Source organism: Veillonella sp., assembly GCF_032470285.1.
Classification (GTDB): Bacteria; Bacillota; Negativicutes; order Veillonellales; family Veillonellaceae; genus Veillonella.
Window position 1 is genome coordinate 461,372 of the sequence record NZ_JAWEKP010000001.1, and the last position, 57,671, is coordinate 519,042.

General features: G+C 38.8%; 56 protein-coding genes and 1 tRNA gene (1 of these 57 cut by a window edge). 2 read left to right on the plus strand and 55 right to left on the minus strand.

Features of this window, described 5'->3' with window-relative positions; all coding sequences use genetic code 11:
* From E7B10_RS02190 to recG, 21 genes are all read right to left on the minus strand, one after another.
* Positions 1–462, minus strand: partial view of a sensor histidine kinase gene (locus E7B10_RS02190; RefSeq protein WP_118091280.1) — the 5' portion only. It extends 930 nt beyond the left edge of the window; the window shows 462 of its 1,392 coding nt (coding positions 1–462); it begins with the start codon at positions 460–462; its stop codon lies beyond the left edge, outside the window.
* Between the two features lie 2 nt (positions 463–464).
* Positions 465–1,496 carry a tRNA (adenosine(37)-N6)-threonylcarbamoyltransferase complex transferase subunit TsaD gene (tsaD, locus tag E7B10_RS02195; protein ID WP_118091281.1) on the minus strand — a complete coding sequence of 344 codons (1,032 nt, stop codon included), beginning with the start codon at positions 1,494–1,496 and terminating at the stop codon, positions 465–467.
* Positions 1,493–1,942: a ribosomal protein S18-alanine N-acetyltransferase gene (gene rimI / locus E7B10_RS02200; RefSeq protein ID WP_287511212.1), complete on the minus strand. Its 450-nt coding sequence runs from the start codon at positions 1,940–1,942 to the stop codon at positions 1,493–1,495. The genes tsaD and rimI overlap by 4 nt, the downstream gene beginning before the upstream one ends.
* Positions 1,942–2,700, minus strand: coding sequence for a tRNA (adenosine(37)-N6)-threonylcarbamoyltransferase complex dimerization subunit type 1 TsaB (gene tsaB / locus E7B10_RS02205; protein ID WP_005386357.1), 759 nt, complete (start codon positions 2,698–2,700; stop codon positions 1,942–1,944). Before tsaB ends, rimI begins: the two co-directional genes overlap by 1 nt.
* A complete protein-coding gene (tsaE, locus tag E7B10_RS02210) occupies positions 2,684–3,178 on the minus strand; it encodes a tRNA (adenosine(37)-N6)-threonylcarbamoyltransferase complex ATPase subunit type 1 TsaE (RefSeq protein WP_005386354.1) in 495 nt (164 codons plus the stop codon). Before tsaE ends, tsaB begins: the two co-directional genes overlap by 17 nt.
* On the minus strand, positions 3,168–4,148 hold the full coding sequence (thiL, locus tag E7B10_RS02215; RefSeq protein WP_039969140.1) for a thiamine-phosphate kinase: 981 nt from the start codon (positions 4,146–4,148) through the stop codon (positions 3,168–3,170). Before thiL ends, tsaE begins: the two co-directional genes overlap by 11 nt.
* Before the next feature lie 114 nt (positions 4,149–4,262).
* On the minus strand, positions 4,263–4,823 hold the full coding sequence (locus E7B10_RS02220; protein ID WP_005386352.1) for a GerMN domain-containing protein: 561 nt from the start codon (positions 4,821–4,823) through the stop codon (positions 4,263–4,265).
* Between the two features lie 3 nt (positions 4,824–4,826).
* The gene (locus E7B10_RS02225; RefSeq protein WP_039969139.1) at positions 4,827–5,924 is read right to left on the minus strand and encodes an N-acetylmuramoyl-L-alanine amidase; all 1,098 of its coding nucleotides are present in this window, start codon (positions 5,922–5,924) and stop codon (positions 4,827–4,829) included.
* Between the two features lie 245 nt (positions 5,925–6,169).
* Positions 6,170–7,114 carry a ComEC/Rec2 family competence protein gene (locus E7B10_RS02230; protein ID WP_287511217.1) on the minus strand — a complete coding sequence of 315 codons (945 nt, stop codon included), beginning with the start codon at positions 7,112–7,114 and terminating at the stop codon, positions 6,170–6,172.
* Positions 7,111–8,688, minus strand: a complete 1,578-nt coding sequence (locus E7B10_RS02235; RefSeq protein WP_287511219.1) for an NAD(P)H-hydrate dehydratase — start codon at positions 8,686–8,688, stop codon at positions 7,111–7,113. Before E7B10_RS02235 ends, E7B10_RS02230 begins: the two co-directional genes overlap by 4 nt.
* A 1-nt stretch (position 8,689) precedes the next feature.
* The gene (gene acpS / locus E7B10_RS02240) at positions 8,690–9,061 is read right to left on the minus strand and encodes a holo-ACP synthase (protein WP_004696069.1); all 372 of its coding nucleotides are present in this window, start codon (positions 9,059–9,061) and stop codon (positions 8,690–8,692) included.
* A gap of 68 nt (positions 9,062–9,129) precedes the next feature.
* Complete coding sequence (locus E7B10_RS02245; RefSeq protein WP_123137896.1) at positions 9,130–9,921, minus strand: hypothetical protein; 792 nt, start codon at positions 9,919–9,921, stop codon at positions 9,130–9,132.
* A 94-nt stretch (positions 9,922–10,015) separates the two neighbouring features.
* A tRNA-Leu gene (locus tag E7B10_RS02250) sits at positions 10,016–10,099 on the minus strand.
* 54 nt (positions 10,100–10,153) lie between these two features.
* Positions 10,154–10,915 (minus strand): 5'/3'-nucleotidase SurE, encoded by a 762-nt coding sequence (surE, locus tag E7B10_RS02255; RefSeq protein WP_004697320.1) that lies wholly within the window; start codon positions 10,913–10,915, stop codon positions 10,154–10,156.
* Positions 10,916–10,932: 17 nt separating this feature from the next.
* Positions 10,933–12,195: a glycosyltransferase family 2 protein gene (locus E7B10_RS02260; RefSeq protein ID WP_004697272.1), complete on the minus strand. Its 1,263-nt coding sequence runs from the start codon at positions 12,193–12,195 to the stop codon at positions 10,933–10,935.
* A gap of 19 nt (positions 12,196–12,214) precedes the next feature.
* Complete coding sequence (pssA, locus tag E7B10_RS02265) at positions 12,215–12,886, minus strand: CDP-diacylglycerol--serine O-phosphatidyltransferase (protein ID WP_119563056.1); 672 nt, start codon at positions 12,884–12,886, stop codon at positions 12,215–12,217.
* Positions 12,879–13,520, minus strand: coding sequence for a phosphatidylserine decarboxylase family protein (locus E7B10_RS02270; protein ID WP_004696080.1), 642 nt, complete (start codon positions 13,518–13,520; stop codon positions 12,879–12,881). The genes pssA and E7B10_RS02270 overlap by 8 nt, the downstream gene beginning before the upstream one ends.
* 14 nt (positions 13,521–13,534) lie before the next feature.
* The gene (locus E7B10_RS02275) at positions 13,535–14,257 is read right to left on the minus strand and encodes a WecB/TagA/CpsF family glycosyltransferase (RefSeq protein ID WP_004696083.1); all 723 of its coding nucleotides are present in this window, start codon (positions 14,255–14,257) and stop codon (positions 13,535–13,537) included.
* Positions 14,258–14,272: 15 nt separating this feature from the next.
* Positions 14,273–15,727 (minus strand): IMP dehydrogenase, encoded by a 1,455-nt coding sequence (gene guaB / locus E7B10_RS02280; RefSeq protein WP_004696085.1) that lies wholly within the window; start codon positions 15,725–15,727, stop codon positions 14,273–14,275.
* Between the two features lie 76 nt (positions 15,728–15,803).
* The gene (locus E7B10_RS02285; protein ID WP_004696087.1) at positions 15,804–15,989 is read right to left on the minus strand and encodes a 4-oxalocrotonate tautomerase; all 186 of its coding nucleotides are present in this window, start codon (positions 15,987–15,989) and stop codon (positions 15,804–15,806) included.
* A 132-nt stretch (positions 15,990–16,121) separates the two neighbouring features.
* Positions 16,122–18,164, minus strand: coding sequence for an ATP-dependent DNA helicase RecG (recG, locus tag E7B10_RS02290; RefSeq protein WP_101928341.1), 2,043 nt, complete (start codon positions 18,162–18,164; stop codon positions 16,122–16,124).
* A 223-nt stretch (positions 18,165–18,387) separates the two neighbouring features.
* Here recG and rpmB point away from each other — a divergent pair, with 223 nt between their 5' ends.
* Positions 18,388–18,576, plus strand: coding sequence for a 50S ribosomal protein L28 (gene rpmB, locus E7B10_RS02295; RefSeq protein ID WP_008601135.1), 189 nt, complete (start codon positions 18,388–18,390; stop codon positions 18,574–18,576).
* 84 nt (positions 18,577–18,660) lie between these two features.
* On the opposite strand, the gene E7B10_RS02300 is transcribed toward rpmB, so the two are convergent.
* From E7B10_RS02300 to tyrS, 6 genes are all read right to left on the minus strand, one after another.
* A complete protein-coding gene (locus tag E7B10_RS02300) occupies positions 18,661–19,650 on the minus strand; it encodes a deoxyguanosinetriphosphate triphosphohydrolase (protein WP_287511466.1) in 990 nt (329 codons plus the stop codon).
* Positions 19,647–20,468, minus strand: coding sequence for a pyruvate, water dikinase regulatory protein (locus tag E7B10_RS02305; RefSeq protein ID WP_005386331.1), 822 nt, complete (start codon positions 20,466–20,468; stop codon positions 19,647–19,649). Before E7B10_RS02305 ends, E7B10_RS02300 begins: the two co-directional genes overlap by 4 nt.
* A gap of 10 nt (positions 20,469–20,478) precedes the next feature.
* Positions 20,479–21,108 (minus strand): helix-turn-helix transcriptional regulator, encoded by a 630-nt coding sequence (locus E7B10_RS02310; RefSeq protein ID WP_174683254.1) that lies wholly within the window; start codon positions 21,106–21,108, stop codon positions 20,479–20,481.
* Positions 21,109–21,206: 98 nt separating this feature from the next.
* Positions 21,207–23,588, minus strand: a complete 2,382-nt coding sequence (ppsA, locus tag E7B10_RS02315; protein ID WP_005386329.1) for a phosphoenolpyruvate synthase — start codon at positions 23,586–23,588, stop codon at positions 21,207–21,209.
* Positions 23,589–23,665: 77 nt separating this feature from the next.
* The gene (locus tag E7B10_RS02320; protein ID WP_024062136.1) at positions 23,666–24,307 is read right to left on the minus strand and encodes a CoA pyrophosphatase; all 642 of its coding nucleotides are present in this window, start codon (positions 24,305–24,307) and stop codon (positions 23,666–23,668) included.
* Between the two features lie 239 nt (positions 24,308–24,546).
* Positions 24,547–25,755, minus strand: coding sequence for a tyrosine--tRNA ligase (gene tyrS, locus E7B10_RS02325; RefSeq protein WP_005386327.1), 1,209 nt, complete (start codon positions 25,753–25,755; stop codon positions 24,547–24,549).
* A 162-nt stretch (positions 25,756–25,917) separates the two neighbouring features.
* Here tyrS and E7B10_RS02330 point away from each other — a divergent pair, with 162 nt between their 5' ends.
* Positions 25,918–28,008 carry a penicillin-binding protein 1A gene (locus E7B10_RS02330; RefSeq protein ID WP_287551967.1) on the plus strand — a complete coding sequence of 697 codons (2,091 nt, stop codon included), beginning with the start codon at positions 25,918–25,920 and terminating at the stop codon, positions 28,006–28,008.
* A 184-nt stretch (positions 28,009–28,192) separates the two neighbouring features.
* On the opposite strand, the gene E7B10_RS02335 is transcribed toward E7B10_RS02330, so the two are convergent.
* The 28 genes from E7B10_RS02335 to E7B10_RS02470 form a co-directional block, all read right to left on the minus strand.
* Positions 28,193–30,571: an endonuclease MutS2 gene (locus E7B10_RS02335; protein WP_287511487.1), complete on the minus strand. Its 2,379-nt coding sequence runs from the start codon at positions 30,569–30,571 to the stop codon at positions 28,193–28,195.
* 13 nt (positions 30,572–30,584) lie between these two features.
* A complete protein-coding gene (locus tag E7B10_RS02340) occupies positions 30,585–33,008 on the minus strand; it encodes a DUF3656 domain-containing protein (protein ID WP_024062481.1) in 2,424 nt (807 codons plus the stop codon).
* 88 nt (positions 33,009–33,096) lie between these two features.
* Entirely contained in the window at positions 33,097–35,541 is a 2,445-nt protein-coding gene (pheT, locus tag E7B10_RS02345) for a phenylalanine--tRNA ligase subunit beta (RefSeq protein ID WP_287550147.1), read from the minus strand.
* Positions 35,542–35,550: 9 nt separating this feature from the next.
* The gene (gene pheS, locus E7B10_RS02350; RefSeq protein WP_008714102.1) at positions 35,551–36,573 is read right to left on the minus strand and encodes a phenylalanine--tRNA ligase subunit alpha; all 1,023 of its coding nucleotides are present in this window, start codon (positions 36,571–36,573) and stop codon (positions 35,551–35,553) included.
* Positions 36,574–36,609: 36 nt separating this feature from the next.
* Positions 36,610–37,074: a PaaI family thioesterase gene (locus E7B10_RS02355; RefSeq protein ID WP_004696117.1), complete on the minus strand. Its 465-nt coding sequence runs from the start codon at positions 37,072–37,074 to the stop codon at positions 36,610–36,612.
* A 225-nt stretch (positions 37,075–37,299) separates the two neighbouring features.
* Positions 37,300–38,511 (minus strand): ABC transporter permease, encoded by a 1,212-nt coding sequence (locus E7B10_RS02360; RefSeq protein ID WP_021148250.1) that lies wholly within the window; start codon positions 38,509–38,511, stop codon positions 37,300–37,302.
* Positions 38,504–39,226, minus strand: a complete 723-nt coding sequence (locus E7B10_RS02365) for an ABC transporter ATP-binding protein (protein WP_004696122.1) — start codon at positions 39,224–39,226, stop codon at positions 38,504–38,506. The genes E7B10_RS02360 and E7B10_RS02365 overlap by 8 nt, the downstream gene beginning before the upstream one ends.
* A 12-nt stretch (positions 39,227–39,238) precedes the next feature.
* On the minus strand, positions 39,239–40,321 hold the full coding sequence (locus E7B10_RS02370) for an efflux RND transporter periplasmic adaptor subunit (protein WP_021148251.1): 1,083 nt from the start codon (positions 40,319–40,321) through the stop codon (positions 39,239–39,241).
* A 159-nt stretch (positions 40,322–40,480) separates the two neighbouring features.
* Positions 40,481–41,395, minus strand: a complete 915-nt coding sequence (locus E7B10_RS02375) for an ATP-dependent 6-phosphofructokinase (protein WP_021148252.1) — start codon at positions 41,393–41,395, stop codon at positions 40,481–40,483.
* Positions 41,367–42,209 (minus strand): shikimate kinase, encoded by an 843-nt coding sequence (locus tag E7B10_RS02380; RefSeq protein WP_021148253.1) that lies wholly within the window; start codon positions 42,207–42,209, stop codon positions 41,367–41,369. The genes E7B10_RS02375 and E7B10_RS02380 overlap by 29 nt, the downstream gene beginning before the upstream one ends.
* Positions 42,210–42,328: 119 nt before the next feature.
* Positions 42,329–42,736, minus strand: a complete 408-nt coding sequence (locus E7B10_RS02385; protein WP_042986426.1) for a hypothetical protein — start codon at positions 42,734–42,736, stop codon at positions 42,329–42,331.
* Positions 42,726–43,136 carry a fimbrial assembly protein gene (locus tag E7B10_RS02390; RefSeq protein WP_278451656.1) on the minus strand — a complete coding sequence of 137 codons (411 nt, stop codon included), beginning with the start codon at positions 43,134–43,136 and terminating at the stop codon, positions 42,726–42,728. Before E7B10_RS02390 ends, E7B10_RS02385 begins: the two co-directional genes overlap by 11 nt.
* 169 nt (positions 43,137–43,305) lie before the next feature.
* Entirely contained in the window at positions 43,306–44,160 is an 855-nt protein-coding gene (locus E7B10_RS02395; RefSeq protein ID WP_004696134.1) for a hypothetical protein, read from the minus strand.
* Positions 44,161–44,169: 9 nt separating this feature from the next.
* Positions 44,170–44,577: a hypothetical protein gene (locus tag E7B10_RS02400; protein WP_021148255.1), complete on the minus strand. Its 408-nt coding sequence runs from the start codon at positions 44,575–44,577 to the stop codon at positions 44,170–44,172.
* On the minus strand, positions 44,558–45,202 hold the full coding sequence (locus E7B10_RS02405) for a hypothetical protein (RefSeq protein WP_120054853.1): 645 nt from the start codon (positions 45,200–45,202) through the stop codon (positions 44,558–44,560). The genes E7B10_RS02400 and E7B10_RS02405 overlap by 20 nt, the downstream gene beginning before the upstream one ends.
* Positions 45,199–45,519 (minus strand): hypothetical protein, encoded by a 321-nt coding sequence (locus tag E7B10_RS02410; protein ID WP_229039575.1) that lies wholly within the window; start codon positions 45,517–45,519, stop codon positions 45,199–45,201. Before E7B10_RS02410 ends, E7B10_RS02405 begins: the two co-directional genes overlap by 4 nt.
* Positions 45,520–45,562: 43 nt before the next feature.
* The gene (locus E7B10_RS02415) at positions 45,563–46,024 is read right to left on the minus strand and encodes a hypothetical protein (RefSeq protein WP_024061885.1); all 462 of its coding nucleotides are present in this window, start codon (positions 46,022–46,024) and stop codon (positions 45,563–45,565) included.
* A complete protein-coding gene (locus E7B10_RS02420; protein ID WP_174892269.1) occupies positions 46,003–46,545 on the minus strand; it encodes an A24 family peptidase in 543 nt (180 codons plus the stop codon). The genes E7B10_RS02415 and E7B10_RS02420 overlap by 22 nt, the downstream gene beginning before the upstream one ends.
* 53 nt (positions 46,546–46,598) lie before the next feature.
* Positions 46,599–47,045 carry a competence type IV pilus major pilin ComGC gene (locus E7B10_RS02425; RefSeq protein ID WP_004697182.1) on the minus strand — a complete coding sequence of 149 codons (447 nt, stop codon included), beginning with the start codon at positions 47,043–47,045 and terminating at the stop codon, positions 46,599–46,601.
* A 36-nt stretch (positions 47,046–47,081) separates the two neighbouring features.
* Entirely contained in the window at positions 47,082–48,257 is a 1,176-nt protein-coding gene (locus E7B10_RS02430; protein ID WP_195213166.1) for a type II secretion system F family protein, read from the minus strand.
* An 8-nt stretch (positions 48,258–48,265) separates the two neighbouring features.
* The gene (locus tag E7B10_RS02435) at positions 48,266–49,285 is read right to left on the minus strand and encodes a type IV pilus twitching motility protein PilT (protein WP_004697309.1); all 1,020 of its coding nucleotides are present in this window, start codon (positions 49,283–49,285) and stop codon (positions 48,266–48,268) included.
* The gene (locus E7B10_RS02440) at positions 49,269–50,279 is read right to left on the minus strand and encodes a GspE/PulE family protein (protein ID WP_174892267.1); all 1,011 of its coding nucleotides are present in this window, start codon (positions 50,277–50,279) and stop codon (positions 49,269–49,271) included. The genes E7B10_RS02435 and E7B10_RS02440 overlap by 17 nt, the downstream gene beginning before the upstream one ends.
* Positions 50,280–50,467: 188 nt before the next feature.
* Entirely contained in the window at positions 50,468–51,751 is a 1,284-nt protein-coding gene (eno, locus tag E7B10_RS02445) for a phosphopyruvate hydratase (RefSeq protein ID WP_120055285.1), read from the minus strand.
* 117 nt (positions 51,752–51,868) lie between these two features.
* A complete protein-coding gene (gene gpmI, locus E7B10_RS02450) occupies positions 51,869–53,395 on the minus strand; it encodes a 2,3-bisphosphoglycerate-independent phosphoglycerate mutase (protein WP_278451658.1) in 1,527 nt (508 codons plus the stop codon).
* Between the two features lie 13 nt (positions 53,396–53,408).
* Entirely contained in the window at positions 53,409–54,179 is a 771-nt protein-coding gene (tpiA, locus tag E7B10_RS02455; protein WP_278451659.1) for a triose-phosphate isomerase, read from the minus strand.
* A 1-nt stretch (position 54,180) separates the two neighbouring features.
* Entirely contained in the window at positions 54,181–55,359 is a 1,179-nt protein-coding gene (locus E7B10_RS02460; protein ID WP_316055459.1) for a phosphoglycerate kinase, read from the minus strand.
* 13 nt (positions 55,360–55,372) lie between these two features.
* Entirely contained in the window at positions 55,373–56,383 is a 1,011-nt protein-coding gene (gene gap / locus E7B10_RS02465; protein WP_278451661.1) for a type I glyceraldehyde-3-phosphate dehydrogenase, read from the minus strand.
* 68 nt (positions 56,384–56,451) lie between these two features.
* Complete coding sequence (locus E7B10_RS02470) at positions 56,452–57,477, minus strand: sugar-binding transcriptional regulator (RefSeq protein ID WP_012864497.1); 1,026 nt, start codon at positions 57,475–57,477, stop codon at positions 56,452–56,454.
* Positions 57,478–57,671 lie beyond the last annotated feature (194 nt).

Genomic DNA, 57,671 nt, shown 5'->3' on the forward strand with positions numbered 1-57,671 from the left:
GTAAGACAATATTTGTTCATCAGTAGCCGTCAGCATAAGACGTTGCATCGTATCAGACAAAAAATATTCTTGCTCATATTGTTCTGCCTTAATAGATGGTGATAATGTAAAAGATATACCCCCAATAATACGACCTCCGTTGTCTACGATAGGAAAGACATATTGACGCTGCTTGTCATCTAACCCGATAAGTGGTTGACCATCTTTCATCATAGCATGCCACGTATGACTGCCTTTTAATTGACATGTAGTAATCCCTTGATCACTGCGTTCTATGCATAGCATATCTGCACATTGTTGTGATTTCTCACCTTGTCCTGTCTCTAGTAGGGGTGTAAAAATCTGTATCCTTTGACGAGTTAAAGACTCGCCAAAGGATATGAGTTTACTAATATGCTCAAGTAATGAGGTTTGTAATGGTCCTAATGGTGTTCTATTTAAAATATCTTGACCAATATCCACGATTAATCCTCTTTCCAAGATACGTATCCAATTTCAACACTGGGCTTTGCATTCAATGTTAAATCGCAAAATTTTCCGGCCTGCGCCATATAATAAGCTCGGCATCCAATCATGGCCGCATTGTCAGTAGACAAAATTTTATGTGGTTTGTAATAAGTAAAGCCTTCTTCTACACACATAGCTTCTAAAGCCTTTTGTAATCCTTTATTAGCTGATACACCGCCAGCAATAGTAATACGACTTTCACCTAAAGTATGTGCGGCATCTTTCGTCTTTTCTACTAACACATCTACGATGGCCTTCTGGAATGATGCGGCCACATCAGCTTGATTAATAGGCTCATTCTTTTGTTGCTTACTATTTAAATAGTTTAAAACTGCGGATTTCAAACCACTAAAGCTAAATTCAAAATTACCTGGTTCACTTAAAGCCTTTGGAAATTCAATAGCCTCTGGATTCCCTTCAACGGCAAGGGCATCGATATGAGGGCCCCCTGGATAAGGGAATCCCATAACCCGTGCAATCTTATCAAAAGCCTCGCCAGCTGCGTCATCTCGTGTTTGACCAAGAACATCAAATTCTTCATATCCTTTTACATGTACTAACATGGTATGACCACCAGATACAACGAGACTTAAAAACGGAGGCTCCAGTTCTGGATTAGCTAAAAAGTTAGCAAAAATATGACCTTCCATATGGTGCACTGGCACCAAGGGAATCCCTGTAGCAAAGGATAACCCTTTTGCAGCAGCTACACCAACTAATAAAGCCCCTACAAGACCTGGCCCATACGTAACACCAATATGATTGATATCTTGTAAAGTCACATTTGCATCACGTAATGCTTGGTCTATTACGGGTATCACTTGTTCTATATGATGACGTGATGCAATTTCAGGTACAACGCCACCAAATTTTCTATGTATTGGCACTTGGCTTGAAATAACATTAGACAAAACAGTGCGCCCGTCCTTAAGGACAGAAGCAGAGGTTTCGTCACAGCTACTTTCCAAGGCTAATGTGTATATACTCATTCTATTTCCTCTGAAACGAGAGACATAATATAAGCATCTTCCATAGGCTCTGAATAATAATCTTTACGAATTCCTTTTACAGAAAATCCTAAATTTCTATACATAGCCAATGCTGCAAGATTAGATATGCGCACCTCTAAGAAAATTTCTTTCATACCTCTCATAAGACATTCATCTATTAATTGTTTTGTAAGTTTTGATCCGTATCCCTTACCTCGTGCGGAAGGAATAATGGCGATATTCGTAATTTGACCTTCATCGTATACAAGCCAAGCACCTGCATATCCAACAATTTTGTTCTCCTCACAAATTACCATATATAGCTTATTATCGGCCCCTTCAAGTTCAGCAAGTACAGATTCCAAGCTCCATGGAACAGAAAAGGACTGTTGCTCTATATCATAAATGGATTGAGCATCATCTACCGTAGCTAACCGAATCTCCATTATTCTACTCCTGCCGCTTCAGTGACAACAACTGTAGGATTTTGGTTTAACATGTCTGGATTATCCTTATGGCGTTCCTCCCATAAAACCTCTGCTTCAGAGCGACGGATATAATAAGGAACCATATCCATTGGATCACATATCTCTTCACGGATAACTAAGTCGCGTCCCGCTAAAAGTAAAGAACTGGCTTTAGGAATGCGTTGTGAAATATCTAGAATAGTCAAATTAGTATCGTTTTCGTTTAAAAGCTTTTCAATGCGCTTGATACCATCACCTAAGAATAAGACCTCTTCCTTAGTTTCTCGGAACTTTTCTAATAAATCACTAGCCGCAATAACAAAGGGTTCCTCTTTACATACTAGCTCATTGTTTTCATATCGATACAGACCAGTATAGACATGCTTTTTCTGAGCATCGATAACAGTACAGATAGTTCTATTTGTATATGAAACATTATGAGCCAAACTATCCATTGTCATCACACCATACAATGGAATTTGTAAGGCATAAGCCATAGCTTTTGCAGTCCCCATACCTATACGCAATCCCGTAAATGAACCAGGACCGATGCTAACTATAATACCTTTTAGTTCATTCTTTTTTACTTGTGAGGCTCGCAACAACATGTCGATGTGAGGTATTAGCTGCTCAGAATGAGTTAATCCCGCTTGAATGGTTAATTCACCAATCAAGTTTGTTTCATCCATTAAGGCCACACTCGATACGAGCGAACTTGTCTCAATTCCCAACCACATATGGGCCTCCTATATCTACTAAATCATCTTTCGTAAGATAATCACTACTTAACGTAATGGATCGGCTTGTATCATCAATACGAGTTAAATATATCCATAATGTTTCATCTGGTAATTCATCAGAAAATTTATCAGCCCACTCCACAATGGATACACAGTCCTCTGTATATTCGTAAAAGCCAATATTTTCTAGTTCACTTATATCATCCAACCGATATACATCAAAATGATATAAATGTGTTCTATCAACATCGTAAGTATTCATGATAGCAAACGTAGGGCTTGTAATCTCCTCTGTAACGCCAAAGCCTTTCGCAATGCCTTGAGATAGATGAGTTTTTCCTGTCCCCAAATTACCAATTAAGGCAATACATAAAGGGTCTCCACTTTGTTTGACCCATTTGCCTAATAATTGTCCAAATTGTTGTGTATCTTCAACTGTATGAGTCTCTAATTGAACCTGTGCCTTATGATTCATGAAAATGATTATATCCTTTCGCTTCTATGGTCTTAATCGTTTTATCTGGTGTTACCATCTGCACCTGAGCTGGTCCAGATACAACTTCACCAATTATTGTAATGCCTGCTAAATTCTCTAATTTAGAAAGCAATGATTTAGGAGCCGTGAATACTAGTTGAAAGTCCTCTCCACCATACAATGCATAGTCCACTGGATTAGTCTGCAAATACTTAGCTAATTCATAAGTCTCCTCATGTAGTGGAATAGCTTTTTCCTCTATGACAATAGATACATTGCTAGCCGATGCAATTTCATTTAATTCACTACCGAGACCATCACTAATATCATTCATACTATGAATACCTAATTGTCTCAATTGTTGGCCCAATTCTATTTGTGGATCTGGACGTTGATGACCAACCTTGGTCATATGATAACCATCTAAATTATATGATAAGGCACCCAAACCTGTAGCAGCATAACCTACGTAATTTGTAATACCCACAATATCACCTACTTGCGCACCGCTACGCATAATAGCAGTTCCTTTAGGGACATCACCAATAATTGTTACAGTCCACACCATGGGCCCTTCCGTACACACCGTATCCCCACCAAGTATATTAAGATGATATTTTGCGCATTGATCTTTTATACCTCTATAAACTTCATCAAGAATAGCCGTATCAACATATTCAGGTGCCGCCACAGATAGCACAATTTGACGAGGAGTACCACCCATAGCAGCAATATCACTCAAATTGGCCGTCATGAGACGATAGCCTACATCATAGGGCTTCATATAGTGAAAGCTAAAGTGAACCCCTTCCACCATCGTATCAGTACTAATTAATTGATCTGTTTCTTCCTTAGCACTATATACAGCACAATCATCACCAATTCCTGTAATCACAGTACTTGGATCATGTATCGTATTATCTTGAATGTGGCGAATGAAATTAAATTCCCCTACATCTTTTAATTGCATCTCATCACCTGGCTTCCGATTAGTATACATATTGTATTGTAACATATATAAAAGACAACAAAAATAGCAGATAGTTGATATATCAACTATCTGCTATCAATGAGCCTAACTTAATTATTTTTTAATTAGGTTTGTCATCCGTTTAACAGGATCTTTCGTATCAAAGGAACCTACAGTAGGTACCTTTTTACCATTGCTAACGAAGAGAACACCATTAATATTATCAAAGGATGTCAATGTATTTACAATGGCAGCCATTTGTAATTTAACAGTTAAGTCCCCACCATTACCTTTTACGAAAGCGTCATTCACTTCTACAGAAGCAATGCCGTCCTTTACAGTAACGGATGTAATTTTAATATCCTTGGAGAATACTGGATATTTTTGTGCTCTATCAGCTTTTAACATCGCTAGAAGAGCAGCTTTAGGCGTTACTTTGTCCGCCTCCATCTCAACGGTTGATTGTTTTACCCCTGAGCCATCCTCTGTTGGAACAAAGAAGGCCATCTTAACCATTTCTTGAGATGTTTTTGTTGTTTCTGCATCCTTATTGACTTTCGTCTCTTGCACAGGTTCACTTTTACCCGTTGTAGGTGCTTGATTAGGTGTACAACCCGCTGCAAATGCAAGCAAACCTACGCAGAGGATCGACAGAACTTGTTTACGTAATTTCATCGATTAACCTCCAAAGTAACTAGCAATACCATTGGCAATGCGATTTGCAAAATCTTCTTGTGTTTGAGGAGATTGCAATACACGTTCTTCATTAGGGTTGGAAATAAAACCAAGCTCTACAAGAACTGCAGGCATGTTAGAATGTCTCAACACATATAAGTTACCTTCTTGAATGCCACGGTCACCATTGAAACCTGGAACGCTAGCAATTTGAGATTGTACCTTTTGTGCTAATCGAGCATCATTGCCTGTTTTACTATAGTAGTATGTTGCAATACCACCAACACTTGGGTTGTTGAATGCGTTAATATGCACACTGATGAGCGCATCAGAATTGCTACGGTTTGCTACGTTAACACGAGCACCCAATTCATCAACACCACTTGCATTAGGACCGTATACGTCTACGTCTGTAGTACGAGTCATAAGCACTTTAGCGCCACGATTTTCTAGAGCTTTTTTCAAGTACATAGAAATCGGTAGTGTAATATTTTTCTCTTGTACACCATGCGGCCCAACGGCACCAGAGTCACTACCACCATGACCTGGGTCAATCGTAATTGTTTTACCAGATAGACCACCGCTAATAGAATAATTACCGGATCCTGTTGGCATATTTTTCGCAGGATGTGCAGAAGGAGATGGACGTTTGCCATAATAAGCAGGTTTAGGTACCACACCTTTTTTCTGTACATCTACAACGATGCGATACGGTTTCTGATTAACCGTATCTTTCTTTAGGGAAAATACCTTTACATCACTCGTATCGATAGATGAAGGTGTCTTAATTGTTACCTTCACATCTCTGCCATCTTCTGTGAGTCTAGCAGAACTAGCTATGCTAGAGTCCATATTGATATTCGCTTTAGCAGTTTTTAGCTTTGTGTTCTTTAAGGTAACAGTCGTCGTTTTCCCATCTTTGCTAATCGATGCAGACGCTTTTACCGGTGCTGACAAATCCATAACCATACGAACATATGGTACCGGTGCATCAGTTCGTGTCACCCATCGAGCATCTTCAAGATTAGCTGCCTTTGCTTGAGTCAAGAATAGTGGTATCGCCATCAAGACAGCAAGGCACATAAAAAATAGTTTACGCAATACATTCACTCCAATCTAACTGACATACGTAGTGTCCAAACCATAGAGATGAGTCGATGATATCTTTGTGAATCAAAGTCTCATCGTTCCAATCTATCCATAAACTAATGTTAGATTATAGATAGATTATTTCATACAAACATGAAGATTAGTATGCCGATTATACATATTACTATATAAAGTCTTTATACAGTACACACAAAAATCAGTTGCTTAAAATTAATTTTTGTGCTATGCAATCGATACTAACGTTCAGTTGTAATTTGCCATTCATTCCCATCCGTACTAATGTGAATACGTCCCATCGTATCTGTACGGTAAATGGCAATATTATTTTCCTGCAAACGACGTAATGTTACATCGTGAGGATGACCATAACTATTATACATGCCATTTGAAATTAATGCACTTTCTGGTTTAATAGATTTCAAAAAATCTTCAGAGCTACTTGTGCGAGAACCGTGGTGACCTACCTTAAGAACACGGGCAAACAGTCTAGAGTTCTGCTCTTTTATGAGTTTTTTCTCTTCTTGTAATTCTGCATCACCAGTAAAGAGCATAGAGAATTTACCAAAAATTAATTTACCTACAATAGAGTTATTATTAAGATCTGGCGCTCCTTTTTTATCTGTTAAAGGTTCAGTCCAAGGTGCATATACAACAAATACCGCTCCATGACCAAAATCTACTACATCACCACTACGCAATGTAGACCGTTGAATTTTATTTTTATCAATCCATTTTTCATAGGTTTTATACATATTATTATCAACAGAAATACCATCATCATACACATGTTCAATAGGCATAGCCTTTGCAATAGCATAGAAACCACCCATATGATCAGCATGAGGATGCGTGATAATAATATTTTTTAGCTTTGTTACACCCATAGTTTTAAGTTGAGCTACAATATTTTCACGATGTTCTATATCACCAGTATCGATCATGCTATACTCATCGCCTACCTTAAGTAATATAGCATCCCCTTGACCAATATCAAGCATATATACATCTAGCTTACCTTCAGGGGTAGTCGTTTTAGTATCGATTGAGTAAGTCCCATTAGCGTTAGTAGTTACTTGATTTGCTGCGTTTGCTACATCATTATTTGTGCAGCCTGCAATGGCGAAGATAGGAATACATAATACTAACAAGAAAGCTATAAAGCGTTGTATTCTATTTGTCATTCATAATCTCCCAATAATTCACTAACCACGAAGCCTAAAGAAGCACTGACATCACTCGGAGTATAACCCCAACTCTTTGTTTCATTCAGAATATCTGCACTACGACTATGTACATATACACCGAGAACAGCACTATCTTGTAGTGAATAACCCTGACTTATAAAACCAGCAATTACACCAGTCAGTACATCTCCCATACCGCCAGTACCCATGCCCGCATTACCGATAGTATTTACATACACCGTTCCATCAGGTAATGCCACAATTGAAGGAATTCCTTTTAGTACAAGAATAACTTGATGAGCCTTAGCAAATTCTCTAGCCAACGTGATATAATGACGCTCAATCCATTTAATAGGTAAATCAATAAGTCTACTAAATTCACCTAAATGCGGTGTCATGACACAATATGGAAGTTCTCTTTCCACTGTATATGCAGACTCAATATCACCATCTCGCAAAGCATCTTTATTAACACAACCAACATGTCCCAATGCATACAAAGCATCAGCATCTAGTACTAATGCTCCTTCGTAAGCTTCTAAGATATGATCCACTAAATCACAAATTTCACGCGTGCGACCTAAACCAGGTCCCATAGCAACAACTTGACGACAATCAAAAAGTTCTTTATTAGTCTCTGTGGAAGTAACCATCACCTCAGGTATGACACGGCTTTGTACAATCTGTTTAATTATTTTGGGTACAGCTAATGTTACTTTACCAGCACCACTATGAACTGCCGCTTCAGCAGCCAAAATAGGGGCTCCTATCATATCATTTGAACCACCAATAATTAAAGTGTTTCCATTGACACCTTTATGCGCCATTGGGGTACGATAGTTGATAATTTTTTCTGCTAAATCAGAATCAATGGTTATAGTTCTAACACGTTCACCCAGTACCTGCTGCCAAGGAGCACCCAATGGAGCAACCACAGCGGTTCCTCCTATAGCCTTTCCGGGATATAATAACAAACCTTGTTTGATAGCTCCAAAAGTAACAGTATAATCATAGGTCAGTGTGCCTTCAGTTACATGACCAGTAGTAGCATCCAAACCTGCAGGTACATCAATAGCCCACAAATCAAAATTATACTGACTACGCATAGTATCAATATCATTTAATATATCGATGGTCACCTCTCTTAACCTTCCTGTAAAGCCCGTTCCCATGATGCCTTCCACAGCGATGGCTACGTTGGACCAATCATTGAATTCATCATACATATCGATGCTACAGCCCATAGCTTTGCAGCGCTCAATTTGCACTGCAAAAAGATCACTACACTTGTTTATATCTCCTACTAGTACAATTTGTGCTGGTACGCCTTGCTCCATAAAATGGCGAGCCGCTACAAGGCCATCTGCCCCATTATTACCCGTACCACATATAAATAAAACAAAACTATTTATGGAACGGCCATTATTCAGGGAAAATAAATCGTACTCTCCCCATAAGGCATCTACGATACCACGTCCAGCATTTTCCATGAGGATTTCTAAAGAAATTCCTAATTGCTTAGGAACCTCTCGATCTATAAATCGAGCATCTTCTGTAGTTAAAATATTCATCTTATGCTCCTTCAAGTATAACTGTACTCATTGCATAATCCTTGCAATGACTAATCGATACATGAATATCAGTATAACCTGATGTTTCGTAAATATCTTTGAAAGTATCTTGTAAACGAATTAAGGGTGCGCCCCATTCATCATGATAAATCTCTATATCTTGCCATGATCCATGCCTCATCCCTGTACCTAAAGCTTTAATAAAAGCCTCTTTTGCAGCATATATACCGGCAAAGGATTCGTAGCATCCTTTATTCCGACTTTTACAATATTCAATCTCATGAATCGTATAAACGCGTGCTTTAAATGAACTTGATTTCTCTATAGCTTGACGTATGCGGTCAATCTCTATAATATCATTCCCTAATTTCATAATAGCTCCTAAAATACCCTAATACTATTATTATACACTCATAAAGGGGATTAAAACATAAGTAATATCTAGACATTTACCGAAAATGGTAGGCTAGGCAAACTATAAATTTCAACTTTACCTTTGCGATTGACCGCCATATACATTTGACCATTTCGACAATCCATGTCTTCTACTTCCATTCCAGAAGCATAAGGGCTAATATTTTTAACAACTCCCTCTTCATCGACGTATACAAAGGTTGTCAACGTCGTAAATAAAGTATTTCCATTAGTTGCGTAAGCACCGTTATTATTTAAGTTTGTATGATTAGCATCAATTTTATAAGAACGAATACGATTAAAATTGGAGTCGTAATAATTAATTGTCCGTTCAGAGTTTGTTAAAGGCACAATTGATACATATTCATTGCGTACTTTATCATATGCAAAATTAAAAACTTTCTCTTTTAGTTTAATCGGTGCTTCAACAATCATGCTATCCGCTTCAATAGGAGTAAGGTTATATCCATTTACAACAGCATTTGTTGTATAGTAACGATTATTGACAGAATTATAAGTTAAGGTATTCATATGACCTAATAAACTTTTATAACTATACTCATATTTTGCAACAACAGTAAAAGTTTTTGGATTAATTTCATAAATAATTTGCTTCGTATTATCTGAATTAATACAAGCTAAAGCAAAAACGTCTTTTTTGGAATTATAACAAAATCCTTGGCACTGATTTACAGATCCATCTAATGGTATTTCTGCCAAGCGAGATAATGGCAATGGCATCTGTACAGCGCTAACCTGTTGAGTAAGTTTAGGAATATCAAAGATATTTGTAATATAATCAATTACACCTTGATCCATACTGTCACCTCATGAAATTAATAATGTATATTATAGTATATAAATTCATAAATATAAAAATAGGCGGTAAGACAAAAGTCTTACCGCCTAATGTTGGTGCCGGAGGTGGGACTTGAACCCACACGGTGTTACCCGCTTGATTTTGAGTCAAGTGCGTCTGCCATTCCGCCACTCCGGCGTATCGGAACATTTGTTATTATACAGACATCCCTAAGCAATGTCAACATATTTTTTATATTTCATCTAAAATATTTTGAACCCTTTTCATATCCGTATCACATTGTTGTTTCCATGTGAGTGCGACACCTGTAATATAGCCTTTACGGGCAAATTCTACATCTGTAGGAACACTTTCAGCACCATAGTCTAGCTCGCCAGCTAACCAATAATAATCCTGTCCTCTTGAATTAATGCGAGCTTCGATAATATTACTGTAGGTTTGTAAGCCTTGGCTCACCATTTTAAAATGATCCCAATCACATGTGCCACGTAATGGGAAGTTCACATTTAGTAAACCGCTAAACTGACCCGCCACATAAATTTTCTCAATCAATTCATGTATAAATGGATGCATCTCGTCTCCCCGTTCAACAGAATATCTCTCAACAGATAATGCTAAACCGGGAATACCGTAAAAACCACTTTCCATAGCTGCCGAAACAGTGCCGGAATACAATACATCAGAGCCTAAATTAAATCCATGATTAATTCCAGAAATTACAAGATCTGGCATATCATCAGTCAATAAATAACTGAGACCGAACTTCATGCAATCGGACGGCGTTCCCGTTAGAGCATAAAGGCGAGGATTTTCATCCTCGCCATTGCAAGCATCTAATTTCAATGGAACCTCGGTCGTCAATGCATGAGATTTAGCACTTTGCTCATTAGCAGGTGCTACAACGGTAATTCTATAATATTGACTTAAATACGATGCAAGATGACGTAAACCATCTGCTAAAATGCCATCGTCATTACACATTAAAATATGCATAGTCACTCCTACAGATTCTATTTTTCATTCTTATTCATATTGCCCATACGTGTTAATTTAACATCATCTAAGCCCACAGCTCTCGTATGGACTGTATGAGACCATACCTTATTATGACGGCGGAACCACCCTAAAATATTTACTGGAATCCAAGAATAAACAAATAATGGATATAGTAAATAATAGAACCAAATCTTTGGTGGTACCTTGATTTTCAACAATACAATTAATGGGAATAGATATTGACCAACACCTATAATTGTCCATACAGACATAGGCATAATTTGATACAAAATATTTGTATAAATTGGAGTATACGCATTGATGTAGGATAACACCAAGTATACGGTTGTCAACAATAAGAAATAAGGTTGACTCACTTGGAATATACCATCCAAAATCATAATATTCCCTGTTTTGATACCAATAGCAAATAATTTAGGAATATATCGACCGGCACAGTCAAATTGCCCCTGAGCCCATCGTAAACGTTGTCTGCAAGAAGCCATCATAGTTGTAACCTTTTCATCGTATACGATAGCATCATGCCCCCAACAAGTACGGATACCATGAGTCAATAGCTTCATGGAAAATTCCATATCTTCGGTTAAGCTATTGCAATCCCAACCGTATTCGCGAATAATAGATGTACGAATACACATGCCTGTACCACCTAAAGCCGTAGATAATCCAAGACGATATTTTGCTAAATGCCACATATGGTTAACCATCCAAAAGGCGATGGAGAACGTACCGGCTACCCAAGAGTCAGTTGGATTTTTAGAGTTTAAGTAACCTTGAATTACAGACTCACCTTTTTCAAGATGATCATTCATTTCTAACATAAATTGAGGGTGTACTAAATTATCGGCATCAAAAATCAGGAATGCATCATATTTCCGATCCATTTGTTCTACCCGATCAAACATCCACCCCATGGCATAACCTTTACCTATTTCTTGTTTATTTTCACGTACATGTACATTAGCGCCAGCAGCACTTGCTACTTCCGCAGTCTTATCTGTACAGTTATCGGCAACTACAAAAATATCGTATAGATCATCAGGATAATCTAGGCCACGTAAGTTTTTAACTAACTCACCAACAACAGCTTCCTCATTATGAGCGCATACAACGATGGCAAAGGAATTTTTAGGGGTATAATTTTTATGTACTCGCGATCGCCACATACCTACGACAGCGAGTATAAAATAATAAACCGTATAAATTACGATTATTACCTGCATAGGAATCAGTAATAGATCCAGTAGGTAATTCATACTATTCTCCTCCACACATCTATTTACGCACTATATTTAAAGCCCCGTTAATAAGCCCAAACATTACATAGCCAGCAAAAATCATAACGGCCCATGTATGCCAATCATACACGAGACAAGCTACAACAAATATGGCTGTGAGTACAATAGAAAGTTTATTGATATAAATCTCACTTTTACCTTTAAAATCGGGATATTTAACTTCACTAACCATAAGAAGACCTATACCAATCATACAAACTACCAACACAAATTGAGGTACCGATACGCCACACAATACGTAAGTCGCCGCTAAACATCCAGCGGCTGGAATTGGTAAACCTTCAAAATAGCCATGAACTTCGTCAGTTTTAATATTAAATCGCGCTAAACGAAATGCACCAAGCACTGCAAAAGCTAATAGTGGCACATATGCAATCCATCCTAAACCATATAATTCTTTCATATAAAGCATATAGGCAGGCGCTACACCAAATCCCACTACATCAGACAGAGAATCAAGTTCCCGGCCCATTGGTCCTGCAACGTTTAAAGCTCTTGCTACACGACCATCTAATCCATCTGCTACTAGAGACAATAATATACATATAGCTGCGCAGAAGGTATTATTTGTAGCAGACAACGTAATACCAAGAACACCAAATGCTAAATTTGCACTAGTAAATAAATTTGGAATAATAGATTTATTCATGTCGTAACCTCCCGATAACAGTATCACCGCCTGTAATATGTTGACCTTTTTCCACGAACAACTCTACATCCTTATCCATATAGAGCTCAGTACAGGAACCGAACTTAATCATCCCGTACAACTGACCGCGTTCAAGTACACTATCTAGATCTGTCCAAGATACGATACGTCTTGCTAAAAGGCCCGCAATTTGCGTTACTAATACGGAAGTACGATCATTTTCAATACAAATAGTATGACGTTCATTTTCAAAACCTACATCATCTTTGAATGCTGGTAGGAAACTACCCATCGTATAGTGACGGTACGTAATTTTACCATCAATAGGCGCACGATTAGCATGCACGTCAAAAACAGATAAGAAAATAGTTACTTTTTTACACTCTTTATGTAAGTAAATATCTTCGTATACATCAGAAATATCCATGATTTTACCGTCCGCTGGGGATAAAATCAAATCTGGATCTTGAGGGATTACACGTTTAGGATTTCTAAAGAAATTGACGAAAAATAATGCCAGAATAAATGAAATAATCGCAATTACATAATGTCCTAAATATCCTAACACCACAGTGATAATGAGCATAGCTCCTATCAGAGGAAACCCTTCCTTAATTATTGGTCCTGTAGGCACGATTCAACACTCCTCTATTTATTTCTAATAACGGTCCACATAAACTTTGGAATAGCCAACATGCGGCCAATCCGTTGAGGTTCTAAATATAATCGATACAACCATTCAAGTCGATTTTGTTGCATCCATTCTGGGGCCCGAGGAATATTACCTGCCAAGACATCAAAGGAACCACCAATTCCGATGGCAACTACGCCATCGAGGTGACTCAACTTTTCTGCAATCCATTGTTCTTGCTTTGGCACACCTAAGGCAACAAATACCAATTTTGCCTTAGATTCAGCTATAGATTTAATGATTTCTTGTTCCTCTGCACTATCAAAGAATCCGTCATGAATTCCTGCTATATTTAATGCACCTACCTGAGCAGATACATTATCAATCGCTCGTTGAGCAACACCAGGTGCCGCCCCCAAGCAGTATACAGGAATTTGATGAGTCGCCGCAACTTTAAACAATTCCATAGTTACGTCTACACCTGTTACGCGTTCAGGCACATGTTCTCCTTGACGCTCTGCAGCCCATAAAATGCCAGCCCCATCGGGAACGACGAGACTAGCATTATTCAATATGGAGTGCAATGTAGGATTTTCATTAGCCAACATAACCATTTCTGCATTAGCCGTTGCTACTAAATGTAGCCCCGGCTGTTCAGTTAATTGTAAAATACGTTGGACTGCCTCATCCATTGTGACACAATCGATAGGCACAGATAAAACAGAAATACGTTTATTCAATGTAATACTCCATTATCAACCACTATAATTTGGTGCTTCAACGGTAATGCTTACATCATGCGGATGACTTTCTTTCAAACCAGCCGCTGTAATTTGAATGAATTGAGTGTTTTCAATCATTTCTTGGATGTTATGACATCCACAATACCCCATACTTGCACGCAAACCACCAACCATTTGGAAAATTGTATCGGCCAGCATACCTTTATATGGTACACGACCTTCTATACCTTCAGGAACTAATTTCTTAGCTTCTGTTTGGAAATATCGATCTTTACTACCGAGTTTCATAGCCCCTAGACTACCCATGCCTCGATATACTTTATAAGAACGGCCTTGATAAATCACTGTTTCTCCAGGGCTTTCATCAGTACCCGCTAAAATATTACCCATCATAACTACATTAGCACCAGCCGCAATAGCTTTAGCAATATCTCCAGAATATTTAATCCCCCCATCAGCAATGATAGGAACTCCATAGCGACGCCCCACTTGAGCAGACTCATAGACTGCTGTGATTTGAGGTACCCCAATGCCAGCAATGACACGAGTTGTACAAATAGACCCAGGTCCTATACCAACCTTAACTGCATCAGCTCCAGCTTCGATAAGAGCCTCAGTGCCTGCTGCAGTTGCCACATTACCTGCAATTACAGGAATGTGAGGATACGCTTGTTTAATGTCCTTCAACGTACGAAGAACACCTGCAGAATGCCCATGGGCAGTATCAACAATAATTACGTCAGCTTTAGCAGATACAAGCGCATCAAGTCTATCATACAAATCTTGAGAAACACCTACTGCAGCACCAACTAATAATCGGCCACTACCATCCTTTGCTGCATTTGGATATTTAGTCGCTTTTTCAATATCTTTAATCGTAATTAAGCCTTTTAAGTTACCGTCGCCATCTACAAGAGGTAATTTTTCAATACGATGTTCGCTTAAGATAGCTTTCGCCGCTTCAAGAGATGTACCTTCCGGTGCAGTAACTAGGGAATCTTTTGTCATACATTCCCCAATTTGTCGGCTTAAATCAGTTTCAAAACGCATATCGCGATTTGTAATGATCCCTACTAGTTTACCATGTTCTGTGATAGGTACACCAGAAATTTTATATTTTTCCATGAGTTCTGCTGCATCGGATAGTAAATTTTGAGGGCTTAAGAAAATAGGATCAACGATAACACCGTGTTCAGAGCGTTTTACCTTGTCAACTTCATGAGCTTGCTCTTCAATAGACATATTTTTGTGGATAACGCCAAGACCTCCTTCACGAGCCATAGCAATCGCCATCCGTGATTCAGTAACCGTATCCATCCCAGAACTAATCATAGGAATATTTAATGTAATATCACGAGTTAATTGAGTTTTTAACTCAACTTGATTAGGCAGTATATCCGAAGCTGCTGGTATTAATAATACATCATCAAAAGTTAGTCCACGCATACCGAATTTATCGTCTCTCATATTTCTTTCCTTTCCGTATAATAAAACAAAACTACGACCCGCCTAGTCCCTATGGACTAGGCGGTCAGTCGTAGCCTTAGCGTTCAGACCGCAAAATGCCGCCTTCCATATAATCGTCTTTTTTCATATCTACGAAGATAACTTTTACTGCATCAGCAGGAACATTTACGATATCAACCGCAGCCTTTGTAATTGCTTCACCTAATTGTTTCTTTTGTTCTTTTGTACGCCCTTCGACGAGCTCTACATGAATAATTGGCATATTAACCTCCATAGATGAAAAAATGAAATAAATTGTTTGTTCTATTATACGGTATGAAGGACATATAAACAAGGAAAAAAGCCAGATAAAATCTAATATTATCGATGCTTATATACTTATTAATCCTACCTCTTAATTATACAATATTCTTAGAAATTTTTCACCAAATCTTTTTTCTAATTCTTCTTTCATGATAGATTCTAATTTTTCTATTCCGAATTGATTTGCAAAATCTAGTACATCCTTGCGAGCCTCTACTAAAATTTCAATATCTTTGATAATATTAGCAACGCGTAAATCTGGCAGCCCCGATTGAGCTAAACCAAATAATTGACCAGATCCGCGAAGCAATAAGTCTTGCTCTGCAAGCTCAAATCCATCCTGGATTTGTTCCATCAACTTTAAACGCTCTTGACTTACATCATTTTTAGAATCACTAACAAGAATGCAATAGGACTGATGCGCACCACGACCTACACGCCCCCTCAGCTGATGTAGCTGAGACAGACCAAATCGCTCTGCCCCTTCAACGCACATAATGGTCGCATTTGGCACATTAACCCCCACTTCTATAACTGTTGTAGAAACAAGTAATGAAATTTCACCCCTATGGAAGGCATTCATCACTTCATCTTTTTCACTCGGCTTCATACGACCGTGAACGAGGCCCACTTCATAGGCCTTATAAAAGTACTCTTTTAATTCTAAATACAATTCCTCAGCAGCTTGCAAGTCTAATTTTTCGGATTCTTCTACAAGAGGGCACACCACGTAGACCTGACGCCCTTCCGCCATTTCCTTACTAAAGAAAGTGCGTAATCTCTCTTTATAAGAACTATCTACAGCATATGTTTTAACAGGTTTTCGCCCTGGTGGCATTTCTTTAATTAAAGATACTGCTAAATCTCCATATACGGATAATGTCATGGTACGAGGGATTGGTGTAGCCGTCATGATAAGTACATGAGGATATGTTCCCTTCTGTTGCAATCTCGCCCGTTGATCTACACCAAAGCGATGTTGCTCATCAATGATAACAAGGCCTAAATTATGAAAATTAACCCCCTCTTGGATAAGAGCATGCGTTCCAATGATCATTTGGATTCTGCCATCTGCTAAGCCCTCATAGATGCATTCTTTCTCTTTTTTCGTAGAGGATCCCGTTAATAATTCTATGGTAATACCTAAATTAGCACATACAGCTCGTATCCCTTCGTAATGTTGAGCCGCTAGAATCTCCGTAGGGGCCATCAATGCCCCCTGATATCCATTTTCGATGGCTTTTAATAAACTCAAGGTAGCCACAATAGTTTTACCAGAGCCTACATCACCTTGCAACAAACGTTGCATAGGTCGTTCATCTTCCATATCAATATGAATATCCTCTAACGCTCGTTGTTGATCACCTGTTAAGGAAAACGGTAAATTCTCTATACACTGAGCCATTAGTTCCCCGTTTGGTCCCATTTTTGGACCTCTGTGGCATTGCTCTTTACTTCGCAACAAAGCTAAGCCAGCTTGCATGACGAACAACTCTTCATAGGCCAATTGATAACGAGCCTCTTCGTAATGCTCTGAGGAGTCTGGGAAATGCATCATCTTAAAAGCATCATAGCGACTCATATAATGATGACTTTCACGAACCTCCACAGGTAAAATCTCTGGTAACTCATGATTAGCTGCGAACCAATTGCGTACAGATGAACGAACCACAAACTGAGATACCCCATCAGCAAGCGCGTAAATAGGAACGATACCTCGATCTGGTTCACCACTATCTCCTAAATTTTCCATTTGCGGTGTATTCATTTGCATAGTACCATACTGAAACTCAGCCTTACCATATGCATATATACGTTGTCCCTTTTTGTAAAAGTTCTTTTTATACCCTTGATTGAACAAAACAATCTTCAAAGGTCCTGTGCCATCTGCAATGACTACCTCTAAAATAGACAATCGAGGGCGAGGTCGTTTCTCTTGTACAGCAATAACAGTACCTACCACACCACCTGTCATACCTGATTTTAAATCACCAATTCTATAAATCGTACGCCGGTCTTCATAGGTTCTGGGAAAGTAAGTCAATAAGGATGTAACATTGGTAATTCCCAATTTATGCAATTGTTTCTCACGACCAGGACCAATTCCCTTTATAGTCGTCAATCGTTCATCCATAAAAACTCCTTTAAATATACGATAAACACATGAGATATATCCAATTTTTGTATATCCTTGTGTAAAAGTCCATTTATATCTTAGAATATGATATATAGTATACCTTATATTGTAGTATATTTCATAAAAAGAGCAATATGTACGACAAAAATACTTGCTTTAAGCTATTCTTTATGATAATATACTTTTGTTATGTTATAGATTAAGCTTGGAGGTGGAAACTATGGCAAACCTTTGCGAAGTATGTGGTAAATCCACATCTAGCGGTATGAACGTGAGTCATTCTCACATTCGCACAAGAAAAACTTGGAAACCGAACATTCAAAGAGTACGGGCGGTTGTAGACGGTGCTACAAAAAAAGTAAACGTATGCACTCGCTGCCTTCGTTCTAATAAAGTTACACGCGCGTAAAATAAAAAGTACATGTACTCTTTGGGGTTCTAGAGCCCCAAAAAAGCAGTTAGTTCATTTTGAACTAACTGCTTTTTTTGTTATTTATAATGTAATATTTGGAATATAATATTGCTTAAATAACTTAATAGCATATTGATCTGTTAAGCCTGCTACATAATCAACTACATCACGTGTAGAGTAAAACGCTTTACCTGTTTCACAGCCTTCCATATCATCAGGGTGTTCCATGAAGTGAGTAAATAGATTTTTCACCACATGGGATGCCTTTTTGCGATCCGGAATTAAAGCTGGTGCCAAATATACATGTTTAAACATAAATTGACGGAATAGATTCATCGTCATTTCCACATCAGCAGACATAGATATAGCTGGCTTATCCAAGGATTCCCGTACCATATCCTCTACCATTGCAGTAATCATACTGGATGGAGTCATACCAAAATGTTCGCGCACTTCAAAAGGCAACGCCTCTGCCGTCAACATTCCTGCCCGTTGCGCATCATCAAAATCGTGACACAAATAGGCAATGCGGTCAACGATACGAATAATTTGACCTTCTAAGGTAACTGGAATTGTTGCTCCTGTGTGGCCTACAATACCATCGCGCACAGCTGTTGTTAGATTAAGGCCTTGATGTTCACCATGCTTTTCTAACACCTCTACCATGCGCAAACTTTGTTCATTATGATTAAAATGGCCTACCATATCACGCAACGCATATTCCCCAACATGACCAAATGGTGTATGTCCCACATCATGCCCCATGGCGATAGCTTCTACCAAGTCTTCATTGAGTCGCAATGCACGAGCCACTGTACGTCCAATCTGGCCCACCTCAAGAGTGTGAGTCATGCGCGTACGATAATGGTCACCTGGCGCAATATAAACTTGTGTCTTATGCTTTAACCGTCTAAAACATTTACTGTGAATAATGCGATCCCGATCACGTTGAAATGCCGTTCTAAGTGGATCGGGAGCTTCCTCTATATCACGGATTGCATCGCGGCTTTTAGCAGCATAAGGAGAAAGGAGTAAAGCCTCCCTCTCCTCTATTTGTTCCCGTATATTCATTTACCCTCCGATGCACGGTTTTTATCGATCAATTGCATAACTAGAGATGCTGTTTCTTCGATAGATTTATTAGAAACATCTAGCACTTGACAATGTAAACGACGCATAATAGCTTTTGCATATTCTAATTCAGATTGAATACGCTCAATAGATGCGTAGTTTGCTTCGTCTTCAAGGCCGATAGCACGCAAACGTTCACTACGAATATTATTTAATTTGAATGGGTCAATAATAAGGCCCACGATTTTCTTTGCTGGAATTTTAAATAATTCCTCTGGTAATGGTACCTCAGGTACTAATGGCAAATTGGCAGCTTTAATCTTTTTGTAGGCCAAGAACATAGACAATGGTGTCTTACTTGTTCTAGATACACCAATAATAACTACATCGGCCTTTTCAAAGCCAGATGGATTTTTACCATCGTCATATTTTACGGCAAATTCAATGGCTTCTACCTTTTTGAAGTATTCTTGGTCAAGCTTATGAACCATACCAGCTGTCATACGAGGCTTTGTGGATGCAACAGTACCTACAGCATCGAGAACTGGGCCCATAATATCGACAGCAGGAATATTGTATTCCGCCACTTTTTCATGAAGATATTTACGTAAAGTCTCAGATACAATGGTATGACAAATAACATGATTACCACGTTTTGCATCTGCTATAACTTCATCAATTTGGCTTTCACTATCAATATAAGGAATACGAACAATTTCAATTTGTTCCTTATCATATTGACTCGCCGTAGCTCTTGCTACAGCCTCTGCGGTCTCCCCAAGGGAGTCCGATATTGCATAAATAATTTTTTCTGCCATTCTATCAACCTCAATGTATGCTACATTCTAAAAATACTTTTGCTACCGTCGTTTTAGATACACGGCCTACAACCTTTAAGCGTTTCTTGTTTTCCACATCCTCGCGAACGACGACAGGTAAACAATCCACTTCATAATCTATCATCTTCTGTGCAGCCTCTACTAATGTATCGGTAGGCTCCACTGTTATAACCTTGCTCACAGGGGTCATAATCATAGATATAGGCATTGTGTGCGAATCTGTTTGCCCCATAGAGGCACGCAACAAGTCCTTACGAGATACTACACCTACTAAATAGGAATCATCACACACTAGAATAGTCCCTACATCTTCAGTAAATATAGTAACAATCGTGTCATACAAACTTGTATCCCCATTGACTACGACGGCTTGAGATAATACATCACTTACCAGAAATGATTTTAATCGCTCTGCTGTTTGTGTTTCCTTTGAAAGCCCCACATAGTAATAACCTACATTAGGACGTGCATCTAAAACACCTAGCATAGTTAAAACAGATAAATCTGAACGCAATGCAGATCGTGTAACCTCTAAATGTTCAGCAATAGCACTACCTGTAACAGGTCCTTCTTCACGAACGATTTGAGCAATTTGTTCTTGTCGTTTCGACAGTTTCACACGGTAACCCCCTTTCATCTCTGTTTGTATTATATCCTAAGTTACCATTCAGAAAAAGAGGAGACCAACGGGCCTCCTCTTTCAATACCACTATATGATTACCAAGTTAAGTCATCAGTTTCTTGACGACCACGACCAGTCATAGCATCAAGCATGATTCGTTGTTCGATTTGAGCCACCATTTTCTTAGTGTTCACAACCGCATCTGGATTAACAGAAATGGAGTCGATACCACTCTTCACGAGGAATTCGCAAAGTTCAGGATACACACTTGGCGCTTGGCCACAGATGGATACAGTTTTACCATCTTTGTGAGCTACTTCGATGAGATGGCGAATTGCTCTACGAACTGCTAGATTCCGTTCATCATAGATATGTTGAACTGTTTCATTATCACGGTCACAGCCAAGAACGAGCATAGTCAAATCGTTAGAACCGATGGAATAACCATCTACATATTTATTGAATTGATCAGCTAAGATAATATTTGCTGGAATTTCAGCCATAAGCCAGATTTTGAAATCTTTACCGCGTACAAGGCCTTCTTGAGCCATTAAGTTAGTAACAAGTTCAGCTTCCTCTACAGTACGGCAGAATGGAATCATAACTTGTAAGTTTTTGAAACCAAACTCGTTACGTACTTTTTTGATTGCTTCTAATTCTAATTTGAAAGCAGGTGTATATTTAGGATCGTAGTAACGAGAAGCACCACGCCAGCCAAGTAATGCACTGGATTCATGTGGTTCGTATTTGTCGCCACCTTTAAGATCACGGTATTCGCTAGATTTGAAGTCGCTCAAACGAACTACAACTTGGCGAGGAGCTAATGCTTGGCAAACTTTACGCATACCTTCTGCCAATGTATTTACAGCAAAATCACTGCGACCTGTTTCGATAAGGTGCAATGGATGTTCATGGATGAAAGTAGTCCAAATGAACTCTTCACGCATAAGGCCGATACCATCACAAGGCAATACACCATGTTTTTCAGCCAAATCAGGATCGCCTAAATTCATGTAAATCTTAGTACCTGTTACAGGAACAGATTCAGCAACAACATTTGCAGTAGCTTGTGCTTCTGGCTTTTTAACGATATCTTCTAATACGCCATCATATACGATACCATTTGTAGCGTCTACAGTAATCATTTGACCATCTTTAATGGATGTAGTCGCTTCATGGCTACGGCTCTTAGTACCTACGATACATGGAATACCAAGCTCACGACTAACGATGGACGCATGGCAAGTCATACCGCCGGCATCAGTAACGATGGCTTTCGCTTTTTTCATTGCTGGCACCCAGTCAGGAGCTGTCATAGCTGTAACAAGAATTTCGCCTTCTTTGAACTCATCAATATCCTCAGGATTGATGATAACATGAGCTTTACCAGCTGCATTACCAGGGGATGCTGGCAAACCTTTTACGATAATATCGCGATTACCTGCATCTAATGTGCTAGATTTTTCAGATACTTCTGGTTTTTCTTTGCGGGACCAAACTGTTTCTGGACGAGCTTGTAAAATCCAAATTCTACCGTCTCGTTCATCTACGCCCCATTCCATATCCATGTAGCAACCATAATGTTTTTCGATTGCTTTTGCATATTCAGCAAGCTCTAGAACTTGAGCATCTGTAATCACTTGTTGTTTAGCTTCATCTGCTGGAACAACTTCTTCAACGCAATCGCCGTCAGCTTTACGAACTAAACGGATATTTTTGTCATTAATCATGCGGTCTGTAATTTCCATTTTAGCTTTATCTACACGGAAATTATCTGGTGTAACGGTACCTTGTACAACGTATTCACCAAGACCCCAAGAGCCTTCAATAAGAATATTGTTGTCATTGCCTGTTACAAGGTCAACAGTGAACATTACGCCAGCCGCTTTAGAGAATACCATCATTTGAACAGCTGCACTCAATGCTACTGTCATATGATCGAAACCCTGTTTTACACGGTAATATGTTGCACGGTCTGTGAAAGTAGATGCATAGCATTCTTTTACTTTTTGAATAATAACATCAGCACCACGTACATTTAAATATGTATCTTGTTGTCCTGCAAAGCTTGCATCTGGCAAGTCTTCTGCTGTTGCACTAGAACGAACTGCTACGAATGGATTTTCTTCGTTTACTTTTTTACCAAGTTCTTCATAAGCATGACGAATAGCATCTGCCAATTCTTTAGGCATTTCTTCTTCGCAAATCATGCGGCGAATTTTAGCACATACTTCACGCAATAATGCAGAATTTTCTACATCATCTAATGCATCAAGTTCAGCGCGGATTTTATCTTCCAAACCTGTTGCTTTCATAAACTCACGATAACCATGAGCAGTTGTAGCAAAGCCGTAAGGTACAGGTACATTAGTGGAGGATGTCAATTCCCCTAAGGAAGAAGACTTACCACCAACTAAATTAACATCTTCACGTCGTAATTCATCAAACCAAAGTACGTATGCTGTTTCGCGATTCATGTGAGAACCTCCTAGATTAATTAGTGCAACACATTAAACCTTTTACACATAAATAGTATACCTTAATTTACAATCTGTCAATTTATATGAGGATTATTATGCAAATCTATCTCCCTATATATATCTAAAAAGTTCTTCAGTACTCGCCCAGTTAGCCCCCATATGGTGTATTGTTTATAAGGATAGAAATAAACGGAGTAGTTTTGTCTGATTTTCCAGTCAATGTTGTAGCCTTCTAATAAATGGAACGGAAAGTCTCTTAACGGTTTCGTCCCAATGTCTAGATGACCTACCGTTGGCTCCATGTCTAATAGATATTGTAATGGAACTGTGAATACCTCTCCTACTTCGTCTGGATTTGGTTTCAAATCGCTTGTATGCAGGCGCACGGCTACGGCATATAGCTTGACACCTATCGCAGATACTAAGCAGTCTAAATTACCAAGTAGTTCTATTTTATCTAAATCTATACCTAGTTCTTCAGAGCACTCACGCATGGCAGCATGGGCACTGCTTTTATCATTAGGCTCACAGTGTCCACCAGGAAAGCTAATTTCACCAGGCTGACGGCGTAGCTTGTTACTGCGTACAGTAAATACTACGTGATCTTCCCCATCTATTTCTAGTAATGGTACTGCTACTGCCGCAGTTATAACATCAATATCGGTAAGAACAGTATGTTCTCGTTGTTCTAAAAAGTTGCTTAGTTCTTTGTCCATATATAGTCCTCTTACTTTATAGATACTATACGATATCTCTATAAATCTTTTATGTGTCAAATTTGTATTTTATATTTGTATCTGTATTTAAATTTGAATTTATATTTTACTTTCATTATACATGAACTTGTAAGTCATTTTTTGCTTTACAAACAACAGATTTAGTAGATAAATAATCTTATAGACCAAATAGACATAAAAAAACTGTGATGAGGTTTCTATCTCATCACAGTTTTATATTAGTTAAATTTAATTTTTACAAATTTACGTTTACCAACTTGAACGATCATGCCGTCTTCAAGGGTAAGGTTTTCTTCTGTATATTTTTCACCATTGACTTTGAAAGCACCAGCTTTAATGGATCGACGTGCTTCACCATTAGAAGCAGTCAAACCAGCATCTGTACAGAATTGTGGTACAAAGATTGGTTCTGTTGGCGCATCCATAGCGCATTCAGGAATATCTGTAGGCAATGCGCGTTGTTGGAATACACGTTTGAATTCCTCTTCTGCCTCAAGAGCAGCCTCTTCACCATGGTACAAACGAACGATGGTACGAGCTAATTGCATTTTAGCGTCACGTGGATGTAATTCACCACTTTCAAGACGTTTTTCCATGTCCTCTTGTTCTTCAATTGGCATATCTGTAACGAGCATGAAGTAGCGCATCATCAATTCATCAGGAATAGACATTGCTTTACCGTACATTTCTTTAGGTTCTTCGTCGATACCGATGTAATTGCCTAAAGATTTACTCATTTTTTGAACACCGTCAAGGCCTTCAAGCAATGGCATTGTGATAACAACTTGAGGTTCTTGACCTTCTAATTCTTGTAAATGACGGCCCATTAACAAGTTGAAAGTTTGGTCTGTACCACCAAATTCAACGTCAGCATGTAATGCTACAGAATCTTGACCTTGCATCAATGGATACATAAACTCATGAACACCAATAGCACGACCTTCTTTAAAGCGTTTATTGAAATCATCGCGTTCCATCATACGTGCTACAGTATAAGAGCTTGCCAAACGTAGAACATCCGCAAAGTTCATAGATTCTAGCCATTCACTATTGTCGCGGACGATCGTTTTTTCAGGATCTAACACTTTGAAGATTTGTGTTTTATAGGTTTCAGCATTTTTCAATACTTCTTCTTTTGTAAGTGGTGGACGAGTTACACTTTTACCAGTAGGATCACCAATACGCGCAGTGAAACCGCCGATAACGATCACTACTTGATGACCAAATTCTTGGAACAAACGTAGTTTACGAAGTGGTACTGTATGGCCTAAATGAATATCTGGCGCTGTTGGGTCCAAACCTAATTTTACAACTAAAGGTTTATTTTCCTTAATAGATTTTTCTATTTTCTTTACAAGATCTTGTTCATTAATTAAATCTGCTACGCCGTGTTTAATTTGGCGTACTTGTTCTTGAGCACTAACCATGATAATCCTCCTCGAAATACTATTGTTTTAGTATACCATTATCTAAAAACTTTCACAATTATATATATAGTATTGGTTTTAAGCCATTTATGATATAATATTTATAACTGCGTAATAGAATTTACGTTATATTTACTAACAAAAGAAAAAAGAGGTGACTCTATGAGTAATAACTCAAATGCGAGAAGCAGCCGCCGTACTAACGGTAGCGGCTCTACACCGAAGAAGACAAGTACGAAGCGTCTATTTTGGATTTGTGCCCTTCTCCTTATACTCATCGTAGCCGGAGGTGGCTGTGGTTTTATCAGTGCCACACTGTCTAACTTACCAGATGTATCCAATGTACGTCCTTCCGCATCGTCTCAAATTTACGATGTGCATGGTAATCTCATCACAACGGTCCATTCCACAGAGAATCGATTACCAGTACCTTTAAAAGATGTACCAAAGGATTTACAAAATGCCTTTGTTGCTACTGAGGACTCTCGCTTCTACTCCCATCACGGTATCGACCCAGTTGGTATCTTACGTGCTGTATGGGTTAACCTTGTTCATAGTGGCGTATCTGAAGGTGGTTCTACTATCACTCAACAGTTAGCGCGTAATGCATTCTTATCTCAAGACAGAACATTTAAACGTAAAATTTCTGAAGCATTGCTAGCACTAAAAATTGAACAACATTACACGAAGGATGAAATCCTAGAAATGTACATGAACCAAATTTACTTTGGTCAAGGTGCATACGGTGTACAATCTGCAGCTCATGTGTACTTTGGTAAGGATGCTAGCCAATTAACGCTTGCTCAAGCAGCGCTCATTGCGGGCTTACCACAAAGTCCTAACTACTACTCTCCATTCAATGATTTGGAAGCTAGTAAAAAACGTCAAGCCGTTGTATTAGGCCAAATGGTTAAATACGGATACATTACACAAGAGCAAGCCGATGAAGCGCGTCAAGCAGATTTAGGCTTAGTGGCAAAACAAGAACAAACGCATGAAAAATCTAATGCGTCTTACTTCATCAACTATGTTATTGCACAAGTTTCTGAAAAATATGGTGACGATGCAATCTATAAAGATGGTTTAAAAATTTATACAACTCTTGATATGGATGCACAAAATGCAGCTGTAGCAGCAATGCAAAACTTGCCTAATTACTACACTGATAGCAATGGTTTACATCAACCACAAGGTGCTATCGTAGCTATGAACCCTCATAATGGTTACATTATGGCTATGGTTGGTGGCCGTGGTGATGATGCATTTAACCGTGCTACACAAGCAGAACGTCAACCAGGTTCCGCCATGAAGCCATTTGTATATTTGGCAGCTATTCAATCTGGTAAAACTCCTGGTTCTATCGTAGATGATAGCCCTGTTACATTTGGTAACTGGAGCCCTAAAAACTATGAAAATGACTTCGAAGGTAATATGACATATCGCTATGCATTACAACATTCTCGTAACGTAGCTGCCGTAAAAATTGCTGACGAAGTGGGTATGACTAAGGTTATTAAACTTGCTAAAGAAATGGGTATCTCTACTCTAACTGATCAAGATTACAACTTATCTACAGCACTTGGTGGTTTAACACATGGTGTTACTCCTCTTGAAATGGTACAAGCTTACGGCGTTCTAGCTAATGGCGGTATCAAAGTTCAACCTACGGCAATCCTTAAAATTGTTGATCGCAACGGCCAAGTGGTGGAGGAAAACTCCATCCAAGAAAAACGCGTTGTAGACGAAAAAGATGCAGCAATCATTACAAATATGCTAGAATCCGTTATAAATGGCGGTACTGGTGGTAATGCCGCAATCGGTCGTCCTGCAGCAGGTAAAACTGGTACAACAGATGATTCCAAGGATGCTTGGTTCGTTGGTTACACGCCTGATTTAGTAGCTGCCGTTTGGATTGGTGATGACTATGGCTCGGAAACATTACGAGGCATCACCGGTGGTGACACACCTGCTATTATGTGGGGCCAATTCATGGCAAATGCTCTTGCCAATACCCCTGCATCTGACTTCTCCGTTCCTGCTAGTGCTCAATCAGCTGTTTCTGAAGGTTATTATAATCCTGTAAAAGCACAGCCTAAAAAAGAAGCTTCTAAGGACGAAAAAGCAGATAAAAAAGATGATAAAGACAAATCAAAAGATGAAGCTGTAAAAGATGACAGTGGCTCAAAAGATGATGCAACTGAACAGAAATCTAATTCATCCAAAAGTAAAAAGTCTAGTAAAAAAGATCGTTAATCTCATACGCTAAAGGAGTAGAACATAATGTTCTACTCCTTTTTTGCATAGAAAAAGGTAGTAAGTTCAAAGAACTTACTACCTCTTCTATTTCTATATATGTATATGGCTATACTCCATAACCAATTTGATATACGATAATAATTTACTGTATTATCTATAACTATATCACTATTGTGTAGTTTTATTTCAGAACTACATTGGTAGCTCCTGCACCACCTTCGTCATAGCCTGCCGTTTCAAAATGAGCTACATGCGGTAAGGTACGCAAATATTGATGTACACCTTCTCGTAGTGCACCAGTTCCTTTACCATGGATAATGCGTACTTGATTAACACCACCAAGCAAGGCTTGGTCAATAAATCGACCAACAGATACGGTCGCTTCATCTACGGTTTGTCCAAGAATATTGATTTCAGTACGAACCTCTTTTTGTCGTTGTACAGCGGAGCCACCCATACGTTTTCGCGTCTTAGGCATAGCTGCCTTTTGTTCGCGTGCCAGTTTATTACCTTCTTCACGTGTAGTTGATTGTAATTCGCTAACCTTAACGGTAGCTGTTAGTCCATTAATATCAACATTTACACGGTTACCATTGATAGATAACACAGTACCCAACGAACGCAAGGACGTAACATAAACAGCTTGGCCTACCTTAATAGCATCTGCGGTTAACGACTTACGATCATCATCCACTGCAGCTTCTGGTACATGAACACTAGAAATCCCCTTACGTGCTGCATTAATAGCCGATTGAAGCCTATCCTTATTTGTTTCAGAGAATTGCGCTTTCAATTGCTTGATAATCGCTTCCCCTTCAACGCGTAAACTACGTTTCATGGATTCTGCATCGGCCTGAGCTTTGGCTAAGATTTGTTTACGATTTTCATTAAACTGTTTCTTTTCCTTCTCTAATTGGCCACGCATACGACGTGTTTCATCAAGTTCTTTCTTTAACGCTCTTTCACGTTCAGAGGCTTTACGGAGTTGTTCGTTTAAGTCGGAAAGAACTTCTTCCATTTCATGACTACCAAATTGAGATTTATACTCTGTTGCGCGTTCTACAATGTCCTTTTGTAAGCCTAAACGTGCAGCAATGCTTAACGCATGGCTACTGCCGGCTACGCCGATATGGAGCCGATATGTAGGTTTTAAGGTGCGCTCATCAAACTCTACGTGACCATTTTCAATACCTTCCGTATGGTAAGCATAATTTTTAAGCTCATTATAATGGGTACTTACCATCATAAGGGCACCTTTTTTACGGAAGAACTCAAGAATAGATACAGCTAATGCGCTACCTTCTTCTGGATCAGTACCAGACCCAAGTTCATCCAGTAAAACCAAGTCGTTAGGACCACAATGTTTGATGATGGAAATAACTTGTGTCATATGAGCAGAGAACGTACTAAGGCTGGCCTCAATACTTTGCTCGTCTCCAATGTCGGCAAAGATATTATGGAATACTGGTAACATAGAACCGTGATCAGCAGGGATAAATAGGCCACATTGATTCATCAAGCTCAACAGGCCCAATGTTTTAAGGGAAACTGTTTTACCACCTGTGTTAGAACCAGTAATTAGTAAAATACGGTACGATGTACCTAATTGAATATTTGTAGGCACTACCATATTTGGTGGAATTAATGGGTGACGAGCTCTCATGAGATTAACGGTTCTGTCAGTACTTAAGATTGCCGGTACCCCCTTGTAAGAAATAGCAAGACTTGCCTTACCATATACAAATTCGATATGGGATACCTTTTCACAAGCATCCATCAAATCATTGCTATGTTGTTTTACAAGAGCCGATAACTCGCGGTAAATACGCAAGACCTCTTGCTCTTCACCAATCAAAGCCTCTTGTAATTCATTATTTAGATTCACCAAACGCATCGGTTCAATGTAAAGTGTTTGACCCGTTGCAGAACGGTCGTGAATAAGGCCATCAAAGTATTGGCGATACTCTTGTTTTACAGGAATTACGTAACGATTATTACGCTGCGTAATGATGGTTTCTTGGAAATACTTTTGATTATCTTTATCATGCAGGATAGCTTGAATATCATTTTTAATCTTTTCACGAGTTTTAATAATCGTATTTCTAAGGCTCGCCAATTTAGGAGACGCTGTATCAAGCAATTCCCCCTTTTCATCAAAGACGCGTTTAAAACGGTTTTCAATGCGATCTGTATTCGGCATATCCTGTACCCATAGGGATAGCAATGGATAATCCATATATTTCGTTCTAAAGAACTTTGTCATGCGCTTATAAGCACCAATGGTCAAATAAATATCCCACAATGCTTCACGAGTAAGGACAAAGTCTTTTCGACTCTTTTTACAGGATTCACGAATATCTCGTGTACCACCTAACGGTTGTTCTACCTCTGTTTGTAGTGAACGCATAGCCTCTGCTGTTTCATCAAGATTCTCTTGAATTTGTTTTGCATCGATCATTGGCTCAATATTCATAGCCAATTCTTTAGCAATGGTAGAACTACAATGCTGTTGTAATTGTTCTTTTATATGGTGAAAGTCTAATACATCTTCGTTAAACAATGTACTACCTCTTTTATAAAATACCTCTAAAATAGTGGCCCCTTGTAATAGGCGTATCATCCTTGCCTACGCTTTTAGGAGGAGCCTCTTTTGTTCCATTTTGAATAGATACATAATCTGCTACAATGTTACGCAATCGATGTGGATCCATATGACGCCCATCGATGCGCAAGATATGTAGACCTTTACGATATAACTCGGGCACGTAAGCACGCATATCCATTTCATGACTATTCATGATGTGCATGCGGCAATAAGGATCGGTACGCAATGGGAACACTTCCCCTTTACGGTCCTTCAATGCATAGTCCTCTGTTACACATGGCATAGGACAGTTTTCCTTTTTGCCAGTGCCCACAAAACTAGCGATGGCACAATACTCAGAAATCATCATTTCTGTATAACCGTGTACCATTACCTCTAATGGCAAATGAGCAGATTTTTGTAAGTTTACTAATTGTGCCAAGGTCAACTCTAAGGATGGAGCTATACTACTCATATTAAAATCTTGCCATACTTGTAGTGCAGAGCCATTGAATATGTTAAGACCTGTATCAGCTTCAATAGCACCTGAATATCCTAACTCACGAAGCCATAATAGAGCTTGTGGCATATGAATAGAAATGCTATCTGGTTTAGACTCAACTATGGCCTTAAGCGTATTCATGTACGCGTCTACCTCATCATCTTTAACGACGCGAGGCGTAGCAAATACACAAAGCACATTATGCTCTTTACAAAGTTTGACTACCTGCTCGTAGATGCTAATTTCATAAGGCTTACGTTGCAAACGGTCACCACCAAAGATAATCTTCTTAGCACCCCCTTCGATTGCTGCTTTTACACCATCGAGTTCATCAACGCGAGCACTCACCATAGGCTCTGTGTATTGAACCTTACTTTTAGCTACTAATGATGACATATTTCGGGGTTCTACAGCACGTTCTGCCCAAGCTGCTTCATGGTCTGTAAGCAACAAGTTTTCTAGCGCCTCTACAGCATCGCGACGCAATGCATTTAAAACACTAGCGGGCCACATGTACGGTCCATCAGGAATAGACATAGAGCCTAGTGTAAATAATGTATTCCCTAATCTACCTACTTGATCTCTAACCTTCTCTAATGTAGTCGGTTTATTGTTAGCATAAACAGGTTCAAACTCGTTAGATATAGTCACAGTACGACCATCATTCAATACAAAGGTTAGTTCTGTATAAGGTATTTCTCGTTCAGTATTAATAGATAGATAACCATGTACCTCTAATTTAGCGGTAAAGTCTTGTAGTCCCCGTTGCTTTTGAGCTTTAGGGCCTGATGCAAGGAATACTTGCCCCGCAGCAAAGCCTTCATCCGGTTTACCTACAATATGCTTTTCATCCACTAGAGACCAGTTCTGATCGATTTGATAGTACGTAATACTACCAGAACGTTGCATGACCTTTAAGAGTGATCCTTTTTCAATTGGTTCTGTTAGGAATAAATGAACTTGACCCTTTTTGACCTCTGCTTTGCCAATCAATTTCCCTTGATTATTTGGGGCCACCACGGTCATCATTGATTTTCCTACATGGTCTGTTAAATAATCCGTAGAAAATCCACGATTAAATCCAGAAGCTAATGCATCGGCATCAGTAGAATCTATATGAGCCGTATCTAAAATATGACGATAGGTTCCAATAACTTGACGCACGTAGGAAACCTTTTTCATACGCCCTTCTACCTTAAAGGACGTAACACCGGCCGCCACAAGTTCATTCATATATTCACTATAGTTAAGATCCTTTGGACTTAATAGATAGGCTTCGTGTTTTGGCAACAAGCTAGCACCTAAAGAATCCAATAGCTCATAAGGCAACCGACAAGGCTGTGCACAAGCACCACGGTTACCACTGCGACCACCGATGAAAGAACTCATTAAGCATTGACCAGAATAACATACACACAACGCACCGTGTACAAAGACTTCGATTTCAGCTGTACAGTTCTTGCAAATATGTTCAATTTCAGCGAGGCTCAATTCACGAGCTAAAACGACACGTGTAAAACCGAGACTTTCATAAAAACGAACCGCATCGAGCGTAGCTGCAGTCATTTGTGTACTGCCATGTAAGTGTAATTTAGGAGCCACTCGCTGCGCCAATTTAGCCACTGCTAAATCTTGAACGATGATAGCATCCACGCCGATGCGCTCTAAGTCCTTTAAATATGCCTCAAGAGCAGATAATTCGGAGTCACCTATGAGGATATTTACCGTTACATATACAGACACATCTAGAATATGGGCCAAGCGAATAGCCTCGGTTAATTCCTCAATTCCAAAGTTTGCTGCATGAGCTCGGGCATTAAAACCTTTGCCACCAAGATAAATGGCATCTGCTCCAGATTCTAAAGCGGCTATAAAGTTTTCCATCGTACCGGCAGGAGCCAATAATTCCATGGACAGTCCTTTCTACCTAACTAAAGGCATAACTATAGTACTAAAAGGGTTTACCATATGGTAAACCCTTTCAATATACTGCTTAAAATTAACGTAATTTGCAGTTAATTTCTGCTAATGCATCAATAATAGCTTGAATATTACCGTCAATATCCTCATCATTCAACGTACCTTCCATAGAGCGGAATTGTAAGTTGTATGCGAGACTGCGGTAACCTGCTTCGATATGTTCACCTTCATAAACATCAAAGATAGACGCACTTTCTAAATATTCTCCACCATGTTCTTTAATGATGGATAAAATTTCACCACTAGATACGGACACAGGTGCAACGATGGCAAGGTCACGGCTAGTGCCTGGGAATTTACTGAAGGATGTATAACGGAACGGTGGAATCGTTAAGGATAATACGGCTTCCAAATCGATTTCAAACATATATACTTTGCCAGGTAAGTCAAAGTTTTTGCTCACTTGTGGATGTAATTCACCATATTGAGCAATCATTTTACCATCAACTACGTATTGAGCACTCACACCTGGGTGAAAGTATGGCTCAGTGCCACGATTAACTTCATAGCTTGTAACGCCTAGTTCAGCTAACAACGCATCTACAATACCTTTTACATCATAGAAATCTGTAGTGCGTTCTGCTTGATTCCAACCAGCTTGGTTTGCTTTCCCCATCAAAATACCACAAGCCATAGGGCGTTCATGAGGTACTTCTGTTAAAGGTAAATCTTTTGGTTCATACACATTAGCCGTTTCAAATAACCAAAGATCCTTATTTTGTTGTGCAATATTGCGTTTTGCTGCTTCGATAACAGCCGGCACCAATGTAGTACGCATATAAGGGAATTCTTCGGAAATAGGGTTCAAGATTGGAATGGCTGTATAACGGCTATCCCCTTCAGGAAGCATCATATTGGAAAGACCATCTTTATGCATGAAGCTAAATGTAATGATTTGAGTCATACCCAATTTAGCCAAAGCATGTGTAACCTCTTTAATAAGAGCTTTCTTAGGTGTCATACCACCAGAGGACAATACGGCTACAGGAATTGTCGGAGTAATATTATCGTAGTTGTAAATACGAGCTATTTCTTCAGCGATATCAGGCATCACTGTTACATCACCGCGCCATGTTGGAACAAGGGCAGACAACTTGTCGCCGTCTTCGGTTACAACGAACTCAAGGGCTGTCAAAATACGAACCATTTCGTCTTTTTCAATGTTTGTACCCAAGTAATCATTGATTTGTGCTGCTGTGAAAGTAACTGTATGTTGTTCTACAGGATTTTTATATACATCGATAACGCCTACATCAACTTTACAAGTAGGGCAAATTTGTTGCAATAATTGCGCCGCTCTGTCGATAGCATAGGCGGTGTATTTATGATTTACACCACGTTCAAAACGGCCAGATGCTTCAGAGCGCATGCCAAGAGCTTTAGCAGTGCGTCGAATAGATGGACCATTAAATACAGCAGCTTCAAACATAACTGTGGTCGTTTCGTTTGTCACTTCACTATCAAAGCCACCCATGATACCTGCTACACCTACTGGACGTTCAGCATCAGCAATGATAAGCATGGAGTCATTCAATTCGCGTTCAGAACCATCAAGTGTAACAAGCACTTCACCATTTTTAGCACGTCTCGCCACTAATTTATGACCTTTTACATGATCATAATCATAGGCATGCATAGGTTGACCAAGTTCTAACATAACATAATTTGTTACGTCTACTACATTATTAATAGGACGAATGCCGCTATTACGTAAACGGTTTTGCATCCACAATGGGGATGGCTCAACCTTAACATCAGTTACTACGCGAGCTGTAAAACGCGTACAAAGGTCATCAGCTTCGATAGATACAGATGCTTTGCCTTCAATGGATTCTCCATTCTCGTTAACCATAATAACAGGGAATAAAGCTTTTTGATTTGTCATGACTCCAAATTCACGGGACAAACCAACCATTGAGAAGCAATCAGCTCTGTTAGCGGTGAGTTCAAATTCATATACTGTATCATTTAAGCCTAAAACATCTTTTACATCAAGACCAATTGGTGTTCCTTCAGGGAAAATGTAAATTCCTTGAGCTTCTTCTGGCAATACTAAGTCGCTAGAGATACCAAATTCTGCAACGGAACAGAACATGCCTTCAGAAACAACGCCACGCAATTTACCTTTTTTAATTTCTGTACCATCTGCTAAGCGAGATTTATGATACGCTACAGGCACGATTTGACCTACTGCAACATTTGTAGCAGCCGTTACGATTTGTTTTGTAACAGGTTCACCTTCTTCTGTAAGGCATTCAACTTGGCATACTTGTAATTTATCTGCATCTGGATGTTTTGTAATCTCAACAATTTTACCAGTATAAATTTTCTTAATGCCATTATCCATAGCAATGACATCTTCTACAGGAATACCAGCTTGTGTTAATTCATCGGCCAATTCTTGAGCAGGACGATTCATATCCACAGGCACGTATTCATTCATCCACTGTAAACTTGCTTTCATGAGTTCCTCCTAAAATTGTTCCAAGAATCGTACATCATCTTCAAAGAATAGACGTAAATCGTTAATGCCATATAAAAGCATAGCAATACGTTCTACGCCCATGCCAAAGGCGAAGCCTTTAACCTTTTCAGGATCGTACCCATTAATACGCAATACATCGGGATGAACCATACCGCAGCCCAAAATTTCAAGCCAACCTGTATGAGAACATACACGGCAACCTTCGCCACCACACATTACACAGGAAATATCTACCTCTGCAGATGGTTCTGTGAATGGGAAGAAGCTTGTACGGAAACGTACCTTTGTTTCATCACCGTACATGTGACGTAAGAAGGACTCTAATGTGCCTTTTAAGTCAGCAAATGTAATATGCTCATCGATGATGAGGCCTTCCACTTGATGGAATACAGGGGAATGAGTCGCATCATAGTCCCAACGGTAAACCTTACCAGGCGCAATCATACGGATTGGGCTATTAGGTTCATGACGTTGCATTGTACGAGCTTGTACTGGAGATGTATGCGTGCGCAATAAGAAGTTTTCTGTAATATAGAAGGAATCTTGCATATCACGTGCAGGATGATCTTTAGGCAAGTTTAAGCATTCAAAGTTATAGTAATCTTGCTCTACTTCTGGACCTTCTTCAACGGTATACCCCATTTTCATGAAGAAGTCTTCAATCATTTCATTAACCTTTGTTAATGGATGGATATGACCAGCTTTTTGTGCACGGCCAGGCAATGTAATATCGATGCGCTCTTTTTCTAAACGAGCATTTAACTCTGCAGTTTCCATACGAGCTTTAACTGTATCAATTTCAGCCTCTAACGCTTCACGAACAGCATTAACGAGGGCGCCAGCCTTCGGACGTTCTTCTGGAGATAATTTACCAAGACCTTTTAGTAAAGCCGTTACCTCGCCTTTTTTACCTAAATATTTAACACGTATATCTTGCAACGCTTGTTGATCAGCAGCGTCTTTGATGGCATCAAGGGCTTCTGCCTTAATACGTTGTAATTCTTGTTCCATTCAAGCATCCTCCTATTTGTAAAAGTCTAACTTATATTATACCAAATCAGGGTTGTCTTCTTCAATAAAACGCCATGGTAAATCAGGTAATGGCTTCTCTTCTAGTACAAAAAATGTACCCCGTGCCAAGTGAACAAGTTCACCTAATTCATTATAAATACGAGCGGTAGCAACCATAGTAGTTTTACCATTGTGCTCTACATTGGCTACACCACGCAATACAGCACCGCCTTTAACAGCTTTCACATAGTTACCATTAAGATCAATGGTGCTAACAGATTTTCCCAATGTAAAACAAGCAGTCCCCATCACACTATCTGCTAAGCCAATACATACGGCACCATGCAAATCCCCTCTAAAATTGCAGTAATCTGTTTCATTTGTTTGCAATGTCATTTCCGCATGACCTGGTTCCACTGCTGTAATCTCAGAATCTTTCACCCAAGAAAATGGGTTTTGATCTCGTAATTCGTTGAAATATTCTAACAATGTTGTAGCCATAAGGTTCTCCATTCTATATACATACCCATAGATTAACTAATCTAAATACTAAGTCTATTACATTACCTGTATGAAAATCTTTATAGTTATATGTCAAAATTCAATACAAACATATAAAAATGGTGCGTTACATCATACATATTGTATCATGCAACGCACCATATGCGAATAACTCTATCTAATTATATGGTATGTTCTTAAGAAAACACATTTATAAATTCAAAACTATTCATAATGCAATGCATCGATTGGATTGAGCTTAGCCGCTTTACGGGCTGGGTATATACCAAAAATCAAACCAATAGCCATGGAAAAGGCAAAGGACATTATGATTGTTGGAACAGATACAATTGTACTCATTCCAGATACCATTCCGATTACTTTTGAGGCTCCTATACCGAAAGCAATACCAATAAAGCCCCCCATCAAACTTATTACAACAGCTTCTATTAAGAATTGTGTAACAATTACGCTATACGTAGCCCCCAAAGCTTTACGCACGCCAATTTCTCGAGTCCGTTCCGTTACAGATACAAGCATGATGTTCATAATACCAATACCACCTACAACGAGTGAAATCGCAGCTACAGCCCCTAGGAATAACGTAAATGTTCCCGTCGTCTGAGCCACTGTTTCCATAATAGATTTCATATTTTGAATATTAAAATCATCCAAATTTGTATCTTTTATATTATGACGAACACGCAACAAATTCTCTATATCTGCCTGCAAACGGTCAATGCCCCCATCATCCTTAGCCACAACATACACCCTGCGAAGATAGTCAATGCCCTCTACGCGCTCCATTGATGTTGTATATGGAATTAACACCGTATCGTCTTGGTCATTACCCATGGTTCCGTTCCCTTTACTTTTGAGAACACCAATGACACGGAATGGAATATTTTTAACACGGATTTCCTTGCCTACAGGATCTTCATCAGCAAACAAATTTTTTACTACCGTTTGTCCCACAACCGCTACACGTTCTCGGTTCTGAACATTTTTATCGGAGAAAAATCGACCAGATGTCATAGTCCAATTATTTACGTCCTGAAAGTTAGAATTAACCCCCGCAACAGATGTAGTCCAGTTTTTATTTTGATAAATCACCACATAAGAGCCATTTGTCATAGGACTGGCGGCTTTTACACCTTCTAACTTAGCAATAGCTTCATAGTCAGATATTTTCAACGATTTCATGGACCCCTGCGAAGATCTAGCACCTGGCGTCCGCGGCGCCCCTGGCAGAACTACCAACAAGTTAGAGCCTAAGCTAGAAATAGAATTCTCAATATCTTGCTTCACCCCATTACCGATAGATACCAAGGCAATAACAGCTGCTACACCGATAATGATACCTAACATGGTCAAGAGGGAGCGCAATTTATTAGCAATCAAGGAAGCCCATGCCATTAGAAAACTTTCTTTATACATTAGGCACCTCCTTTATAGGAGTCATATTAGAATTGATCGAATCCTCTACGATTATCCCATCTTTCAAGACTACATTACGACTCGCGTACGTAGCAATATCCGGTTCATGTGTAACTAGAAGAATCGTACGGCCTTCATCATGAAGGCCTCGAAAGATGTTCATAACGTCAATGGTTGACTTGGAGTCAAGATTCCCTGTCGGTTCATCAGCCATGATAATAGCAGGATTATTTGCCAATGCACGAGCAATCGCCACGCGTTGACGTTGCCCACCAGACAACTCGGATGGCAAATGGTCCATACGCTCGCCCAAGCCGACAGACTGTAATAATTGAGTGGCCCGTTCAATGCGCATCTTTTTATTTACACCGGCATAAATCATAGGAAGCGCTACATTTTCTAGGGCTGTCAATTTTGTCAACAAATTAAAGCTTTGAAATACAAAACCTATCTGTTTGTTACGTACATACGCAAGTTCATCATCAGATAAGGTAGCAACCTCGTCTCCATTGAGTCGATAAGAACCAGTTGTAGGTCGGTCCAAACATCCGAGAATATTCATAAAGGTTGATTTACCAGATCCAGATGGCCCCATAATGGATACAAATTCACCCTTATTGACAACTAAATCAATGCCATGCAGAACAGGTACTGATAATTTGCCATTCACATAGGTTTTTGTAATCCCTTGTATGTCAATTACTGTTTGGTTCATAAGCACCTACCCTTAGAATGGTCCAGCTACATTATTCTTTGGTGCATTCACATCACCGCTTACGATAATTTCATCACCTTCAGATAAACCTTTTAGGATTTGAACATTAGTATCCCCAGTTACACCTGTAGAAACAGCGGTACGTACTGGTTGACCATCTTTTATTACATATACATACTCACCTTGTTTATCCGTACGTACAGCAGTAAGAGGAACTACCAATGTATTTTTAATATCTTCACCAAAGATTGTGGCACGAGCTGTCATAGATGGTAAGAAATTACCTGAAATATTTTCAGGAATTTGAACTTTAACCGTATAGTACACTACACTTGTACTTGTAGTGCCCATATTACCCTTTGTACCTTTTGCAATTTCAGAAACGTAACCTGTGAAAGTTTCACCTGGCTTAGAATCTACAGTAAACTCTACCTTAGCACCTTGTTTAATATTGCCAATATCAGTTTCGTCTACAGTAAGATAAATCTCTAAATTTTTTAAATCTGCAATGGTAGCAATGATCATTTGTGTGGAAATACCAGTACTAATAGTTTGACCGGCTTTTAGCGGTGTACCAACAACAGTACCAGACATTGGAGCTGTAATAGTAGCATCACTTAAATCTGCGGCCGCACGTTCATAAGTAGATTTAGCACGTTCATAAGTTGTTACAGAATCATCATATGTTTGTTGTGCAATAGCATCTTGAGCCGCCAAGGATTTATAACGATTCATATCAAGTTCTGCTTTGGCTAACGCCGCACGAGCATCATCAACAGATGCTTGTAATTGACGTGTATCAATATAAGCAATAACTTGACCGGCCGTAACTTGATCATTCTCTTTAACTAAAACTTTTTCAAGTTTACCAGCAACATTTGTAGAAACATCTACATAATTTACAGGGTTAATAGTACCTGTGGCACTGATACTAGTTTTTACATCACCCTTTTCAACCTTGCCAGTAGTGTATAACGTTTGTGCTTGATTTGCATTTAGACTATCCATGTAGTAATATGTGCCGCCACCAAGAACACAAAGAACAACAGCACCTGTTACTATACGTTTACGATGCTTTTGTAAGAACTCTTTCATTATGATCTCCTTTTTTTAAGATGAAGATATATTAAAAAGACATTTATTCTATATCAACACATATAGTATTTTTAAATTATACAGCACCAATTGCTTTTACGCAATATAATTTCATTAATGAATAAATTATGATATATAAAAAATGGCCCTTACGGGCCATTAACTACTCAATATTGACAATAATCTATAATCCTTCTCATCGATTGGAAATTCAAGACGTTCTGCCTCTTCATAAGATAGCGCACGGATATGACCATCTATATAACCTACTAATCGGTTAGCGACACCACTCATCAATAAATTAATACAGACTTCACTCATGCGAGCCGCTAAAATAGCATCAAATGCCGATGGACCACCGCCACGTTGTAAGTAGCCTAACACAGTTAGGCTAGGATCAAATTCTGTATGCTCCTTGATAAAAGCTTTCACCTCACCGCTGTTATAGGCACCTTCTGCAACGAGAATAACACTATATTCTTTACCCCGAATTTGTGTTTCCTTTAAATGACGACAAACCGCATGTAAAGGCATGGGATTTTCAGGAACCAAAACTATTTCTGCCCCACAAGCTAGGCCTGCCTTTAATGCAATATGTCCAGCTTTGCGCCCCATAACCTCCACAATAGCTACACGTTCATGGGAGTTTGATGTATCACGAATACGCCCAACCGCATCAACTACCGTATTAAGAGCCGTATCATAGCCTATCGTATATTGTGTGCCACCCATGTCATTATCAATCGTACATGGAATGGTCATAGTAGACATACCAAGTTTAGATAAACTTGCAGCACCACGCATGGAGCCATCACCACCGATAACGACTAGATGGTCGATGTCATAAGCTTTCAAAATATCATAAGCTTTGCGTTGAATTTCTTCATTTTGAAATTCTGGAAAACGAGCCGTTTTCAGCATCGTACCACCTTGTGTTATGATGCCACCAACATCTCGATTCGATAAGGGAAATATCTTTTCCTCAATGATACCTAAATAGCCACGTTCAATACCAAATACTTCAAAACCTTCATGTATAGCTTTTCTAGTTAGCGCTCTTATGGCGGCGTTCATTCCTGGTGCGTCTCCGCCGCTTGTTAATATTGCGATTCTTCTCATATCCATTACCCCCTTGTGGTGTACGTTGTTTGGATATACTATGTGCTTTACCTTTTTTATTCGTTTGATTAGAAGTCTTTTGTTTATACCTCTTATCATAACGAATTTTATTAGACATTGCTCTTTTTGATACTGCTTCAGAAATCTCTTTTTTCCTACTTTGTTGATTATTAAATTGTATATCTTCAGCTGCTTCTTTAGCATCTACATCGTTTGTATCATTGGGTTGACGTCTTGCTTTAAATTGCACATCTGAGGCATCTAATTCATCCTCAATACGCTGTATAAAATCATAGGTCCGGCCATTTGTTGTATCTAGTACAAAATCGCACTGCTTATACACGGGCTTCCACGATTGTATCATAGCATGTACAAAGGCATTCACATTACTATAGTCCATGGTAGGCCGTTTCCCAACACGGCGATTCACCCGACTGACAATACGGAATTGTGCAGCTCGGATACCAATAATATAGGAATATTTTTTTAATACCTTTAAGGTGCGATGTTCAATAGGAAAATTCCCACCCACAGAAATCACTGCTTCATGGTATAAGCAAACCTTTTTTAGTACATCCATTTCGGCGCGGCGGAATGCTTTTTCTCCTATCTTTTTAAAAATCTCAGCAATGGGCAACCCAAAACGACTTTCTAATACGCGATCGGTATCTACAAATTGCCAACCCTTGCGTTCTGCAAGGTTCCGTCCAAAGTGACTTTTGCCACTTCCCATAGAACCGATGAGCATAATATTCCGTTTTATTATCATCTATTATGTGCCCCTTATCATTACATATCCTTCATTGTACTATAAAATGGTCCAAAAACAAAGACAGACTATAGACATAAAATCTATAATCTGTCTCTATACAGTACACCCGATTTTCATTAAGGTTTTATAATCGATTTAATTGCACAATGCACATAAACTACATTACCTTTACGTTCTATATCTTCTATTTCTATACGGCGTGAAGGATCCTTTTCTTCAACAGTATTTATCCAGTTAATCATACGCTCTGTACTACCTAATACTGTTAATTCTAGTATACCTTCATGCTCATCAGTACTGACAATCATTAATGGTTCTCCTTGCAAGGAATCAAAAATATTTGTATTAGAACTTGTATTAGATGTCTTGTTCCGTGTAAAAGATTCTAATAGTTTTGCTTCATTAGACACTATATAATCTGACTCAGCATTCATTTGTATATTATAATTATCTTGTTGATTTTTTAAGCTATTATTTTTGTCTTCAAAATAAATATGCCCATACATAGAAAGGCTAATGAGCATCCCCCACAACACTAGGCCCGTTAATATTCTCTCGACCTGATACGTTGTGCTCTCTTTTAGATCCGTCCATATGGAATGTATAAACACCTTTATCTGCTTTAACTGTTCCATGACACTCCATCCCTAGTAATTTTTGTTGGAGAATAGCAATAAATTTACGACACATTTCGTCACTCGTACCTATACCATCTATACTGATACGCCCATCCTTAATGCTAAGATGCTGTAGACTAATATGTTCTGACATAGCGGCATCAAGAATATATACGACCATTGTATTGGGTAATATATCTGTTTGATTCTTAAGGATTTTATTCTTTATTAATTTATTTCTTATTTCCATTAATTCACCATATTGTTGATGTATTTCTTGATACTGAGCATTTGCTTGCAATCGCACAAAGTCTATCTTTCGATTTTCATAGCTACGATAGCTTGACCAACAACTATATATAGTAACAAGCCCTACTATAATGTATATAAGACTTATCCCATAAAGAAGGTATCGATAGGTATGCCATAAACTATGCCATCGTAACGAGCGAGGCATTAAATTAATACATCTGTCCTTACCAGCCCAATCCAATCCATTTAAGCCCCCTTGCTGCCATACCGATAGCCATGTCCCAATCTAATTGTCCTTGCTTGCAACGATTACGACCACGACCTAAAAATAATAATGGAATATATTCAGTTTCTCCATACATGGAAATTATACCTTCCATATCTGTCCGTTCTTCATTTGTTATAGATTCTAACCCATACATCCGAATTCCCTGTATCTCATCTATACCAAAGTCTTGTAATCTCACTTCTAACTTATCCATAGCTTCAGCTACATCGCTACTAGTAATAGGTACAATACACTCTTGAATGCATATATCATTCCACCAAAGCCATAAATGCATGGCGCCTTCTTCCACAACACCTGTTACAGTACCGCTGCGCCGCATCAAGCAATAACAAATAGGAATAGGCCAAAAATCAATAACATCAACGGGTGCATAAGTATCTCGTATACCTTGCTTCAAAAGCTCTAGTGAATGCCGATCTACAGCCACCATAAACATATGATAATTGTGTCGTGGATATTCCCGGCGACAAGCATCCATTTGGAAACTATCCCCCTCAAAACTAAAGTAGTCCTCTATATTCCACTTTATAAACTCCTTCATATCAAAATCATGAGGATCATAAGGTGCTACATGCATTTGTGTATCAATATTAGCAACAATACTATAAGCCCCTTCATCTAAATCATACGTTTCTATAAATTTTGTAACGTCTTCATCAATAGGTCCTGTACGCTTCATTTCTAACGCATCAGTAATGACCATTGTTTTATTTTCTATATGAGCGGTAACACATACAATATGTTCATCAGTTATACATACTCCAGAATGTATTCTCTTTTTTCGTTTCATAGAATCACCTCAATAAGGTTTTACCTTTATAACATGCATATGTTTTTCTTTATCTACGGTCACATACATATGTACACGACTCACGATTTCACTATTTTTCAATTTTCCATAACTCATAATATGTCGCGGATTATCTGTTGATTGGTCTGCTTCAATAGTAATCTCTACATTTTCATCATCTATCACAACTAATTTATTTTGAAAGTCCCATACATTTCCTAATTTACAATAGCCCACAAACCAATGAACACCTTTCTGTGCCGCATAATGAGCCTCTTCCAAATGCAATTCGTCTACCACATTACTTTCACATATTTGTCCTATACGCAGCCCCATAAAAGCTAATAATAATAAAAAGGACATTGTAAGTATCGCTATATATGTAATAAAGCCCGCGTTATGGGCTCCTACGTTCATAACCTGTCTCCTCTTTACTTGTATACCAATCATAAATAGTACTCTGTCCAATAGAGACCTCATATATGGATAATCCTCCATAACCACTTGTGTATTTTCTATCATTAACAAAACGATTATTAATATACCAACGTAAATACACGGTCCCATTAGTATCTACACTAAAAGGGTATTCTTGGGTATAGCCCACATTTCTTTTATCTGTAGTTCCTACAATTCGACTACCACTGACAGGTTGCAAGCTACCATCCGTTAATTTTCTGTATAATGCATGACGTTGTACAGTTAAGGTTGTGCGCTTTGTATCGTGAATATATAAACTTGTATTACGATCTTCTACAGTAACCTTCACAGGATTCCATATCATATGAGCCACAACCATACGCCGTGTATATCGACCATCCTCCATCATAGCTACACTATCAAGTAATTTAGCATCCCACATAACTGCATAGAATACGATACCTAACAATAAGGTAAGGACTATGATAGAAATCATCATACTAATAAGCGTAGAATACAAAATAAAACCCATATCATTTCTATTTTTATTTCTATCTGTTATGGGATTCTGCTTGTATTCTTTATTCTTCCCAATTACCGTTTCTATATCCTCGCCCTTCAATGTATCCCCTCCAAATCAACTGATAGAGAATAGACAACAGATTGATTGTCGATGGCATCTACTGTTAATCGTTGTAAAGATACACCTTCTATCACTACAGGCTTTATATGTATTTTATAGGTAATTTTTTCACTGGGACTCATTGTAAATTGAGAATTATATACACCAGTTTCTATTGCTCCATTCTTATAATAAGAAGCTTTAGCCACTTCTAAATACGTTATGGTATCTTGCAATATATGATCCCAATAATACGCCCTATATACCGTAAGAGTAGCCATCCAAAAAATAGATAATACAACCGGTAAAATGAACATGATTATAGCGGCTGATATTAAAGCGTCACCATACATAAATCCTTCAGTGCACTTCTTCCCATCTAATTCGCCCCGTTTGTACAGATATCCATATACGATTTTTCTCACCACTTTCACGATCTTTCAAAATAATTTCTGTCCCATCATAGGGTAAGCCCAAGGCTGAAAAAGAAATAATTGTCATAGACCGTTCATTCTCAATATTTTGCGGTAATGATATGTTTACCGTATGATGATTAACATCTTCCTCTAAGGTATAACTGTCCTTATTTAAAATAAAAAGCATTCTCCCTTTACCATTAGATTTATGCCCTAACATAGACCACAGTTGAACTTTCTTGAGCATATACGCCACCTCTTGCGTAGCACCATTTAAAGTATAACGACTAGGTGTTGTCACAATAGGTAAGGCAATAGAAATGAGCAATAAGATTAAACCAATAGTAATAATCCATTCCGCCAATAAAGATCCACTTTGACGATTTATAAGTTGCACCTTAACCATTGATAAAGCACCTCCATATAGGAACCACCATGTAAGGCACACCATCCGCCAAAGCATAGAAAGGGACCAAATGGGATATATCGATTACGATAACCGGCGAGTAAGAGATAGAGAGAACCAACACAAAAAGTTACGTAAAAGAAACATATAATTTCCCATGGAGTGAGCCATATTGCAATAGCAGAAAACCATTTAATATCGCCTATGCCAAAGCCTTTATGGCTAATCAAACGAAGTCCATATGTAATAGCACCTACGCTGATAACACTTAATAAGGTTACTAACATAGATTGATCATTTATATAGCTATATATAATGCCACCTATTACAAGAACTAATGCCCCTTCATCAGGCAATATATAGTAATGCATATCGATGGTAGCACCTGCTATGATGATGAGTGAAAACACAGCATACAAAGCAATGTGAGTATAAGATATTGCTTTTGATGAAACTATAACAGGTAGCAATATAGATGCTATATATACAAAAAGTCCTATCACATAATTGGTCCCTTTCATACCTTGTCCTTTCATATAACTAACGTATATAATTCATAATCTATACAAGTTAATTAAGGCTCATTAGGTGCTTTAACAACAACAGATTTTGAAGTCCCACCACTGACAACTTCATAAGTAATAGTGTATTCTTTTCCTTTTGCAGTCTTAACATGTTCAGTAAGATATCCTTCCTTATATAGATTTTCTACTGTTGGAGGTGTGTCGACATTCTTATCAATCATATACAATTGAGTGGCATTTTTAATAATTTGAATATCTGCTGTTTCTTTAGCGTTTCGAGCTTTATCCGCTGCAGATAAGAATTGTGGCATCGCAATAGCCGCTAATATAGCGATAACCGCTACTACAACCATTAACTCAACGAGAGTAAATCCGCCTTTTCTCGATTTTTTAAACCCTTCTCGAACACGAGAAATATGTAGTCGATCTACGACCCATTGACCGCACATTTCTAATCGATGATTCACTCCATGAATCATATGCATAACAGACTTCATAATATTCTCCTTTTAATAGTTAAGTAATAACATTGTCTATTGTCCTCCTAAGTTGGCAATGGACGTAAATAAGGGGTACATAACAGATACAACTAATACGGCAACACCGATTCCCATTATGGTTAGTAAAATTGGTTCCAATAATCGTTCTAAACGAGCAATATATTTTGAAAGTATAGATTCATAGTAGTAGCCACAGTGGTTTAACATTTTTACTAATTCACCACTCTCTTCTCCAATGGACACCATTTGCCATATAAAAGCGTTTCCTATTTGACCACTACGTAAGCTTTCTTCCAGTGAGTGTCCTGATAATAATCTTGCTTCCACTTGTTTACTACATTCAACACCATATATATTCCCCCACAAAGGGCGCGTGATATTCATGGTGTGAATGATAGAAATACCAGAATCTAATAAGAGAGCCCAAACTTTTAACATACTTGTATAATACACACAAGTACTCCATTGGTATCGGTGAGCCAACAGCCAAAGCCAACGATGTACTTTACACTTTATACTATGCTGTTTATAAGCAAATGCTAAGGAACCTATTACAACACAATGTATAGCTATTACCATTAGAGGATGCGATTTTAACCCTTGTCCTAATGCAAAAAGAGCTCGCGTCATCAAAGGTAATGTAATATGCATAGTGGTAAATACCTGTTCAAACGAAGGAATAATAAACAAAATGGTAACTAGAAAAAATATATTCATCATTAAAAGAAGAAATAAAGGGTAGGAAATAGCACTCATAACCTTTTGTTTCAGCTGCCTCTCCCAATCATAGTGACAAGATATATATTGTAAACTCTCACCCAAGGTGCCCGCTGCTTCACCACTTTCTAGTAAAGCCAAAGCAATAGGAGGACATCCTTCACTTCGTAAAGCCTGTGATAAAGTCTGACCACGCTCTATGGATTCATATAAAGCTGTATAGAGTAGTCCTCGTTTCCCCTGGCAGAGCAACTGTAAGGCTCGCCGTAACGGAACACCAGATTCAATGAGTAGACCTAATTGATAAGTCACATCTACCACCATAGTATGATTCCATTTATGTTTCTTTCTTTCATCCTGCAACGATATCCTATAAATTCTATAACCATCTCGTTTTAACCGTATTGCAATTTCTTGTTCTGAATCCCCCCACATCAAACCTTTTTCTGTTTCATTTTGATTATTTTTTACGACATATTCATAAGCCTCCATATATTCACCTACGATAATTGTTGATCAAGCAAGGTATGCAATTGTTGTTGGGCTCCATATTGTGCCTTTACATCTCGCACAGCCATTTCTAATGTTTTCATCGGTAGTTGCGTTTCTTGAATAGATATGATTTGTGGTTCCTTACGGGTCCGTATCAAATTTGCTACTGCATGGGTATTTAGCAAAATATCACGAATAGTAATGAACTTTTTATTCCATCGAAGTAAACGCTGACATATAACGGCCCGTAACACTTGAGATATTTGATTGCGTATCTCTTCTTGTTGCTCCCCAGGAAATAGAGAAATCATGCGGTGAACCGCCATCACTGCACGCTGTGTATGCATAGTTGCCATTACAAGGTGACCAGTCTCTGCCGCATGAAGTGCCGCTTCAAGGGTTTCACGATCTCGAAGTTCGCCTACCATAATGACATCCGGATCCTCTCGTAAAGCATCTCGAATACCATCTGACATAGTATTAATATCAGCACCTAATTGTCGTTGATGTATTAAAGACTTTTTAGATACAAACTCAAATTCGATAGGGTCTTCTAAGGTAATAATGTGACGCTCCATAGTCTGATTTATATAATCAATACAACAAGCTAAGGTAAAACTTTTACCACTGCCTGTAGGGCCACAAACAAGCAATAGACCATCATGTGCTTCACATAGCTTTTGTAATAACTGACCTTCACTATTATCATCTAACTTAAGTTGCTGATGACAAAGTAATCGCAATGTACCACATATGGTCTGATTAGCTCGATATAGATGAACACGGATACGCACACCACAACAGGAACAAGCCTCATCAAGAGACTGCCACTCATAGGATGCTATACCGCAACGACGCAATATATCCTCGATTAATTCTGTAGTACACATAAAGGAAGTAGCCCTTAATCCATCACCATGTCGCAAATAGATAGGCTGACCACATTGTAGATGAATATCTGTTGATGATAGTTGTATTGCATTTTCTACAATAGTTTCTAAACTTTCACTCTTACAGCATGAGTCCACAACGATGCACCTCCTCTATAGATGTAACATGCTGAGATACGGCCTTACGAGCAGACTCTTCTAATGACAATAATAAATGTGTTTCTAATTCGTCCCAATGAGCTGAATTAGCTGGTATTTCTAAGTATTCAAATAGAGCAGTCCGTCCCTGATATGATGTACCATCGAATTTTCGTACTAGCCGTTGTGCAATAGCCCCCATTAAAGTAGCCCGTATTAAGTACGGCTCTACGCCCATATCCATGAGTCGCGTTACAACGCCTATAGCTGTATTGGTATGTATAGTAGATAATACGCGATGCCCCGTTAAAGCAGACTTAACGGCTAACTCTGCGGTCTCCTTATCCCTAATTTCACCAATCATAATCGTATCTGGATCTTGCCGTAATACAGAGCGAAGACCTTTGGCAAAGGTAAATCCAATCTTTTCATTAATACCAATTTGTATAGCCCCTTTGATTTCGGCTTCTACAGGATCTTCAAGACAGATAAGCTTAGTTTCGTCTAAATTTAACATGCGAAGCATGGCATATAAAGTAGCTGTCTTACCACTGCCTGTAGGTCCACAGATAAGTAATAATCCATAAGGACGTTTTAATAATTGTTCAATGTGCTCAAAGATATCCGGCTGCATGCCTAATTCTTTTAAGTCTTTATGACTCCCTTCATTTCCCATAAGGCGACATACTAAGGTTTCTCCGTATAGGCTAGGCAATGTAGATACACGCATCGTTACAGACTTATTTTTATGACTCCAAGACCAACGCCCATCTTGTGGTAAACGCTTCTCGCTAATATCTAGAGAGCTACAAACCTTAATACGGTTGATAATGAGTTCAGCTTCTTCAAATGATACAGTCATGTAATGTTGCAGCAGTCCATCTTTTCGCAACCGAACATGAGCACCACTTTTAACGGGATCAAAGTGGATATCGCTCACATGGTGTTCTAAGGCATACAAGATAATATCGTCTAATGTTACGTCTACATACATGGTCACCTCCAATACCTTGCGGTATGTTTTTACCTCACACTAGCGTATGGCGTTATAGGTTTCGACATCAGCCTCTAAATCCCTCTTTTATTTTTAAAAATCCACGAAGCGAAAACTTTTCTATTTTTAGACATACAAAAAAGGCGCCCCAAAGGGCGCCCTTATTGGACTATTAGATATAACGTATCTTATTTTAAGTTATAAAAAACGTCATTACCTTTATATTGAGCTGTTTCGTATAACATTTCTTCAATGCGAAGTAATTGATTATATTTTGCTACACGTTCAGAACGAGCCGGTGCGCCAGTCTTGATTTGACCAGCATTTACAGCTACAGCAATATCAGCAATGAATGTATCTGCAGTTTCACCAGAGCGGTGAGATACTACGCAAGTGTAACCAGCACGTTTAGCAAGTTCCATAGCATCAAAAGCTTCAGTGAGAGTACCGATTTGATTAACTTTTACAAGAATAGAATTACCTACACCAAGCTCAATACCACGAGCCAAACGTTTTGTGTTAGTCACAAATAAATCATCACCAACAAGTTGTACGCGGTCACCAAGGCGGTCTGTCAACAATTTCCAGCCTTCCCAATCTTCTTCAGCAAGACCATCTTCGATGGATACAATTGGGTATTTACCTACTAGGTATTCGTAAAAGTCTACCATTTCAGCAGCTGTTTTAACTTTGCCTTCGCCAGCTAGATTGTATTTACCATCTTCGTAGAATTCAGAAGATGCAGAATCAAGTGCCAATTTGAAATCTTTTCCTGGTTCATAACCAGCAGCTTTAATAGCTTCACAAATTACTTCTAATGCTTCTTCATTAGATGACAAGTTAGGTGCGAAACCACCTTCATCACCTACTGCAGTACTAAGACCTTTATTGTGAAGTACGGATTTCAAAGTATGGTATACTTCTGCACAGCTACGAAGAGCTTCTGCAAAAGATTTAGCGCCTACAGGCATGATCATGAATTCTTGAATATCTACGTTGTTATCTGCATGTGCGCCACCATTCAAGATATTCATCATAGGAACTGGCAACTCTTTAGCATTGAAGCCACCAAGATATACAAATAATGGCAAGTCCAAAGATTCAGCCGCCGCACGAGCTACTGCCATTGATACGCCAAGAATTGCATTTGCACCAAGGTTAGATTTATTGTCTGTACCGTCAAGTTGCAACATCAAGTTATCGATTGCCACTTGTTCTGTAGCGTCATAACCGATAAGTGCAGGACCAATTTTAGCATTTACATTATCGATAGCTTTTAAAACACCTTTACCGGAGTAACGGGATTTATCTCCATCCCGTAATTCTACGGCTTCAAACATACCTGTGGAAGCACCAGATGGAACAGCTGCTGTCGCAATAGTACCATCTTCTAAACATACTTCAACTTCAACTGTTGGATTACCGCGGGAATCTAAAATCTCTCTTGCAATGACTTGTTCAATTACTGCCATTTTTTCACCTCATATAATCTAATGGAATAACTGCCATCTGACAGCCATTATATATATTGAGCTAAACCTTATAGGCTTATAACTCTAATTAACTACTAATATAGTGAAAGCTCCATATTATGCTTTATGTACCAAGCTGTGACCTGTCATAGCTTTTGGTTGTTGTATCCCAGCTAAATCTAATAATGTAGGAGCAATGTCACATAATTTACCAGCTTCTAATGTAGCTGTTTTTAAACTGTCGCTCATTAAAATTAAAGGAACCAAGTTCGTTGTATGTGCCGTATGTACCTTACCTGTTTCATGGTTAACCATAAGCTCTGCATTACCATGATCTGCTGTAACTAACAGATGACCTTTCTTGCTACGAATAGCCTCCACGATACGACCTAAACAAGTATCTACTGCTTGAACCGCTTTAACGGCAGCTTCAAAGCTACCAGTATGACCAACCATATCTGGATTTGCAAAGTTCAAGATGATCATGTCATATGTTTCATCTTGTATTGCTTGTACAACCTTATCGGTCACTTCATAAGCGCTCATTTCTGGTTGTAAATCATAGGTGGCCACTTGAGGGGATTTTACGAGAATGCGGTCCTCCCCTTCAAAGGGTTCCTCTTCACCGCCATTAAAGAAATATGTAACATGAGCATACTTTTCTGTTTCCGCGATGCGCAATTGGCGATAACCACCTGTACTTAGAACTTCACCTAATGTTTCAGATAATGTATCCTTTTGATACACAATATGTACGGGCAAACCATCCTCGTATTTTGTCATAGTTGCCATATATATAGATAGTGGCTCCCGTTTAAAGCCATCAAAATCAGGTAACACTAGTGCCTTTGTAAGTTCACGACCACGGTCTGGGCGGAAGTTACAGAATATAACCGCATCTCCATCTTTGATAGTCCCTGCAGCATCAATCACCGTAGGAAGTACAAACTCATCTGCCGCATCTTTATCATAAGACTGTTGCACTGCTTCACATGCAGATGTAGCTATTTCACCTTGACCATGTACGATGGCATTATATGCCAATTCAACGCGGTCCCAACGATTATCGCGGTCCATTGCATAATAGCGACCACTAACTGTAGCAATTTTACCACAATTGAGATCAGCCATATACGTTTCTAAGTCCTTTAAATAGCCTTGTGCACATTGTGGAGCTACATCACGACCATCGAGCAAAGCATGGACATACACATGCTCGATTCCATTATCATGAGCCCCCTTGATGACTGCCTTAATATGATCTAAGGAGCAATGCACATTGCCATCTGAAACTAGGCCTATAAGATGTAAGCTTTGCTTCTTAGCTACTTCGTATAGTTCCTTCATAACAGGGCGATTATAAAACTCACCAGACTCGACATCTTTAGTAATACGAGTCAAATCTTGATACACTATGCGACCAGAGCCAAGATTTAAATGTCCAACTTCAGAATTTCCCATTTGACCTTCTGGAAGGCCTACCGCAAGCCCTGATGCTTCTAATGTTGTATGTGGATACATATCCCATAATTGATTAAAACAGAGCGGCTTCGCCTGTACTACAGCATTGGTTGTGTCTGATTTATCCCCCAAGCCAAAGCCATCTAGGATGACTAGCATTACGGGAGCCTCTAATTTAGCCATTTGTAACCTCATATTAAGCGCTTACTTGGTTTGCAGCTTTAATAATATCAATAAATTCGTCAACCACAAGGGATGCACCACCTACAAGAGCACCATCAATATTAGGCTCTCCAAGGATTTCTAATGCATTTTCTGATTTAACGCTACCACCATACTGGATGCGTACTGCATCAGCAGTTTCATTATCATATAGAGATTGAATGTAATTGCGGATTTCTTTACATACCTCTTCAGCTTGATCAGCCGTTGCTGTCTTGCCAGTACCGATAGCCCAAATTGGTTCGTACGCAATAATCAATTGACTGACTTGTTCTTTCGGAATATCAGCCAACGCCCCTTCTAGTTGAGATGTAATCCAGTCAAGTGTATGACCTGTTTCACGGTGTTCTAAACTTTCACCAACACAGACAATAGGATTCAAATTATGATGAAATGCACTTTTAATTTTTGCATTGACGGTCTCATCTGTTTCACCATAATATTCACGGCGCTCAGAGTGACCGATGATTACATAATTAACGCCTACCTCTGTAAGCATAAGTGGTGAAATCTCACCAGTAAACGCACCAGCATCATGATAATCCATAGTTTGTGCACCTACTTCCATAGCTGTATTTTTCGTCAATACTACAGCACGTTCGATGGCTGTGAAAGGCGGACATACAACTACATCACAGAACAATTCCATATCTTGTAACACGCTGTTAAACGCTTCGATCAGAATTGATCCAGACGCAATGGTGCCATTCATTTTCCAATTCCCTGCAATAATGAGTTTTCTCATATTATGCCTCAGACAATGCAGCAATACCTGGTAGAATTTTGCCTTCTAAGAACTCTAAAGATGCACCGCCACCTGTGGAGATGTGGCTAATTTTATCTGCTAAGCCACTTTTTTCAATGGCTGCCACAGAGTCGCCACCGCCAACGATAGTCATCGCATCGGATTCAGCTACAGCTTTCGCTACTGCATTCGTACCAGCTGCAAAGTTTTCCATTTCAAATACGCCCATAGGACCATTCCAAATAATAGTCTTCATTGGCGCCAATGCCTCTATATAAAGTTCGCGTGTTTTAGGCCCAATATCTAATATCATCCAGCCGTCTTCGATTTGATCAACGTCTACAATTTTAGTATTAGCATCGTTGCTGAAAGCATCTGCTACTACAGCATCGATAGGTGTTAATAATTTAGCACCTGCTACGCGAGCTTCCATAACAAGGTCTGTAGCGATAGCTTCTTGGCCTTCTTCAAATAAAGAGCTACCAATGTTGCATCCTTGTGCTTTAATGAACGCATTAGCCATGCCACCGCCGATAATCATTACATCCACTTTAGGCAAAAGGTTAGAAATAACAGAAATTTTATCTGTTACTTTTGCACCACCAATGATTGCCGTCATAGGTGTTTTAGGATGTACTACAGCTGCACTTAATGCTTCAATTTCTTTTTTGAGCAAGAAACCTGCTGCCATAGGGATATAATCAGCAATACCGACTACAGATGCCGCATTACGGTGAGATACTCCAAACGCATCATTGATAGCAACATCTGCAAGAGATGCCAATTGCTTAGCAAACTCAGGGTCATTTTTAGTTTCTTCATTGTGGTAACGCAAATTTTCAAGCATCAATACATCGCCAGATTGTAATGCTTTTACAGCTTCTTCAACTTTAGGACCAATGCAGTCATCTACGAATGCTACAGGCTTGTTGATAAGGTCAGATAAATGCTTAGCACATGGTGCCAAAGACATTTCTGGTTTGCGTTCTCCCTTAGGACGACCAAAGTGAGAAGCAAGGATAACCTTTGCCCCTTTTTCGATTAAGTAATTGATAGTAGGTAATGCACTACGAATACGAGTGTCATCAGTGATGACACCGTCTTTCATAGGAACATTAAAATCAACACGAACAAATACTGTTTTATTAGCTACTTGTAAACCTTCAATTGTTTGTTTCATTAAAGCCTCCTGATTATAAGCCTTTGCTTGCTATAAATGCGGCCATGTCGATAAGACGTTCGGAGTAACCCCATTCGTTATCATACCAAGAAACAACTTTTACCATATTGCCATCCATAACCATTGTTAAATCAGCGTCAACAATGGAGCTACGTGGATCGGAGCTAAAGTCACAAGATACTAATGGCACATCAGATACACCTAAGATACCTTTTAATTCGCCAGCAGCTGCTTTGCGGAATGCTTCATTTATTTCTTCTTTAGTAGCAGGTTTTTCAAGTTCGCAAACAAGATCTGTAGCAGATACGTCTGGAGTTGGAACGCGCAATGCGAAGCCATCTAATTTACCTTTTAATTGAGGCAATACTTTAGCAACAGCTTTTGCTGCACCAGTAGTTGTAGGGATGATGGACATAGCAGCTGCACGAGCACGACGAGGGTCTTTATGACGTGCATCAAGAATTTTTTGGTCATTTGTATAGGAATGAATAGTAGTCATCATGCCGCGTTTAATACCGAATTCATCGCATAATACTTTAGCGAATGGAGCCAAACAGTTTGTTGTGCAAGATGCATTGGAGATGATATGGTGTTTTGCAGGATCGTACATATCTTGGTTAACACCCATAACCATAGTTAAGTCTTCATTTTTACCAGGTGCAGAAATCAATACCTTTTTAACTGTAGGTTGTTCTAAATGAACTTTTGCTTCTTCTGCATCGCGATATTTACCTGTACATTCAATTACGATTTCTACGCCTTCTTCAGACCAAGGTAATTTGGAAGCATCGCGGTCATGGAATACGCGGATTTTTTTGCCATCAACATAGATATTTTCTTCGTCGAATGTTACTTCGTTAGGAATTGTACCATGTACGGAGTCGTATTTTAACAATAATGCAGTACCTTCATTATCACCAGTTGCATTAATTGCTACAACCTCAACGTCAGGATTATTAATCGCTGCGCGAACTACACATTTACCAATACGACCAAAACCGTTAATACCAACTTTTACTGCCATTGTTAAATCCTCCTAATAACAAAAATTTTAACCAAATTTCAAACTAAAATTTATAACTACTAATTCGCCTATAAGGCAGAAATTTGTAACAATTGACGCATCCCCTCCGCTGCTTGCTCATCAATTATGAGTATACCTTTTTGACAAGCTCGCATCACACCTATAATAGCATTCGCTTTTTCTTGTCCACCAGCTACAGCAATAACATTGGGAACCTTTACTACATCAGGAAGTGATAAACCAATATTATTAGTAGAATAAATTAACTTACCCTCAATGTCACAATATTGACCAAGTGCTTCACCTACCGCATGATTATCTATCAACTGCTTACGCACATCATCAGCAATATGGCGCTGATCTGCCATGCGCATTGCAGTACCAATACCAAATAATAGTACGTCAGTCCTACTAATGAGATCTCCAATTTCTTTAATTTGCGGTTCACAAGTCATGAGCATATGTAATGAGTCTTGTGAAAGTCCATCAGGTAAATGGAGCATCTTATAGGACCCGCGAAGTCTTTCAGCTAACACAGAAGCGATTACATTAGCTTGATACTCCACTACCTCACCAACGCCACCCCGGGCAGGTACAACAATAGGATTAAATGGTAATACTGGCATCTCTTCAGCTACTGCAGCCATTGTACTGCCACCACTGATGGCAACTACAGAGTCAGGCTCTAATAATTCCTGTAATAGCTTTGCTGCTGCAAAACCTAACTTTTTAACCATCAAGGTTCCTTCAGTAGGAGTGATGATAACCCTATCGATATGAAGTGCTTCAGTCAATCGATGTTCTAGCTCGTTAATACGATCTAGCTCATTTAAAAAATTTCGCAACTTTGGAACAATTGCATGTCCCTCATCAGTGAGAAAAATCCCTGGTTTATAAATGTCTACAAGACCATTAGCACGCATTAACTCAATATGACTTCGTACGGTTCGCTCAGGAAGGTCCGTTGCAGTAGCTAATGTCCTACGGCCTATAGGCTCTTCATAAACAAGGTGGTTTAGTATTTTGTATCGCTCCTTCAATACGCTAACAATTTCAGGAACAATACGTTCACATATCATTAGAAATTCGTTCATCGGGTCCCTCCTTTACCCGTTTGGATTGCATGAATCGTTTTTCGTCCCATGTGAACAAAATCCGTCCCACCTAAAATAAAAAAATACTTTTACACTTGTATTGTATACCTTATGTAAATTTTATTCAACCCTAAATAAGAGAAAACGACATACGTCTTAGATGATTTGTTATTATTTCAAATCTAATAATATGT

Bases quoted from the DNA above. Each gene is read 5' to 3' on its own strand.
- tsaD (WP_118091281.1), bottom strand. From the start codon at position 1,496: ATGAGTATATACACATTAGCCTTGGAAAGTAGCTGTGACGAAACCTCT.
- rimI (WP_287511212.1), bottom strand. From the start codon at position 1,942: ATGGAGATTCGGTTAGCTACGGTAGATGATGCTCAATCCATTTATGAT.
- tsaB (WP_005386357.1), bottom strand. From the start codon at position 2,700: ATGTGGTTGGGAATTGAGACAAGTTCGCTCGTATCGAGTGTGGCCTTA.
- tsaE (WP_005386354.1), bottom strand. From the start codon at position 3,178: ATGAATCATAAGGCACAGGTTCAATTAGAGACTCATACAGTTGAAGAT.
- thiL (WP_039969140.1), bottom strand. From the start codon at position 4,148: ATGCAATTAAAAGATGTAGGGGAATTTAATTTCATTCGCCACATTCAA.
- E7B10_RS02220 (WP_005386352.1), bottom strand. From the start codon at position 4,823: ATGAAATTACGTAAACAAGTTCTGTCGATCCTCTGCGTAGGTTTGCTT.
- E7B10_RS02230 (WP_287511217.1), bottom strand. From the start codon at position 7,114: ATGACAAATAGAATACAACGCTTTATAGCTTTCTTGTTAGTATTATGT.
- E7B10_RS02235 (WP_287511219.1), bottom strand. From the start codon at position 8,688: ATGAATATTTTAACTACAGAAGATGCTCGATTTATAGATCGAGAGGTT.
- acpS (WP_004696069.1), bottom strand. From the start codon at position 9,061: ATGAAATTAGGGAATGATATTATAGAGATTGACCGCATACGTCAAGCT.
- E7B10_RS02245 (WP_123137896.1), bottom strand. From the start codon at position 9,921: ATGGATCAAGGTGTAATTGATTATATTACAAATATCTTTGATATTCCT.
- surE (WP_004697320.1), bottom strand. From the start codon at position 10,915: ATGCATATTTTAATGTGTAATGACGATGGCATTTTAGCAGATGGTTTA.
- E7B10_RS02260 (WP_004697272.1), bottom strand. From the start codon at position 12,195: ATGAATTACCTACTGGATCTATTACTGATTCCTATGCAGGTAATAATC.
- pssA (WP_119563056.1), bottom strand. From the start codon at position 12,886: ATGAATAAATCTATTATTCCAAATTTATTTACTAGTGCAAATTTAGCA.
- guaB (WP_004696085.1), bottom strand. From the start codon at position 15,727: ATGAGAGACGATAAATTCGGTATGCGTGGACTAACTTTTGATGATGTA.
- E7B10_RS02285 (WP_004696087.1), bottom strand. From the start codon at position 15,989: ATGCCAATTATTCATGTAGAGCTCGTCGAAGGGCGTACAAAAGAACAA.
- recG (WP_101928341.1), bottom strand. From the start codon at position 18,164: ATGGATGAACGATTGACGACTATAAAGGGAATTGGTCCTGGTCGTGAG.
- rpmB (WP_008601135.1), top strand. From the start codon at position 18,388: ATGGCAAACCTTTGCGAAGTATGTGGTAAATCCACATCTAGCGGTATG.
- E7B10_RS02300 (WP_287511466.1), bottom strand. From the start codon at position 19,650: ATGAATATACGGGAACAAATAGAGGAGAGGGAGGCTTTACTCCTTTCT.
- E7B10_RS02305 (WP_005386331.1), bottom strand. From the start codon at position 20,468: ATGGCAGAAAAAATTATTTATGCAATATCGGACTCCCTTGGGGAGACC.
- ppsA (WP_005386329.1), bottom strand. From the start codon at position 23,588: ATGAATCGCGAAACAGCATACGTACTTTGGTTTGATGAATTACGACGT.
- E7B10_RS02320 (WP_024062136.1), bottom strand. From the start codon at position 24,307: ATGGACAAAGAACTAAGCAACTTTTTAGAACAACGAGAACATACTGTT.
- tyrS (WP_005386327.1), bottom strand. From the start codon at position 25,755: ATGGTTAGTGCTCAAGAACAAGTACGCCAAATTAAACACGGCGTAGCA.
- E7B10_RS02330 (WP_287551967.1), top strand. From the start codon at position 25,918: ATGAGTAATAACTCAAATGCGAGAAGCAGCCGCCGTACTAACGGTAGC.
- E7B10_RS02340 (WP_024062481.1), bottom strand. From the start codon at position 33,008: ATGGAATTATTGGCTCCTGCCGGTACGATGGAAAACTTTATAGCCGCT.
- pheT (WP_287550147.1), bottom strand. From the start codon at position 35,541: ATGAAAGCAAGTTTACAGTGGATGAATGAATACGTGCCTGTGGATATG.
- pheS (WP_008714102.1), bottom strand. From the start codon at position 36,573: ATGGAACAAGAATTACAACGTATTAAGGCAGAAGCCCTTGATGCCATC.
- E7B10_RS02355 (WP_004696117.1), bottom strand. From the start codon at position 37,074: ATGGCTACAACATTGTTAGAATATTTCAACGAATTACGAGATCAAAAC.
- E7B10_RS02360 (WP_021148250.1), bottom strand. From the start codon at position 38,511: ATGTATAAAGAAAGTTTTCTAATGGCATGGGCTTCCTTGATTGCTAAT.
- E7B10_RS02365 (WP_004696122.1), bottom strand. From the start codon at position 39,226: ATGAACCAAACAGTAATTGACATACAAGGGATTACAAAAACCTATGTG.
- E7B10_RS02370 (WP_021148251.1), bottom strand. From the start codon at position 40,321: ATGAAAGAGTTCTTACAAAAGCATCGTAAACGTATAGTAACAGGTGCT.
- E7B10_RS02375 (WP_021148252.1), bottom strand. From the start codon at position 41,395: ATGAACGCCGCCATAAGAGCGCTAACTAGAAAAGCTATACATGAAGGT.
- E7B10_RS02380 (WP_021148253.1), bottom strand. From the start codon at position 42,209: ATGATAATAAAACGGAATATTATGCTCATCGGTTCTATGGGAAGTGGC.
- E7B10_RS02385 (WP_042986426.1), bottom strand. From the start codon at position 42,736: ATGCTCATTAGCCTTTCTATGTATGGGCATATTTATTTTGAAGACAAA.
- E7B10_RS02395 (WP_004696134.1), bottom strand. From the start codon at position 44,160: ATGAAACGAAAAAAGAGAATACATTCTGGAGTATGTATAACTGATGAA.
- E7B10_RS02400 (WP_021148255.1), bottom strand. From the start codon at position 44,577: ATGAACGTAGGAGCCCATAACGCGGGCTTTATTACATATATAGCGATA.
- E7B10_RS02410 (WP_229039575.1), bottom strand. From the start codon at position 45,519: ATGTTCATTTTACCGGTTGTATTATCTATTTTTTGGATGGCTACTCTT.
- E7B10_RS02415 (WP_024061885.1), bottom strand. From the start codon at position 46,024: ATGGTTAAGGTGCAACTTATAAATCGTCAAAGTGGATCTTTATTGGCG.
- E7B10_RS02420 (WP_174892269.1), bottom strand. From the start codon at position 46,545: ATGAAAGGGACCAATTATGTGATAGGACTTTTTGTATATATAGCATCT.
- E7B10_RS02425 (WP_004697182.1), bottom strand. From the start codon at position 47,045: ATGAAGTCTGTTATGCATATGATTCATGGAGTGAATCATCGATTAGAA.
- E7B10_RS02430 (WP_195213166.1), bottom strand. From the start codon at position 48,257: ATGGAGGCTTATGAATATGTCGTAAAAAATAATCAAAATGAAACAGAA.
- E7B10_RS02440 (WP_174892267.1), bottom strand. From the start codon at position 50,279: ATGTATGTAGACGTAACATTAGACGATATTATCTTGTATGCCTTAGAA.
- eno (WP_120055285.1), bottom strand. From the start codon at position 51,751: ATGGCAGTAATTGAACAAGTCATTGCAAGAGAGATTTTAGATTCCCGC.
- gpmI (WP_278451658.1), bottom strand. From the start codon at position 53,395: ATGGCTAAATTAGAGGCTCCCGTAATGCTAGTCATCCTAGATGGCTTT.
- tpiA (WP_278451659.1), bottom strand. From the start codon at position 54,179: ATGAGAAAACTCATTATTGCAGGGAATTGGAAAATGAATGGCACCATT.
- E7B10_RS02460 (WP_316055459.1), bottom strand. From the start codon at position 55,359: ATGAAACAAACAATTGAAGGTTTACAAGTAGCTAATAAAACAGTATTT.
- gap (WP_278451661.1), bottom strand. From the start codon at position 56,383: ATGGCAGTAAAAGTTGGTATTAACGGTTTTGGTCGTATTGGTAAATGT.
- E7B10_RS02470 (WP_012864497.1), bottom strand. From the start codon at position 57,477: ATGAACGAATTTCTAATGATATGTGAACGTATTGTTCCTGAAATTGTT.